52 protein-coding genes and 1 tRNA gene are annotated in these 56,799 nt (G+C 68.3%); 31 read left to right on the top strand and 22 right to left on the bottom strand.

Going from position 1 to position 56,799, the window contains the following annotated elements; genetic code table 11:
* Window positions 1-125: 125 nt before the first annotated feature.
* Entirely contained in the window at window positions 126-938 is an 813-nt protein-coding gene (locus DZF91_RS13170) for an SGNH/GDSL hydrolase family protein (RefSeq protein WP_117357762.1), read from the top strand.
* Between the two features lie 325 nt (window positions 939-1,263).
* On the opposite strand, the gene DZF91_RS13165 is transcribed toward DZF91_RS13170, so the two are convergent.
* From DZF91_RS13165 to DZF91_RS13145, 5 genes are all read right to left on the bottom strand, one after another.
* Window positions 1,264-2,037: an ABC transporter permease gene (locus tag DZF91_RS13165; protein WP_117357761.1), complete on the bottom strand. Its 774-nt coding sequence runs from the start codon at window positions 2,035-2,037 to the stop codon at window positions 1,264-1,266.
* Window positions 2,034-2,978 carry an ATP-binding cassette domain-containing protein gene (locus DZF91_RS13160; protein ID WP_117357760.1) on the bottom strand — a complete coding sequence of 315 codons (945 nt, stop codon included), beginning with the start codon at window positions 2,976-2,978 and terminating at the stop codon, window positions 2,034-2,036. Before DZF91_RS13160 ends, DZF91_RS13165 begins: the two co-directional genes overlap by 4 nt.
* Window positions 2,979-3,012: 34 nt before the next feature.
* Window positions 3,013-3,675: a DUF4097 family beta strand repeat-containing protein gene (locus tag DZF91_RS13155; protein ID WP_117357759.1), complete on the bottom strand. Its 663-nt coding sequence runs from the start codon at window positions 3,673-3,675 to the stop codon at window positions 3,013-3,015.
* A gap of 445 nt (window positions 3,676-4,120) precedes the next feature.
* Entirely contained in the window at window positions 4,121-4,531 is a 411-nt protein-coding gene (locus DZF91_RS13150) for a MerR family transcriptional regulator (protein ID WP_117357758.1), read from the bottom strand.
* A gap of 570 nt (window positions 4,532-5,101) precedes the next feature.
* Entirely contained in the window at window positions 5,102-5,713 is a 612-nt protein-coding gene (locus DZF91_RS13145; protein WP_117357757.1) for a TetR/AcrR family transcriptional regulator, read from the bottom strand.
* A 75-nt stretch (window positions 5,714-5,788) separates the two neighbouring features.
* Here DZF91_RS13145 and DZF91_RS13140 point away from each other — a divergent pair, with 75 nt between their 5' ends.
* The 5 genes from DZF91_RS13140 (at window position 5,789) to DZF91_RS13120 (ending at window position 13,380) form a co-directional block, all read left to right on the top strand.
* Window positions 5,789-6,496 carry a carboxymuconolactone decarboxylase family protein gene (locus tag DZF91_RS13140; RefSeq protein ID WP_117357756.1) on the top strand — a complete coding sequence of 236 codons (708 nt, stop codon included), beginning with the start codon at window positions 5,789-5,791 and terminating at the stop codon, window positions 6,494-6,496.
* A 150-nt stretch (window positions 6,497-6,646) separates the two neighbouring features.
* Window positions 6,647-8,161: a DUF3375 domain-containing protein gene (locus DZF91_RS13135; RefSeq protein ID WP_117357768.1), complete on the top strand. Its 1,515-nt coding sequence runs from the start codon at window positions 6,647-6,649 to the stop codon at window positions 8,159-8,161.
* Window positions 8,154-8,825: a DUF4194 domain-containing protein gene (locus DZF91_RS13130; RefSeq protein WP_117357755.1), complete on the top strand. Its 672-nt coding sequence runs from the start codon at window positions 8,154-8,156 to the stop codon at window positions 8,823-8,825. Before DZF91_RS13135 ends, DZF91_RS13130 begins: the two co-directional genes overlap by 8 nt.
* Window positions 8,826-8,827: 2 nt before the next feature.
* The gene (locus DZF91_RS13125) at window positions 8,828-12,166 is read left to right on the top strand and encodes an ATP-binding protein (RefSeq protein WP_235834252.1); all 3,339 of its coding nucleotides are present in this window, start codon (window positions 8,828-8,830) and stop codon (window positions 12,164-12,166) included.
* The gene (locus tag DZF91_RS13120) at window positions 12,163-13,380 is read left to right on the top strand and encodes a Wadjet anti-phage system protein JetD domain-containing protein (protein ID WP_117357753.1); all 1,218 of its coding nucleotides are present in this window, start codon (window positions 12,163-12,165) and stop codon (window positions 13,378-13,380) included. Before DZF91_RS13125 ends, DZF91_RS13120 begins: the two co-directional genes overlap by 4 nt.
* A 31-nt stretch (window positions 13,381-13,411) precedes the next feature.
* Here DZF91_RS13120 and DZF91_RS13115 read toward each other — a convergent pair whose 3' ends face one another.
* The 4 genes from DZF91_RS13115 to DZF91_RS13100 form a co-directional block, all read right to left on the bottom strand.
* Window positions 13,412-15,607 (bottom strand): permease, encoded by a 2,196-nt coding sequence (locus DZF91_RS13115; protein ID WP_117357752.1) that lies wholly within the window; start codon window positions 15,605-15,607, stop codon window positions 13,412-13,414.
* Window positions 15,597-16,292, bottom strand: coding sequence for an ABC transporter ATP-binding protein (locus tag DZF91_RS13110; RefSeq protein ID WP_117357751.1), 696 nt, complete (start codon window positions 16,290-16,292; stop codon window positions 15,597-15,599). Before DZF91_RS13110 ends, DZF91_RS13115 begins: the two co-directional genes overlap by 11 nt.
* Window positions 16,293-16,392: 100 nt before the next feature.
* Entirely contained in the window at window positions 16,393-16,755 is a 363-nt protein-coding gene (locus tag DZF91_RS38910) for a hypothetical protein (RefSeq protein WP_147341135.1), read from the bottom strand.
* Between the two features lie 53 nt (window positions 16,756-16,808).
* The gene (locus DZF91_RS13100) at window positions 16,809-17,168 is read right to left on the bottom strand and encodes a hypothetical protein (protein ID WP_147341134.1); all 360 of its coding nucleotides are present in this window, start codon (window positions 17,166-17,168) and stop codon (window positions 16,809-16,811) included.
* 1,010 nt (window positions 17,169-18,178) lie between these two features.
* On the opposite strand from DZF91_RS13100, the gene DZF91_RS13095 reads away from it, so the two are divergent.
* The 5 genes from DZF91_RS13095 (at window position 18,179) to DZF91_RS13080 (ending at window position 21,879) form a co-directional block, all read left to right on the top strand.
* Entirely contained in the window at window positions 18,179-18,379 is a 201-nt protein-coding gene (locus DZF91_RS13095; RefSeq protein ID WP_117357748.1) for a hypothetical protein, read from the top strand.
* Between the two features lie 285 nt (window positions 18,380-18,664).
* On the top strand, window positions 18,665-19,195 hold the full coding sequence (locus DZF91_RS13090; RefSeq protein ID WP_117357747.1) for an RNA polymerase sigma factor: 531 nt from the start codon (window positions 18,665-18,667) through the stop codon (window positions 19,193-19,195).
* A gap of 1 nt (window position 19,196) precedes the next feature.
* Entirely contained in the window at window positions 19,197-19,370 is a 174-nt protein-coding gene (locus tag DZF91_RS39750) for a hypothetical protein (RefSeq protein WP_158587934.1), read from the top strand.
* A 629-nt stretch (window positions 19,371-19,999) separates the two neighbouring features.
* Window positions 20,000-20,761 (top strand): polysaccharide deacetylase family protein, encoded by a 762-nt coding sequence (locus tag DZF91_RS13085; RefSeq protein ID WP_328589161.1) that lies wholly within the window; start codon window positions 20,000-20,002, stop codon window positions 20,759-20,761.
* A 113-nt stretch (window positions 20,762-20,874) separates the two neighbouring features.
* A complete protein-coding gene (locus DZF91_RS13080; protein ID WP_235834251.1) occupies window positions 20,875-21,879 on the top strand; it encodes a YncE family protein in 1,005 nt (334 codons plus the stop codon).
* Window positions 21,880-21,981: 102 nt separating this feature from the next.
* On the opposite strand, the gene DZF91_RS13075 is transcribed toward DZF91_RS13080, so the two are convergent.
* A complete protein-coding gene (locus DZF91_RS13075; protein ID WP_158587933.1) occupies window positions 21,982-22,698 on the bottom strand; it encodes a DUF2817 domain-containing protein in 717 nt (238 codons plus the stop codon).
* Between the two features lie 398 nt (window positions 22,699-23,096).
* Here DZF91_RS13075 and DZF91_RS13070 point away from each other — a divergent pair, with 398 nt between their 5' ends.
* Window positions 23,097-23,819: a GNAT family N-acetyltransferase gene (locus tag DZF91_RS13070; protein WP_117357744.1), complete on the top strand. Its 723-nt coding sequence runs from the start codon at window positions 23,097-23,099 to the stop codon at window positions 23,817-23,819.
* A gap of 294 nt (window positions 23,820-24,113) precedes the next feature.
* Here the strand turns inward: DZF91_RS13070 and DZF91_RS13060 are convergent, their stop codons facing one another.
* Complete coding sequence (locus DZF91_RS13060; RefSeq protein WP_117357743.1) at window positions 24,114-24,491, bottom strand: nuclear transport factor 2 family protein; 378 nt, start codon at window positions 24,489-24,491, stop codon at window positions 24,114-24,116.
* A 147-nt stretch (window positions 24,492-24,638) separates the two neighbouring features.
* Here DZF91_RS13060 and DZF91_RS13055 point away from each other — a divergent pair, with 147 nt between their 5' ends.
* Window positions 24,639-25,664, top strand: coding sequence for a tyrosine-type recombinase/integrase (locus tag DZF91_RS13055; RefSeq protein ID WP_147341132.1), 1,026 nt, complete (start codon window positions 24,639-24,641; stop codon window positions 25,662-25,664).
* Window positions 25,665-26,039: 375 nt separating this feature from the next.
* On the opposite strand, the gene DZF91_RS13050 is transcribed toward DZF91_RS13055, so the two are convergent.
* Window positions 26,040-27,077 (bottom strand): hypothetical protein, encoded by a 1,038-nt coding sequence (locus DZF91_RS13050; protein ID WP_199486601.1) that lies wholly within the window; start codon window positions 27,075-27,077, stop codon window positions 26,040-26,042.
* Window positions 27,078-28,016: 939 nt separating this feature from the next.
* On the opposite strand from DZF91_RS13050, the gene DZF91_RS13045 reads away from it, so the two are divergent.
* The 4 genes from DZF91_RS13045 (at window position 28,017) to DZF91_RS38905 (ending at window position 32,728) form a co-directional block, all read left to right on the top strand.
* Window positions 28,017-28,970, top strand: coding sequence for an ABC-three component system protein (locus tag DZF91_RS13045; protein ID WP_235834250.1), 954 nt, complete (start codon window positions 28,017-28,019; stop codon window positions 28,968-28,970).
* The gene (locus DZF91_RS13040) at window positions 28,967-29,233 is read left to right on the top strand and encodes an ABC-three component system middle component 6 (RefSeq protein WP_117357741.1); all 267 of its coding nucleotides are present in this window, start codon (window positions 28,967-28,969) and stop codon (window positions 29,231-29,233) included. Before DZF91_RS13045 ends, DZF91_RS13040 begins: the two co-directional genes overlap by 4 nt.
* Complete coding sequence (locus DZF91_RS13035; protein ID WP_117357740.1) at window positions 29,223-30,977, top strand: ABC-three component system protein; 1,755 nt, start codon at window positions 29,223-29,225, stop codon at window positions 30,975-30,977. Before DZF91_RS13040 ends, DZF91_RS13035 begins: the two co-directional genes overlap by 11 nt.
* 518 nt (window positions 30,978-31,495) lie before the next feature.
* Window positions 31,496-32,728: a hypothetical protein gene (locus DZF91_RS38905; RefSeq protein WP_147341131.1), complete on the top strand. Its 1,233-nt coding sequence runs from the start codon at window positions 31,496-31,498 to the stop codon at window positions 32,726-32,728.
* A gap of 710 nt (window positions 32,729-33,438) precedes the next feature.
* Here DZF91_RS38905 and DZF91_RS13030 read toward each other — a convergent pair.
* Complete coding sequence (locus DZF91_RS13030) at window positions 33,439-34,353, bottom strand: aminoglycoside phosphotransferase family protein (protein WP_117357739.1); 915 nt, start codon at window positions 34,351-34,353, stop codon at window positions 33,439-33,441.
* Window positions 34,346-35,890: a helix-turn-helix domain-containing protein gene (locus tag DZF91_RS13025; RefSeq protein ID WP_158587932.1), complete on the bottom strand. Its 1,545-nt coding sequence runs from the start codon at window positions 35,888-35,890 to the stop codon at window positions 34,346-34,348. The genes DZF91_RS13030 and DZF91_RS13025 overlap by 8 nt, the downstream gene beginning before the upstream one ends.
* 422 nt (window positions 35,891-36,312) lie before the next feature.
* Here DZF91_RS13025 and DZF91_RS13015 point away from each other — a divergent pair, with 422 nt between their 5' ends.
* The 10 genes from DZF91_RS13015 to DZF91_RS12975 all read left to right on the top strand — a co-directional run bounded on the left by DZF91_RS13015 (window position 36,313) and on the right by DZF91_RS12975 (window position 44,606).
* Window positions 36,313-36,501, top strand: a complete 189-nt coding sequence (locus DZF91_RS13015; RefSeq protein WP_147341129.1) for a hypothetical protein — start codon at window positions 36,313-36,315, stop codon at window positions 36,499-36,501.
* Window positions 36,502-36,592: 91 nt separating this feature from the next.
* Complete coding sequence (locus tag DZF91_RS13010) at window positions 36,593-37,729, top strand: radical SAM protein (protein WP_117357735.1); 1,137 nt, start codon at window positions 36,593-36,595, stop codon at window positions 37,727-37,729.
* A gap of 190 nt (window positions 37,730-37,919) precedes the next feature.
* Window positions 37,920-38,696, top strand: a complete 777-nt coding sequence (locus DZF91_RS41990) for a protein kinase family protein (RefSeq protein ID WP_117357734.1) — start codon at window positions 37,920-37,922, stop codon at window positions 38,694-38,696.
* 11 nt (window positions 38,697-38,707) lie between these two features.
* Window positions 38,708-39,187, top strand: coding sequence for a hypothetical protein (locus tag DZF91_RS13000; RefSeq protein ID WP_117357733.1), 480 nt, complete (start codon window positions 38,708-38,710; stop codon window positions 39,185-39,187).
* Between the two features lie 491 nt (window positions 39,188-39,678).
* Window positions 39,679-40,032, top strand: coding sequence for a hypothetical protein (locus tag DZF91_RS12995; protein ID WP_147341128.1), 354 nt, complete (start codon window positions 39,679-39,681; stop codon window positions 40,030-40,032).
* 81 nt (window positions 40,033-40,113) lie between these two features.
* Window positions 40,114-40,272, top strand: coding sequence for a hypothetical protein (locus DZF91_RS39745; protein WP_158587931.1), 159 nt, complete (start codon window positions 40,114-40,116; stop codon window positions 40,270-40,272).
* 135 nt (window positions 40,273-40,407) lie between these two features.
* Entirely contained in the window at window positions 40,408-40,893 is a 486-nt protein-coding gene (locus DZF91_RS12990; RefSeq protein WP_158587930.1) for an ATP-binding protein, read from the top strand.
* A gap of 550 nt (window positions 40,894-41,443) precedes the next feature.
* Window positions 41,444-41,863: a hypothetical protein gene (locus DZF91_RS12985; RefSeq protein ID WP_117357730.1), complete on the top strand. Its 420-nt coding sequence runs from the start codon at window positions 41,444-41,446 to the stop codon at window positions 41,861-41,863.
* A complete protein-coding gene (locus DZF91_RS12980; RefSeq protein ID WP_117357729.1) occupies window positions 41,842-42,630 on the top strand; it encodes a hypothetical protein in 789 nt (262 codons plus the stop codon). The genes DZF91_RS12985 and DZF91_RS12980 overlap by 22 nt, the downstream gene beginning before the upstream one ends.
* An 827-nt stretch (window positions 42,631-43,457) precedes the next feature.
* A complete protein-coding gene (locus DZF91_RS12975) occupies window positions 43,458-44,606 on the top strand; it encodes a hypothetical protein (RefSeq protein ID WP_147341127.1) in 1,149 nt (382 codons plus the stop codon).
* A 736-nt stretch (window positions 44,607-45,342) separates the two neighbouring features.
* Here the strand turns inward: DZF91_RS12975 and DZF91_RS12970 are convergent.
* Complete coding sequence (locus DZF91_RS12970; RefSeq protein ID WP_117357727.1) at window positions 45,343-45,876, bottom strand: hypothetical protein; 534 nt, start codon at window positions 45,874-45,876, stop codon at window positions 45,343-45,345.
* Window positions 45,877-47,047: 1,171 nt separating this feature from the next.
* Between DZF91_RS12970 and DZF91_RS12965 the strand changes: the two genes are divergently transcribed.
* Window positions 47,048-47,407, top strand: coding sequence for a helix-turn-helix domain-containing protein (locus DZF91_RS12965; RefSeq protein ID WP_235834249.1), 360 nt, complete (start codon window positions 47,048-47,050; stop codon window positions 47,405-47,407).
* A gap of 2 nt (window positions 47,408-47,409) precedes the next feature.
* Complete coding sequence (locus DZF91_RS12960) at window positions 47,410-48,978, top strand: tyrosine-type recombinase/integrase (protein ID WP_147341126.1); 1,569 nt, start codon at window positions 47,410-47,412, stop codon at window positions 48,976-48,978.
* Between the two features lie 35 nt (window positions 48,979-49,013).
* Here DZF91_RS12960 and DZF91_RS12955 read toward each other — a convergent pair whose 3' ends face one another.
* The 6 genes from DZF91_RS12955 to DZF91_RS41980 all read right to left on the bottom strand — a co-directional run bounded on the left by DZF91_RS12955 (window position 49,014) and on the right by DZF91_RS41980 (window position 54,364).
* A complete protein-coding gene (locus DZF91_RS12955) occupies window positions 49,014-50,846 on the bottom strand; it encodes a coiled-coil domain-containing protein (RefSeq protein WP_117357724.1) in 1,833 nt (610 codons plus the stop codon).
* Window positions 50,839-51,300: an ABC-three component system middle component 2 gene (locus DZF91_RS12950; protein ID WP_117357723.1), complete on the bottom strand. Its 462-nt coding sequence runs from the start codon at window positions 51,298-51,300 to the stop codon at window positions 50,839-50,841. The genes DZF91_RS12955 and DZF91_RS12950 overlap by 8 nt, the downstream gene beginning before the upstream one ends.
* On the bottom strand, window positions 51,297-52,325 hold the full coding sequence (locus DZF91_RS12945) for an ABC-three component system protein (RefSeq protein WP_199486600.1): 1,029 nt from the start codon (window positions 52,323-52,325) through the stop codon (window positions 51,297-51,299). Before DZF91_RS12945 ends, DZF91_RS12950 begins: the two co-directional genes overlap by 4 nt.
* 624 nt (window positions 52,326-52,949) lie before the next feature.
* Window positions 52,950-53,025 (bottom strand) — tRNA-Lys (locus tag DZF91_RS12940).
* A gap of 11 nt (window positions 53,026-53,036) precedes the next feature.
* Window positions 53,037-53,789 (bottom strand): cytochrome P450, encoded by a 753-nt coding sequence (locus tag DZF91_RS41985; RefSeq protein ID WP_235834248.1) that lies wholly within the window; start codon window positions 53,787-53,789, stop codon window positions 53,037-53,039.
* Window positions 53,753-54,364: a cytochrome P450 family protein gene (locus DZF91_RS41980; RefSeq protein WP_235834247.1), complete on the bottom strand. Its 612-nt coding sequence runs from the start codon at window positions 54,362-54,364 to the stop codon at window positions 53,753-53,755. Before DZF91_RS41980 ends, DZF91_RS41985 begins: the two co-directional genes overlap by 37 nt.
* Before the next feature lie 24 nt (window positions 54,365-54,388).
* Between DZF91_RS41980 and DZF91_RS12930 the strand changes: the two genes are divergently transcribed.
* Together DZF91_RS12930 and DZF91_RS12925 are read left to right on the top strand one after the other, a co-directional pair.
* Window positions 54,389-54,802, top strand: coding sequence for a PaaI family thioesterase (locus DZF91_RS12930; protein ID WP_117357722.1), 414 nt, complete (start codon window positions 54,389-54,391; stop codon window positions 54,800-54,802).
* The gene (locus tag DZF91_RS12925) at window positions 54,799-55,509 is read left to right on the top strand and encodes a dienelactone hydrolase family protein (RefSeq protein ID WP_117357721.1); all 711 of its coding nucleotides are present in this window, start codon (window positions 54,799-54,801) and stop codon (window positions 55,507-55,509) included. Before DZF91_RS12930 ends, DZF91_RS12925 begins: the two co-directional genes overlap by 4 nt.
* A gap of 54 nt (window positions 55,510-55,563) precedes the next feature.
* Here DZF91_RS12925 and DZF91_RS12920 read toward each other — a convergent pair.
* Window positions 55,564-56,799 (bottom strand): helix-turn-helix domain-containing protein (locus DZF91_RS12920; protein WP_147341125.1); only part of this gene is annotated, 1,236 nt, incomplete at its 5' end.

Genomic DNA, 56,799 nt, shown 5'->3' with positions numbered 1-56,799 from the left:
CGCCCGGAGGGCGGCCCCCGTCAATGGCGAAAGTCGCCGAAAAGTGCCCACTTTTTGACGGGGACAGTAATTAGGGACGCGATGTATAAGAGAGGGGATCAAACCCCCCTTTTCAGGAGTGCCCCATGCGCGTCCCCCGCCTCCTCGCGTTCTCCGCAGGAACCGCCGCCGTTCTCGCCGGAACCCTCCTCACCGCCGGCACGGCCGAGGCGGCGGGCGAGCGCTACGTCGCCCTCGGCGACTCGTACTCCGCCGGCGTCGGCGCCGGGTCCTACGACTCCGCCAGCGGGTCGTGTTCGCGCAGCACCAAGGCGTACCCGCAGCTCTGGGCCAACGCCAACGCCCCCGCGTCGTTCAGCTTCGTGGCGTGCTCGGGCGCGACGACCGACACGGTGACCAGCGGCCAGCTCGGCGCGCTGACCTCCTCGACGACCCTCGCCAGCATCACCGTCGGCGGCAACGACGCCGGGTTCGCCAGCGTGATGCAGACGTGCGTGCTGAGCTCCGACGCGAGCTGCCTGACGGCCGTCAACAACGCGAAGACCTACGCGCAGAACACCCTGCCCGGAAAGCTCAACACGCTCTACGCGACCATGCGTTCCAAGGCGCCGAGCGCGAAATTCGTGGTGCTCGGATATCCGCACCTCTATTACATGAACAGCGGAATCTGCGTGGGCCTCAGCAGCACCAAGAGGAGCGCGCTCAACTCCGCCGCGGACGCCCTGGACACCACGATCTCCGCCGCCGCCTCCCGCGCGTCCTTCACGTACTCCGACGTCAGGCCGATCTTCAACACCCACGAGCTCTGCTCGGGCGACGACTGGCTGAACTCGGTGACCATTCCGATCGGCAATTCCTACCACCCGACGGCGCTCGGCCAGTCGAGCGGCTACCTGCCCGGCTTCAAGAAGGGCCTGACGGCGGCCCTCAACGGCTGATCGAGCCCATAACGGTTGCGCGGTAATTCGCCGACTCGGCGTCCGTAATTGACGCCCGGTCTCCGGCGCACCTCGCGACCAGGCTTCCGCACTGTCATTCCCCGTAGGCCCTCCGGCATCACCCGGAGGGCCTACGGCCGTTCCGGGACGGCCTGCGCTGGGAGCGGAGCGGAACCGCATGGTGCCGTCCCCGGACGGCCATCTCTGCCGAAAGCCGGGGGGTGAAAGGCTCAGGGCCGCCAGACCCGGTGGTCTGACGGCCCTGTCGGACGGGGGCGGACGATTCTGCCGAACGGGGTGGACGATTCCGCCGGACGGTCCGGGGTCACGCCTTGTTGTAGGTGCGCTTGGCCCAGAGGTAGGAGACGGCGGTGAGGCCGACGCACCAGGCGACCGCGATGGCGGCGTCGTGGCCGATCGGGGTGCCGAGCAGCAGCCCCCGGACGGTCTCCATGATCGGGGTGAAGGGCTGGTACTCGGCGAACCAGCGCAGGACGGTCGGCATCGAGTCGGTCGGGACGAAGCCGCTGCCGAGAAAGGGCAGGAAGACGAGCGGCATCGGCGCGTTGCTGGCGGCCTCCGGCGTCGGGGACTTCATGCCGAGCGCGACCGCGAGCCAGGTGACGGCGACCGCGAACAGGGTCAGCATCCCGGCGGCGCCCAGCCACTCGACGATCCCGGCGTCCGGGCGGAAGCCGATCGCCAGCGCGACCCCGATCAGGACCGCCATGCCGATGAGCTGCTGGACCACGCTTCCGACGACGTGGCCGGTGAGGACCGACGCCCGGGCGATCCGCATCGTCCGGAAGCGGGCGATGATGCCCTCGGTCATGTCGGTGGCGACCATGACGGCGGTCCCGGTCGCGGCGGTGGCCGCCGCCATCAGCAGGATGCCGGGCACGACGTAGTCGATGTACGCCCCGCGTCCGCCGCCGAGGCCCTTGCCGAGCGTCCCGCCGAAGACGTAGACGAACAGCAGCAGGATGACCACCGGCGTGACCACGAGCTGGACGGTCATGGACGGGTAGCGGACCAGGCGCTTGAGCTGGCGGCGCGTCATGGTGGAGGAGTCGCGCAGCGCGAGGGCGAGGGTGCTCATCGGGAGGTCTCCTTCGGGCCGGTGAGGGTGAGGAACACGTCGTCGAGGTCGGGGGTGTGGACGCTGAGGTCGGCCGGTTCGACGCCCGCCGCGTCCAGCCGGGCGAGCAGCTCGCGCAGCGGCGCGACGCCGCCGTCGGACGGGACCTGCAGGGTGAGCCCGGCCTCGTCGGACGGGTCCACGAACCCCCGGCCGAGCGCGGTGAGCGCGTCCTTCAGCGCGTCGTCGTCGAGGAACCGCAGCGACACGTGGCCGCCGGGGATGAGCCGCTTGAGCTCCTCGGAGGTCCCCTCGGCGATCAGCCGGCCGCCGTCCAGCAGCGCGATCCGGTCGGCGAGCTCGTCCGCCTCCTCCAGGTACTGCGTGGTCAGGAAGATGGTCACGCCGTCCCGGACGAGCTCCCGGACGATCCGCCACATGGAGCGGCGGCTGCGCGGGTCGAGGCCGGTGGTGGGCTCGTCCAGGAAGATCAGCCGCGGGTCGCCGACCAGCGTCATGGCCAGGTCGAGCCGGCGCTGCATGCCGCCGGAGTACGTCCCGGCGGGCTTGCGCGCCGCGTCCACCAGGTCGAACCGCTCCAGCAGCTCGGCCGCCCGGCGCCGGCCCTCGGCGCGGGACAGGTGCCGCAGGTCGGCCATGAGCCGGAGGTTCTCCTCACCGGTGAGCAGCTTGTCGACCGCCGAGTACTGCCCGGTGACGCCGATCGCGCCGCGCACCTCGTCCGCCTCGCGGGCGAGGTCGTGCCCGGCGACCCGGACCGTCCCGCCGTCCGCCGGGACGAGCGTGGACAGGATCTGGACGGTGGTGGTCTTGCCCGCGCCGTTCGGGCCGAGCAGGGAGAAGACCGTTCCTTCCGGGACGGCCAGGTCGATGCCGTCGAGCACGACCTTGTCGCCGTAGGACTTGCGCAGCCCGTGCGCGTCGATGGCCAGGTTCGTCATGGGGGGCTCCTCGGGGGTCCGGAGGGTCGGCGGGTCAGAGACTGCGTGCGGTGATGTCGCCGTTGGCGCTGGTGGCGCGGATGTCGAGCCGGGTGTCGCCGTCGTTGCGGAGCTCGTTGACGATGCGTCCGTTGGGGGTGCCGGCGTCCAGGGAGGCCGACACCCCGGCGGCGGCGCCGACCGAGACGTCGCCGTCCCGGGTGCTCAGCTCGACGGTTCCGGCGGACGCCTCGGCGATGCGGATGTCGCCCTTGCTCACGGTGATCCGCGCGGACCCGCCCAGCCGGCCGATCTCCACGTCCCCGGCCGCGGTGGTGAGGGTGACGCTCGCGGCGTCCTCGACGGCGACGGTCCCGTGCGCGCCCTCGTAGGCGACGTCGCCGAGCCGTCCGGCGGTGGTGAACTCGACGCTCGCCGTGGTCGCCTCGACCCGGGAGCCCGCGGGCAGCCCGACCGTCACCGCGAGGGCACCGGAGGCTCCGAAGTACTGGTTGCCGGTCGGCCCCTGGATCCGCAGGACGCCGTCGGCGTACTCGACCGCGGTCTGCTCGGCGGCCTTGACGTCCCGGCCCTTGGCGGCGTCCGCCGGCAGGACCTCGACCGTGGTCACGGCCTCGTCGCCCGCGACGATCCGGACGCGTCCGGCGGGGACGTCCAGGACGGCGGTGATCGGGGCGGTGGTGTCGAACTTCCGCATCGTTCTCTCCTTGCGGCTCGTCGTTTCGAACAACGCAAACGCTACGTTGCTTTCTCGAATCGCACAACATGTGCATTGCGTCGAAACGACGTCACCACTGGTAGAACGAGCAAATTCATTGCATCCATGCTGCGCGGTAATGCAACGAGCTCCACGCAATGCGTTGCAATGGAGTGTGGATGAACGCTATGCGCGAGCCTCCCCGGCCCTGGGACCGTGCTCGCCGCCGCCTCCGGCCTTCCCTGCGCGGAAACGACAGCGGGCGAACGCGTGATACTCGCGTTCGCCCGGTTGGACAGGGATCGTGGCGGACCCTACGGCTGAGCAGTCCGAAGCCGTAGTGCTCTGGAGTCGCAGGTCGTCACCGGGTTTCCCGGAGGGGAATCAGGACCGGCCGGAGAAGCGGTCGGTGACGTTGCGCGGCGCGGCCTTCAAGATGCACGCGTCAGGAGTCCTGGTCGATGCGCCGTTGGAGCTGGGCGTTGATGCGCTGGGCCTCAGCGAGCTGGTCTTCCAGGATGATGATCCGGCAGGCCGCCTCCAGTGCGGTGCCCTGGTCGACAAGGTCGCGGGCGCGCTGGGCCAGTCGCAGCTGGTAGCGGGAGTAGCGGCGGTGGCCGCCGGGCGAACGCTGGGGGACGAACAGTTTGGCCGCGTCCAGCTGGCGCAGGAACGCGGGGGTGACGCCGAGGATCTCGGCTGCGCGGCCCATGCTGTAGGCCGGGTAGTCCTCGTCGTCGAGCTTGCCGGCGAGCCGGTCGTCCAGCGGGCTTCCGGCTTCGGTCCCGTCGGGGGGAGTGTCCCTGGGCAGGACGTCGGCGTGGCCGTGGGTGGGACGGGTGGCGCGAGGTTCCATAGATCCTTCCGTGGTGGTCGTGCAGAGGCGTGTCGGGCAGAACGCGAACGGGGGTCCCGGTGCCGTGTTCGGCACCGGGACCCTGAGGTACAACACCATCTATCCGGCCTGACGGCCGGTCTTGGACCGCGTCTACCGCTCACCTGAGCGGCGACGCGCGGATCGCGAATGCGTGACCGTAGACCACCACCTTGTCTGTGGAACTGCGGTACCCGCGCGGCGTGACTGGAGCCTGCGACGGGCGATCCCGATGGCGCCGGACTCTCCCTTCCTCGACTTCACCTACTGGACTTACCGGTACTGCACTTTCTGGTACTGCACTTTCTGGTACTTCACTTGCCACAACACTACGGGCGGCCCCGTTGGCCGTCCCGGACGATGCCCGCCGCCGGGGCCCCTTGCACTGCGTCGGCCCCGGCACGCCCGGCTCGTCTCATCCATCTCACCGGGCAGTTCGTCCTCTGCCTCGTCTCATGGACTCGTTCTCTCCGTTGGCAGAAAATGTACCCGACGTCTCGACGAATATCTACCTTGATCACGACAGATTTTCGTAGATCCCTCGGCAAGGCCCTAGTCGAGGCGCACGCCGACGAGTTTGCGAAGGAACCGGTCGACCTGCTCCTCGAAGGGCGGCCAGTGGGCGTCCGGCTGGTTGACGCGCATGGAGACGGCGCCGTGGACGGCGGTTCGGAGGTCCAGGGAGACCAGTGCGGGATCGTCGTCCGACGGTGCCAGGCCGGCGTCCATGCAACGCCGGACGGCGGCGGTGGTGCGGTCGGCCAGAACCTGCTTGAACTCCATGGACGCGCGTTGGTTGAGCGTGCTCTCGTGCATCACCTTGTAGAGGCCCGGGTGCCGCTGCACCCACAGCCCGAGTAGGAGCACGCGGGCGCGCAGCCGTCCCACCGGATCGGCCTGCTCCTCCTCCGCCTCGTCCACGGCCCGCGTGAGGTCGTGGTGGGCGCGTTCCAGCGTCGCGAGGACGAGCGCGTCCCGGTCGGCGAAGTGGATGTAGACCGACGTCGCCGCGATGCCGAGCTCGCGGGCCACCGCGCGCAGCGACAGCGCCTGGTCGTCGCCCAACTCGTCCAGCAGCCGCAGGGTCGCCGCGACGATGTCCTCTCTCAGCCGCGCGCCCTGCCCGCGCGGATTGCGTCCGCGGGGCGCCGAGGTGGTCTCCATGATCCGCCATTGTAAGCGCGCGCCCGTTGCCCTACAGTCGTAGCGCTACAGGCGTTCACTTAGAAGGGACCCCTCATGAACGTCCAGATCCAGGACCCCGTCTTCGCCGAGATGGCCGCCGCCACCGAACGCGCGCTCTGGGACGGTCTGCCCGAGCTGTCCGGACGGGAGAAGGCACTGCTCTGCCTCGTCGCCGACATCTGCCAGCAGACCCTCGGCACCCCGTTCGAGCGGCACGTGAGGCTCGCCTACGACAACGGCCTCTCACCCGACGACCTGCGGGAACTCCTCCGCTTCATCTCCTATGACAGCGGCTACCCGGCGGCGGCGTCCGCGCTGGACCGCCTCACCGCGCTCGAACGCGACCTGGGCGTGAGCCCGACGGGCGCGGGCCACGAGGTGAACGCCCACGGGACCGGAAGCCCCCTCCCCCCGGCGATGCTCCAGTCCGTCCGCGACCTGGACGAGGGGTTCGCCGACTACATGGCGCTCCAGTCACGGATGCGGGCGGGCATGCAGATGCTCGACGTCCGCGAGCGCGCCTTCGCCACCATGACCGTCGACGTCCTGTTCCAGACCCTGGAGGAGAGCTTCAGCGCCCACATCGGACGAGCCCTGGGCGCCGGCGCAACCCCGAACCAACTCCGCGCCGTCATCCGCTTCTCCGCCCTGTTCGGCATGACCAAAGCCTGGCGAGCCCTCATCGTCCTCAACAACCTCCTCAACAACCTCGCCCCCAACCCCACCCCTGACCCCCAGCCCGCGGGCGCGTCCGGGGAGTAGCCCGCCGCAGGATCCCGGCATCAAGCGCGCACCCCGCCGCGTGAACGAGAAGCTGCGCTGGCGGGGATTCGCGCTTGTGCGCGGCGGTGGCACGAGTTCGGTCGGATGCTTGGATCCCGTGTCCGTGGCACGCCGTACCCTTGGTCGGTGATGGGTACACGAGGTGTGGAGGGCGCATACCAGGGTGCGCTTCGGGCCTTCCAGAACCCGATGCTCGATCTGCTCCACAGGACTTATGCCCCGTTCGTCGTGACGGTGCTGGCGATGATGTTCACGCCGGAGCGGCCGACGGTGGCGGTGGCGGACGCCCATGCGGAGATCGCCGACGCCCTCGACCAGTTGCGGGCCGCGGGCTACGGCGACACGGGGGAGCAGCCTCTGCCGGCCGGGAACGCCCGCGACCTCTGCCGGCAGTGGGTGCAGGCCGGCTGGCTGGTGCGCCAGGTCTCCGATGACGTCGAGGTGTACCGGTTGTCGGCGCACGGTGTCGGTGCGCTCGAGGTCGCCGGCCGGGTCGGCGGGGCGCGGACCAGGGTGTCGGAGTCGCGGGTCCGGACGCTCCTGGAGGCGGTCGAGAGGCTGGCGCAGGACGCGGACCCGGACGTGATGGCCCGGATGGCGCGCCTCCAGACGGAGATCGACCAGCGCCGGCGAGAGCTCGAGCGGCTCGAACGGGGCGGTGCCGTCGACACCGTCGCCGACGACCAGTTGCTCGAGGCGGCCGAGAACGTGCTGCATCTGGCCCGTGAGCTGCCGGCCGACTTCGCGCGCGTCGCCGAGTCGATCAAGGCCATGCAGCGCGACGTGGTCGCCGATCTGCGGCAGGACGTGCGGCCGACCGGCGAGGTGCTCCGCGAGTACCTGGAGCGCGGCCGGCAGATCATGGACGCGACGCCGGAGGGCCGCGCGTTCGCCGGTGCGTTGCGCCTGATCGGCGACCCGGCGCAGATCGACGACCTGTGGAACCTGCTGCGCACGGTGCTGCGGCACGGGTTCACCGAGCTGATGCCCGCCCCCCAGCGCCGGGAACTCGCCGAGATCGCGCGCCGGATCGAGCAGGGCGTCAAGGAGGTGCTGGCGGCGCAGCGGCAGGCGTCGCACGTCATCACCGTCCAGGTGCGCAACCACGACCCGATGCGCGACCGCCAGGTGGACGAGTTGCTGCGGGACGTGATGGCCGGGCTCCACACGTGGGTGCCCACGTCCCGCCCCGGTACGGCCGTCGAACCGCTCCGCCGCCTGCCGGTGGCCGACGTGGGGCAGTTGCGGCAGACCGTGAGTGATCCGCGTCCGCCCCAGCCGCCCACCCCGCTGCGCGAATGGGACGAGGTGGAGGACGTGCCGTCCGCGGACACCCGGGCGTGGGGAGGTCCGCAGTACGCCGAGCTGCGCGCGCATCTGGCGGCGTTCGCGGGAGACGCGGACACCGTCGATGTCGCGGACGCGTTCCGCGCGGCGGCCGAGCCGATACGGCGGCCGGTGGACCTGCTCGGCCTGCTGGAGATCGCCCACGATCACGGAATGACCGACACGGACGAGGTCGTGGTGGTCGACGCCGTCCGGCCGGACCGGACCCGGCGGCGGCTCGCGTTCGGCGGCGTTCTCGCGGCGAACCCGACGCGGCCCCCCGCCGCGGACGAGAGACCAGGAACCAAGGATGAGTGAGCAGGACGGCCCCGACGACGACTGGGCGACCGGCGCGGAGGCCGGCTTCATCGACCCCGTGGCGATGGAGGACGACCCGACCGAACTGTTCGCCGGTGACACGGGCACGCTGGACGTGGAGGTGCGGCGGGTGCTGGTGCGGCTGCTGCAGCGCAGGTTCCTGCAGGCCGAGAAGAACCAGGCGCAGTGGCGGACGTTGCTGGAGAACCAGCAGATCATCGAGTCGCGGCTCCACGACCTGTTCGTCCGGCTCGTGGTCGACCACGAGCGGGGCATCGCCTACAAGCAGCAGGTCCGCTCGGCGGAGCTGGACGTCCCGATCCTGTTGAAGGACGACCCCTACAACCGCGCCGAGACGCTGCTCCTGGTCCATTTGCGGACGGTCTTCCAGCGGGAGCGCGGCACCGGCGAGACGTCCGCGCGGGTCGACGTCGAAGAGCTGGAACAGACCGTGCTGACCTACTTCGATCCGGACGACAACAACCTCGCCCGCGGCCAGCGCGAGATCCGCAACGCCGTGCAGCGGCTGGTCACCGAGGGCCTGCTCGCGGAGGAGTCCGCCGGCCGGTACCGGATCACCCCGCTGGTCGAGGTCGTACTGAGCACCGAGAAGCTCGCCGAGTTGAGCCGGTGGCTGCGGGAGCGGAACGAGGTCGCGCCGTGAGCATGATCGACACGCTGTTCGGGCTGATCCCGGCGCAGTCGCGGGGACAGCAGTGGGTGGCGCGGGATCTGCAGCTGGTCAACTGGGGCGGCTACGACGGCTACCACCGCGTCCGGTTCGCGCCGGGCGCGACGCTGTTCAGCGGCGGTTCCGGCTCGGGCAAGTCCACGCTGATGGACTCCTACATCGCGTTGCTGATGCCGCACACCACACCGTTCAACGGCGCGTCCAACGGCGGCGTGGTCGGACGGCCGCGGGGCAAGGACCAGCGCAACGTCCTCTCGTACGCGCGGGGGAAGCTCGACGAGTCACGGGCGGACGGCGAGACCAGGTCCCGCGTGCTGCGCGGGGACGGCCGCGACACCTGGTCGGCGATCGCGATGACCTGGGCCGACCGGAGCGGTGCGGTGTTCACCGCGCTCCGCGCCTGGTACGTGCCGTCCTCCGCGCGCGCCCTCGACGACGTCGTCGCCGTCCGAGCCACCCGCGACGACGCCTACGATCTGCGCGAGCTGGACGGTCCCGCGGCCGTCAGGTTCACCCGCGAGGCGGTCACCGCGACGGGCCTGACCTGCTTCGGCACCGACCGGGACTTCACCGCGCGGCTGCACACCGCGCTGGGCATCGGCGCCGCCGGAGACGGCCACAAGGCGGTCGGGCTGCTGGGCCGGATCCAGGCCGGCCAGCAGATCACCACCGTGGACGCGCTGTACAAGACGATGGTTCTGGAAGAGCCGTCCACCCTGGTCCTGGCGGACGAGGTGGTGCAGCAGTTCGACGAGCTGTCCGGCACCCGGGAACGTATGATCACCGCCCGCCGGCAGGTGCGCGCGCTGACCCCGATCCGCGACCACCGCGACGCCATCGACGGCGCGGTGACGCGGTTGCAGGTGATCGACGGCGTCGGCTCGTTCACCGATCCGACGTCCCCCGCGGCGCTGTGGCGGCACGAACGCCGTCTCGACCTGCTGCGCACGGCCGAGCGGGACCTGGCCGCCCGGCGCCGCCGGGCCGAGGACGAGGTCCGGGAGACGACCGCGCTGGTCGAGTCCACGGAGACCCGGCGGGACGCGGTGCTCGACACGCTGCGCGCCTCCGGCGGCGACCGGCTGGACACCGCGCTCCGGGAGATCCGCCGGGTGGAGCAGCGGCTGGCCGAGGTCGAACGCGCCCGGAAGCGCCTGGACCACGTCCTGGAGGCCGTCGGCGCCACCGTCTCGACCGGCCGGGAGTTCGCCGCGCTGGTGGAGACCGCCCGCAAGGCCCTGGCCGACTCCGACGCGAGGAAGACCGCCCAGAACGAGTTCGCCGAGGCCACCGCGGAACTCAAGGCCGCCGAAAGCGAGCTGGCCGGCCTGCAGGCCGAGCGCAGCGCCGTCAAGGCCCGCCGCGGGAACATCCCCACCGACCTGAACACCGCCCGCGACCTGCTCGCCGACGCCGCCGGGCTCACCCCGGACGACCTTCCCTTCGTCGGTGAGCTGATCGAGGTGCGCACCGAGTTCGAGCCGTGGCGGGAGGCGTTCAACCTGGCCCTCGGCGGGTTCGCCACCAGGATGCTGATCGACATCGCCCGGCTGAACACGTTCCGCGAGGCGATCAACGCCGTCCCCCTCGCCCGGCGCCTCCAGTTCGAGGGCGTCCGCACCGGCATGCGCGACGTGGTCGGCCTGAACGACAGGACGCTCCCGGGCCGGCTCGACTACCGGCCGTCCCCGTTCACCGCCTGGCTCAAGAGCGAACTCGCCGCCAGGTTCGACTTCGTCTGCGTCGAGACGCCCAAACTGCTGATGCAGCACGCCAAGGCGCTCACCATCACCGGCCAGACGTCGCAACCCGGCCGGGGCGCGCACGGCGGTCACGGCCGCGCCAACCTGCTGGGATTCACCAACACCAGGCTTCTCGCCGATCTCGACCGCCGGATCGAGCGCGCCCGGGAACGGCGTGGCGACGCCGCGGTCCGCGCGGCGGAGGCCGAGCAGGCCCTCAACGCGTTCGAGGAACGCCGCACCGCCTACCGGACCGTGACCGAACTGTCCTGGGACGAGGTCGACGTCGAGTCGGTCATCGCCGAACGGGAGCGCTGGGAGAAGGTCGTCACCGAGGTCCGCGACGGCAACCCCGAGATCGACCGGTTGCAGCGGGAGGCGGAGGAGCTCAAGCGGCGGGTCACCGAGCTGACCGAGCGCGTCGGCGGGCAGAAGGCCGAGGTGAAGCGGCTCAACGCCCGCTGGGAGGAGATCGTCGACGAGGTGGACGGCGCCCAGCGCGCGCTCGACACCGCCGCCGCCACCGGCACCGAGGTGGGCCGGGAGCACCGGGAGTACCTCGCCGGGCTGTTCGACGACGCCCCGGACGGCGGCGACCCGGTGACCGCGCTGGCGGAGTTCGACGCGGCGCACCAGCGGGGCGTCGAGCGGATGCGCGCCGACCGCAGGTCGGCGGAGGAGACGATCAGCCGGTCGCGCAAGGCGCTGGAGGAGACGTTCTCCACGTTCGTCGAGCGCTGGCCGAACCCGAACCTCGGTACCGACCCGGACGCCTCCTACCGTGACTTCGACCGCCTGCTCACCGATCTGGAGACCAGCGGCCTGCACGAACTGGAGGCCGAGTGGCGCGACAGCCTGCTCAAACTCTCGGGCAACGACCTGACCAGCCTGGACAGCGAACTCGGCGCGGCCGTCCGCGAGATCCGCGACCGGATCGACCCGGTCAACCGCATCCTTGCCGAACTGCCGTTCGCCGACGACGACCACCGGCTGCGGATCGACCCGCAGGAGAGCCACTCCGCGGTGCGCGCGCGTTTCCGCAAGGAGCTGCGCGACGTGCGGGCCCTCATCGACAAGGCGACCACGGACGCCGAGCGGGAACGCGCCTACCACCGCATGGCCAGAGTGATCGACCGCATCCGCCGCACCGCGCCCGATTTCGCCGACCTGGTCGACGTGCGGAACCACGTCCGGATCAGCGCGGAGAAGCGCGACCTCGCCGGCCGGCACGTCGCGGTCTACGACCACATCGGGGAGAAGTCCGGCGGCGAGTCCCAGGAACTGGTCGCCTTCATCGTCGGCGCCGCGCTGCGCTACCAGCTGGGCGACGCGGGCGCCGAACGCCCCCGCTACGCCCCCGTCTTCCTCGACGAGGCGCTCATCAAGGCGGACGCGCACTTCACCGGCCGGGCCATCGGCGCCTGGCGGGGGCTGGGGTTCCAACTCATCATCGGCGCTCCCAACGACAAGCACAGCGCGATCGAACCCCACGTGGACGCCGAATACCTGATCCTCAAGAACGCCGAGGGCCGGTCCTGGGCGAAGCCGATCGTGGCGGTTCCGGACGCATGACCCCCCGACTGGTGTCTCCGGCCGAAGCGGTCGAGTCGCTCCGCGGCAAGGTCCACCAGAAGTGGGCGGACGCCGTCTGCGCCGCACTCGGCGTCGGCGGCCCGGTCACGTTCTCCGTCCCACTCCGTCCCGGGGTCTCGACCGGGAGCGCCGTGGCGAGAATCGGGTACCGGGCCTGGCACGAGTGGCACATGCGCTGGCGCGAGTTCGCCGCCCGGCATCCCGTGGACGCGCTGGTCGTCCGCAAGCCGTTGTCCGTCCAGGGCCTCACGGACGACTACCCCGCCACGCTCGTCGCGGACCTGGACGAAGCCGTCGCCCTCCTCTCCGCCGCCGGATCGTCGCCGCCGGACATCGCCCGAGCGCGGACGCTGGCGTCGTCGCTGCAAGCCGCGGGCGGGGTCCTCACCCCGGCCAACGTCCGAGCCGTCCACCAGCTCGGAGCCGACGACGCGGAGGTGCTGCTCAACGCGGTGGCCTGGCTGCGGCAGCACCCGGACGCGAGCGCCTGGACCGCACGCCAGCTCCCCGTCCCCGGCATGCACACCAAGTGGCTCGACACCCACGGCACCCTGCTGCGCGACGTCGCCGACCGCGACGTCCGGCAAGAGGTCCGGCAGCGGCCGGCGGTGCTGCACCTGACCTACGTGGACCCCGGTCACATCGCGTCGGGCCGCCGCAGACACGACGCGTGGACCACCGGCGACACCCACGACATCGCCTACCGGCCGCGGATCGTCCTCGTTGTCGAGAACCGCGATTCCCGGCTCTGGTTCCCGCCCGTTCGGGACACGATCGTGGTCGAAGGCGGCGGCCATGCGGCTGCCGCCCTGCTCGCGAACGTGCCCTGGATCCGCGCTGCCGACCACATCGTCTACTGGGGGGACATCGACGCGGACGGTTACGCGATCCTCGACCGGTTCCGCGCCGCCCTGGCCGAACCCGCCCCGGACGGCGCGCCTCCGAAACCGGTCACCTCGATCCTGATGGACGCCACCGACCTGCACCGCTACGGCCACCACGGGGTGAACCACGACAAGGCGGGCCGCCTCATCAAGCCGTCCTCCGCGCGCCTGACGCAGCTCACCGAGGCCGAGGCGACCGCCTACGACACCATCGCGACCGAAGGCCCCACCCGGTTCCGCCGGATCGAACAGGAAGCGATCCCACTCGCCGACGCGGCGACCAGACTGCGAGCCTTCATCAGCGAATGAACCGAGCCCCGAGCAGGCGTGGCATCCGAGGTCAGTCAGCGGTAGGTCGCCACTCACGCGACGTCCGGCGGGCCGCCCATCCGCCGAGGACACCGGTGGCGAGTGCGAAGAGGATCCCGCCCACGACCGAACCTCCCATGGCGTTCCAGGAGACCTCTCCCTCCTGGATGACCGAGATGAAGAACAAGCTGTGCCAGACGGTGATGACGGCCGCGATGACCGTGGACATGGCCATCGGAACGGTCAGGTGCCAGAAGGCTATGCGCCCGTAGATTCCCGGGTTGTCCGTGAGGGCTGTCAGCGGAGCCAGAGCGGGCCCGAATCGTAGGAACTCCGCGGCGGCGCTCACGATGGCGGCGAGAATGAGCAGGGTCATCCCGGCGATTCCGAACAGCAGCAGCCAGTGGCCCAGGCTGGCCCGGTCCTCGGCGCCGAGCGCCCAGTCGTCGCCGAGCCGGCTGATGCTGGGCGTGTTCAGTGTGGTGTACGCAGCGCGTTCCACGCCGGTCCGGTACAGCGCGTCGACGTGGTCGCCGGTGATGATGGCTATGGTTTCCGGCCCCGATCGCTTGCCGGCCGGATGGTTTCCGTCCTGGACGCTCATGTTCTCTCCGCCGTACCAGCTGAGCAGTTCCCTGATCTGAGGGTTCTTGCTGCTGGATGGAACAGGCAGCGCCTTCGACGGACATGGGGTCTGGAAGCGCTGGAACGTCGCGCACGGGGAGATCAGTGTGACGGAACGCTTGTCACCTCCGCTCATGTTCAGAGTGATCGCGTTCGCCTGCGGGGGAAGCGCGCTGGTGAAGTCCCTCCAGCGGCCCGGGGTGATATCGCGGGACTCGACGATGAGCACCTGGTCGCCGATACGAGCCTGGGTGGCCCGGGCATCCCGGGCCGGCTCGCCGAGGCGGCTGTTCCACACCTGGAGCTGGCCGATCAGGCCGAGCGAAATGATCATTGCGGTGGCCACCCGGACGATGACTCCGGGATGGGCCCCCGTCCACCTGCCTCCGACCAGAAGCCCCGGGTTCCCCCGACGGTTCCCTAGACCGGCCATCTTGGCTCCCAGCCACTGACTGGCCCGGGCGCCCACGGAAGGCAGCGTGGCCCACACTCCCAGCGTTCCTGCGACGAACAGGAACAGCCCTGTCCGGCCGCCGAAGTACTGGCTGACCACCACTGTGGCGACTGCGACCCCGAAGAGGACGAGACGCAAGCGCGGGACTCGCTCGCGGAACCGACGGGGACTGGTGGACTGCGCGACGGAGCCGGCCCGGTTGAGGGCCACCACGAGGAATACCGCGACAGCGAAGGACAGCAGCGCCGAGACGGCCAAGAGCGCTGACTTTTCCCGCAGATCCGCGGCGCTGAGGACGTATCCGGTGATCGGAAGCGGGACATCGGTGGCCAGCATCGGCAACACGGCGACGGTACCGAGCACCGTTCCCAGAGCCGAGGCCGCGGCCGACTCTCCCGTGGTCACCAGGGCCCTGTGCGGCCAACCGGCCCCGAGTGCCATCAGCAGCTGGTTCCGGCGATCTCTGGCCGCCGACCCACATCTGGCGGCCACCACCAGCAACGCCAGGGCGGGCATGCCGACCAAGGCTGCTATGGCCAGTATCACCTGGGGCAGGGGACTCGGGTCTGTCGCCTCTCCGATGCCCCACGGATGCCCGAACCCTGACCCGGTGTACCAGAGGGCTTTGGCGTTCTTACCCTCGGGCGCGGTCAAGGGACGGGTATATACGAGGCGCTCTCCAGGAGAAGCCAAGCCGTCTTTGGCGATCTCGCCGACGACTCGTCCATAGCGTTGGCGAATGTGTGCACCGTTGCCCGCCTTCAGCAGCCCGGGGGACAGGAACGCTTCGCCCGGTGCAGGCCAGCGCGGCAGACCTGGCGGGGGCTCGGCCGAGGCGGACATCGGTTCGAGGTAGATGACCCAGTGCTGTTTGCCGCCGACCGCGTCCGTGCTCTCCGCCCACCGAAAGGCGGCGTTCTTCCCGTTGCTCTTGGCAAGGATCGGTCCCCGAGCCTGGTCCCGGTGGTCGCGGCCCGCGTAGGCGGACGCGGCGACCACGGCGGCATGGGCCGTCGTGACCAGTGCCATCGAGGCGAGCACGAGTGCGACGAAACGCAGGCGCCCACCGCGCGACCCGCGCCCGGCGGCCAAGCCGACCCTCAGGAGCTGAATCCACAGGCGCCTGCCGCGGCCATGGTCAGTGGGCACCGGACAACACCTCCGTCAGACCGGACGGCTGGAGAAGCAGCTGACGATCGGCGCGGCGAGCGACCGCAGGGTCGTGGGTGACGACGATCAGTGCGCAGTCACGTTGACGCGGCAGAGCGAAGAGCAGATCAGCGACGTCATCGCGCGTGCCAGCGTCCAACGCGCCCGTGGGTTCGTCCGCCAGGAGCACGCCGGGACCTGCGATCAGCGCCCGCGCCACAGCGGTACGCTGCCGTTCCCCACCGGACAGCTGGCCGGTGGGGGTCTCGGTGGCCGGGACCCCGAGACGCTCAAGGAGCGTCTTCGCCCGCCCGTAGGACCGTCCCTTGCTCATGCCGGCCAGCAGACCTGCCAGGGCGACGTTCTCGACCGGCGAGAGCTCGGGGAGCAGCTCCCCGAACTGGAAGATCATTCCCAGCTTCCGGCGGCGCAGGGCGGCCCTTTTCCGGGCGGGCATTCGCGCGAGGTCGCACCCCTCGATGAAAATGGATCCGGAATCCGGGGTGAGCAGTCCGAGCAGGCATGTCAGCAAGGTCGACTTCCCGCTGCCGCTAGGGCCGGTGACGGCCACCGACTCGCCCTTCCGGACGGCGAGTTCCACATTGTTCAGGATCTTTCGGCCCGGCACCGAGTAGGAGAGCCCGCTGACTTTCACGATCGCCGAGTCCGCTTCTTCATGGATCATTCGAAGGCCCGTCTTCTTCTCTTCGGTTCGCCCTCTTGCGGCTGCTTGACGCGCTGACGACATCAGGGGCCGGCGTGCACGGCCGGCCCCTGATGGGGAGTCACCTCACGGGCGTCCACTTCGAGCAGGTGTCCGGCGCCCAGTCGCGGTCCTCACAGATGTGGATCTTCGTCACATGGGAACCGCTCTTGGTGTACGTGCTCCGCCCCGGACCGAGCTTGTTCCAGAGGGTGTACTTGTGGTTCCCGGTGGTGAAGCGGTTGTACTCGTTCTTGACCCAGTTGCCCTTCCGGTGGTCCATCACGGCCGTCCTGCCACGGTCCCCGCCCGCGGGGGCCCAGCCGTGGGCCAACGTGTGGCCGCTGCGGCTGACCCAGACCTCGGTAGTGGCGAAGGCGTGCGCCGTCGGCAGTGCGGCGCTGGCCGCGAGAACCCCGGCGATGACCGTCAGACGTCGAGACATGTGAACTCCTGTCCTGCGGGGGGGGGGAATCGTGTATTCGAATCGGGGTCGGCCTACTTCACGGGAACCCACTTCGAGCACCAGTCCGGCGCCCAGTTGTGCTCCTCGCAGACGTGGATCTTCGTCACCCGGGCGCCGTTCTTCGTGTACGTCGTGCGGCCGGCGCCGAGCTTGTTCCAGAGCGTGAACTTGTGACTTCCGTTGCTCACCCGGTTGTACTCGTTCTTCACCTTGTCGTACCGCCAGTGGTCCTTGACGGCCGCACGGCCGGCGCTGCCTCCGGCGGGCGCCCAGCCGTGGGCCAGCACTCGGCTCTTGTCGTAGACCCAGGCCTCGGTGGCGAAAGCACTGGCCGTGGGAAGAGCGGCGGTCGCCGCGAGGGCGGCGGCGAGGACCGCGATTCGTCGAGACAAGATCATTTCCTTTCTGTCCGCATCTCCTTGATGCGAGGGATGATCAGGCGTTGACGGCGGAGCCTGCCAGGGGTCGTTTGGCGCGTCAAGGAAATAGACGCCAATCCAGACAGCTCAGACGACACTCCGGGTAAACCTCGGGGTAAATACGTTCGAGGTGCCCACCTGGGACGCGAAGTGTCGCCTGAGCTGGGATTCCAGATACTCGCCACTGAGCCGGTGCCAGCCTCTTCCCCGACTACGGAGCCGATGCCGGACGAGACATCCGCTTGCCCTGAGGAGGGATTTCCGTATTTCCACGGAGGCGCTCCCGTCCCACCTCTACGTGGTTTCCACGATGGCGGTCATTCCAGAATCTCGGTATGCGAACCTGCCCTTGTTACGTCGCTGGCCGAATGAGCTGGGCCCCATGGAGAGCGCTGCGCGACATGAAACGGCCACCTCACGGGAACTGCCACGGCCAGGCCGGTGATGCCGTGCTCGCGCAAGTCCCTGCGTCCTATCCAGGCTTCAACGACGAGGTGATCGTCTCGAAGGCATTCGTTGTGGACGCCGTGCTGCGCATGCACGCCACCCGACTGACCGCGACGGTCATGTTCCGGTGTGACGCCAAGCGCGGCCTTAACGTGGCCGCGCGTCCACCGAAGCCGGCAGCCAGGTGCTGGCGCGCTAACGAGTAGTCTCTGCGGCTCCCGGAGCCGGCCCATGCCCGTCGCAGCCCCCGACGTCAGCGCAACACGCCGCCGACAGCAACTCTCAATGACCCTGGTCGGAGTCATCGGGGGTGGCGCGGTCGCACTCCGCAGATGGCCAGCAGAAGTAAGCCGAGTTAGTCGACCGTCCGGACCGGCGACCCCAGAAGCCGCAGGACGAACAGTCCGACGACCTGACTCACTCCTGCTCGGCGGCGGAGCGAACGACGAGCAAACGCCCTCGCTCGGGCAGGGGATTGCACGCTCTCGCCCTCGCCACGCACTTCCTTGTCACGTCATCGACCCGAGGAGCAAGGCGTGCCCGAGCAGACCCCCATCCCCCACGATCAGAAGCCGCAGCGGGACAGCGACGCGGGGGCGTCCCGGCTGATGGCCGTCGCGAACACCGCCCTGGTTGGGATCCCCGCCGCCTACGCGACCTCCGGCTCCATCACCATCACGTCGATCGCCACCATAGCCGCGTTCGGGTTCGTCATCCTCGCCCATCATCGCAGATAGGGCCCTACCAATGGACAGCTCCGAAAAAATCTTGGTCTCGGACTGCACGCTTGCCTATTCCACTGCACTAACACTGCGGACCCCTCGCTCAGTCAGGCGTTGGGGCCCCGGAACCCGTCCGGGGCCCAGAGCGCCTGACATGGGCGAGGCGTCCTATCCAAGGAACCGTGTGATCGCGTGATCACCTCGGGCCGGTTCGGCCCACACCTCGAAAGGACTCGATGCGCCTATGGACGGTCTCCTACGCCGGCCCACGTGCTGGGCCAAACAGAAAGGAATGCCCTCATGTCCAACCAGGCCAACGAGTTCCTCATGCTCGGGCGGACCGACGCGTTCGACGACTACTACCGCAGCGATCTGACGGGGCTGGTCCGCTTCCTCCTGCATCTTGGGGCCTCCATCGAGGACGCCCAGGAAATCGCCCAGGAGGCCATGCTCGCGGTCCTGCGTAAGTGGCGGGATGTGGAAGACCCCTGGGCCTACACCCGCGCCACGGCCAAGACCATCTTCATGCGCCGCCTCAGCAAGTCCAAGCGGGACCAGGAGGCCGCCAAGCGCGCCTGGATCCCCGAGCAGCTCCGCGCACCGTTCATCAGCTTCGCCGCCGAGGTCGAGAGTGTCATGCAGATGCTCCACACTCTCCCGCTCGAACAGCGGGAAGTCATGGCCTGGACCCTCGACGGCTACACCCCCAGCCAGATCGCCAAGGCCACCAACCAGAAGCCCGCGACCGTTCGGTCGCACCTGCGGCACGCCCGTGCAGCCCTGAAGAAGCAGCTCGCCCGTAACAGCAGCACGTCCCGGGAGGAGGAATGAGATGGAAAGCAACGCCGATTTCACACTCGACCAGATGCTCCAGCGAGCCTCGGCCTCGCTGCTGAAGTCCCTGGAGACGACGGTCGACGTCGAGCAAGGTCTCGCCGAACTCCATCGTCAGGCCACCGAGGGGCAGGCCGGCGCGGACGAGCCTGGCCAGGCTCGTCCGCGCTGATCTACCCAAAGCCGAAGTAGGGGAAAGGCCTTCCCGCAGGAGGCGGCCGTTCCTCTACTTCGGCCAGGTGGTGACCGTCTCGGCCTGGTCGATTTAGAAGTTGATGACGACGCCTTCGACGTGGTCGACCTGGATCACCATGCCCGTCTGGTCGTGGAAGTAGGCTGTCGCCGCCAGGCGCCCCCGGGGCACTCGCGATGGCCGTCCGTCCCGAAGTCTCTGGGAGAGGCAGGTAACTCCCGGCCCTGGCCGTCGTGTCGGCCCGCCATGACGCCGGATCACGTCGCGAGGAGCGGCAGAACGGCCGCAGGTAAGGGATTGAGGTTGGGGTAACGGGCTTGCCCCTGACCCACAGGAACCCCCATCTATGAACGGGGCGCATTGCCGGACTGTCATCGTCGCTCGGTAGTTGCTCCGTAGCTGCGGCAGGGCGCGGTGGGGGACAGCACGAAACGGTACGTAAAGCGGAGCAGAGCGGACAGAACGGGGCGGGGGCGCCTGTCGGTCACTTCAGTGCGGCCCCCCCCGGGCTCCGCGGGGCAGCGAGAGGGGAGGTTTCGCCAAGTCTTTCCGGGTCTTGCCGAGACAGTTGACCTTGGCGCGATTCGGTCGAACATACGCTACCGATTGTGATAGTTCAGAGACGTTCTGTGTTGATCGGTGTGCTCGGGCTCGCGGGTGTGGGCTTCTGTGCCGCATGTGGTGGAAGCTCCAGGCATATCTCCAGCGGGAGGACCCCTGGCCCCGGTGCGGAGGCTGCCGCCGGAGCCGCGCGTCCCGTCCGGTCACGGTCGGAAGAGATCGTGCACGGAGCGCGGACGGAACGCGCCGTGGCTTTGACGTTCCACGGGTCCGGCGACCCGGCGCTTGCTCGCCGTCTTCTGCGGGAGGTGAACGTGGTGGGCGCGCGCGTCACCGTCATGGCGGTCGGGCGATGGCTGGACGAAGAGCCGAGCACGGCACGGGCGTTCCTGGACGATGGCCATGAACTCGGCAACCACACACAGAATCACCGCGACGTCGACGCGATGTCCGAGGCCGACTCCCACGCCGAGATCGCCCAGTGCGCCGAGCGGCTGAAGAAGCTCACCGGAACGGCGGGGGCCTGGTTCCGTCCGTCGCGAGCACGGCATGCGTCGCGACGGGTCCGTGCCCAGGCGGCGGCGCTGGGCTATCGCGGCTGCCTGTCCTACGACGTGGATTCGTTGGACTTCACCGATCCCGGTGCGTCGGCCATCGTCCGCAAGGTCCTGCACGAGGTGCGGGGAGGCTCGGTGGTGAGCATGCACCTCGGGCATTCCGGGACGGTCGAGGCGCTACCCGCCCTCCTGGACGGCCTTCGCAGCCGCGGACTGCGGGCCGTCACCGCTTCCGAGCTGGTGAGCGCATGAACCACCGGTGGATGATCGCGGCCGCCGCAGGAATGCTCGCGGCGGCGTGCTCTTCCGGGAGCTCCGCCGGACGCGCCCGCCTCCCAATGCCCGATGAGGCCGCGGCCAAGGCGGTGAAATCCCCGTTGGACCTGTACGAGCATGACCGGCCGGGGATGCTCAGCCCGGCGGTGCGCGACCTTCCGGACCGGGTGTACGTGCCCGACTCCGAGAGCGGCGATGTGATCGTGCTGGACCAGAAGACGTTCAAGCGGGTCGGACGCTTCAAGGTCGGCCTCAAGCCGCAGCACGTCGTCCCGTCCTGGGATCTGAGGACGCTATGGGTCAACGACAACGACTCCAACGACCTCGTCCCGATCGACCCGCGCACCGCGAAGCCCGGTAAGGCGGTGCCGGTCGACGACCCCTACAACATGTACTTCACTCCGGACGGCCGGTACGCGGTCATCATGGCGGAGCGGCTCCAGCGCATCGACTTCCGGGACGCCCACACGATGAAGGTGCACAAGCGCGTCGACGTGCCGTGCACCGGTCCCAACCATGCCGACTTCTCAGCGTCCGGGAACTTCTTCCTCACCGCGTGCGAGTTCTCCGGTGACGTGCTGCGCCTGGACACCGTTCGGCAGAAGGTCACGGGGGTCGTCAAGCTGGCGGACGGCGCGATGCCGCAGGACGTGAAGATCTCCCCGGACGGCAGGACCTTCTACATCGCCGACATGTCCTCCAACGGCGTCTGGAAGATCGACGCGGCGACCTTCCGCAAGACCGGCTTCATCCCCACGGGGACGGGTGCTCATGGCCTGTACGTGAGCCGCGACTCGAAGACCCTGTACGTGACCAACCGTGGCGAGGGCACCATCTCGCTCATTTCCTTCAAGACGGGACGGGGCGTGCGGGAATGGAGACTGCCCGACGGCGGGTCACCCGACATGGGCGGGGTCTCGGCGGACGGCAAGGTGCTGTGGTTGTCGGGCCGCTACAACTCCGATGTGTACGCGATCTCCACATCCAACGGACGGCTGATCCGCCGAATCAAGGTCGGCGACGGCCCGCACGGCCTGGCCGTGTTCCCCCAGCCCGGCCGCTACTCCCTCGGCCACACCGGCGTCTTCCGCTGAGCAGGCTATCTCTGACCCGCAGGCCCGCCCGTTCGGCAGGCGCCGACGTAGTCAGATCAAGGCCCGGTGACCCGGCGGACGGCGGCGACGTACCGGCGAACCTCACGTGCGGCAAGTCGCCCCGCGGGGAAGCTCGACCACGAACGCGCTGTCACGGACGACGGTGTTCTCCCAGCCGGTCACGCTCCCCGGGTAGTCGGTCAGCGCACGCGATGGAAGCCCGACATCACCGGCGAACGCCTGCTCGACCCGCTTCGGTCCCTCCGAGACATCGACCACGGCCATGTGCTGGTGGAACCAGATTGCCACAGTTGGCCGGACGCGCCGTATCAGGCGCGTGGCCGACACCGACTCGGGCTCTGACAAGGGACCGGCGCCTGAATAGTGGATCGAGCCGGGCTCGTCGATCCACCGCCAGCCGCCAGGGAAGTTGCGGTTCAGATCGACTCCGTGGGCGTTGCCGCGCGTCCCGGCCGCCAGCCCGTCCGGATTCAGCGAGGGGACGACCCACAGATCCGCATCCGCCGGGCTTGGGCCGTCGGCCAATTCCTCCGCCACCGGCACCCCTGCCGGCTCGTCGCCATGCACGCAGCCGACGACGAGCACCCGCCGCGCCGCACGCGGATTCCCCAGTTCCACAGCCGAGATCGGACGGCCCTGGTCCGATCGCCCCAGCAGCACCGCCCGGCGTAACGACACGACCGCCGACGCCCCACCCGCGGCGGCCTTCTCCCCGTGGGTCTCGTGCCGCCCCGGCAGCCGCCCAGCCTCCCCGACCACACCGCACCCCGCTGCCGACACCAGCACCAGAGCAATCATCACCCTGCGGCCGCGCCGCCCCACCATTCGCAAAACCACCGAACTCGCCCCCCAGACGCGCACGTATCGACTGCACCGGGAGGAAACGACTCCTCAATACCCATAACATACAGTGACATTCAGCCACTTAGCGTAATATTGCTTGGGTTGTGGACTATCCGCCACGCGGCGAATCCGTCCACGTCGTTGTCACTCCAGCGGTTCTGCGCTGGAAGAGCGCGAGGTGTGCCGGCGGCTGCGGGAGCAGGACTGCTGGTCGCCGGTTCTGATGCCGACCGCGCGGGACTGGGCCACGCACTCGAGGCCATGCTGTCGGCCAGGACGCCTTCAAATCGTGGGTGGATCAAGGGCGCAGAAAGCCGTCGCCACCAGGAAGGCGCATCGTTACGCTCGGCCGGATGAGTGAGGATCTTCTGGCCGCCTATGACCAGCATCTGCGCGGAACAGGCACCCCAGCACTGGGCGCATGGATCGAGCAGGACGGTCCGCTGCTGCGGATCGTCGGGGAGCATCGCGGCTTCGTCACCGGCCCGCGCGACCTGTCCGGCCATGACGTCGACGCTCTCATCGCCGCGCAGGTCGCCTTTTTCGGCGGCCGCGGTGAGGCCGTGGAGTGGAAGGCCCGTGGCCACGACCTTCCCCATGACCTGCCCGACCGGCTGCGAGCCGCGGGCTTCGTCGCCGACCCCACCGAGACGGTCGTCATCAGCGGTATCGCCGACACGCCGACCACACCACCAGCCCCCGAGGGCGTGGTGATTCGCCGGGTCGGCCGCGAGGCGATCCCCGCGATCGTGGCGATGGAGTCGCAGGTGTGGGAACGCGACTGCGGCTTCATCGGCGACCACCTGGTCGGCAGCCTGGCCGCCGCTCCCGACCGCCTGGCGATCTTCACGGCCGAAGCCGCCGGCCAGGTCGTCGCCGCAGGCTGGGTGGCGCTCGGCGAGGACGGGGTCTTCGCGTCCCTATGGGGCGGGTCGACGCTGGAGGAGTGGCGGGGCCGGGGTATCTACCGGTCCCTCGTGGCCGTTCGAGCGCGCTTTGCCGCCGAGCACGGCTATCGATACTTGCAGGTCGACGCCTCCGACGACAGCCGTCCGCCTGATCACCTGGGCGCCTGACCTACTCCATCCCCGTCACCGTCGCTGATTCTCACGGACGCAGCCAGTCGAGCCTGTCCGTGTCCACCGCAACCACCCTGCGCAAACCCAGTCACTGCACCGCCTCCTGCGCTGGCGCAACACCAACGCCCACCACCCCGACGTACTCCCCGCCCAACACAAGGAACGCGCCCGCGCTGGCAGCGAAAAGGGCATTCGCTGGTGCGGACGCCCCTTCACCACCGCGGCCTGCCAGACCAGTAGCCGAACGCCGCCGGGGCTGGTTCAGGAGGAAGCCAGCGGCATAGGGATGACTCAGGAGGTGAGCGGCTTGATCTCCCCTGCAAAGACGATGACCTGGTCGATGAGGCTTCGTCGCAGATGGACGACATCCGTTCCCGCCAGGCGCGGGCCCCCGTTCGGCGTGGTGAAGACCCACTGGTACCGGGCCCATTCGTCGGGCATGTCCACCTCTGAGCAGCGCACCATCGTGCCGGTCCCCGCCGGGTGGCGTCGGAGGTCCAGCACGAACCGCTCGACCGCCCCGATTCCTTCGCTGCGTCCCAGCGGCCCCCAGAAGATCACGTCTGAGGTCAGGGCCTGGGACAGCAGGGCAGGCACCTGGCTGTCGTCCGAGGCGTTGAACGCGGAGATGAACGTGTCGATCGCGGAGCGTGCGGTCTCTTCCGGCATGCCCCAGTAATAGCAGCCGGTTCGCCTGTGTTCGTTCCACGAGCCGCTTTTCGACCACGGTGAACCTTCCCGGTCCACAGCACTAGGCGGATAGCCGAGATCCGGTCGACACCGCTCCGCGAAGCTGGCTACTTGCAGCTCCGCGGCATGGCGGCGAGGAAGCCTGGCCGAGGCTGGGCTCCTGAGCGCATCACCCAATGGCGCTGGGACCTCGACACCTACACCAGCGAGGTGAATGAACGTCGCGCGCGCCAGCGCGGCACCGTCAAGGGCGTCGGCAACAAGATCAACCGAGTGGACGCCTACGTCGGCGCGCCCCGCCCCTCCAAGGTCATGGTCTGGACTCCCGCACTGACCAAATGCTTCCTGGAACGCGCCGAGCGGCATCCCTGGTACGTCCTGGACTACGTGATCGCCTTTCGGGCTGTGGCGCGGCGAAGGGTGCGGACTGCGCTGGACCGACCTGGACTTGGACGAGGGGACCGCGACGATCCGCTGGCAGTTCATCCAGATCGGCCCCGACAACTTCGGAAGCAACCCAAAACCGACGCCGGGGAGGCCACCATCAGCCTGGACGCCTCCACCGTCGTGGCCCTGCGCGCCCACAAGGCCCGGCAGAACACCATGCGCCTGGCCGCCCGAGACGCCTGGCATCACACCGGCCTGGTGTTCACCGACCACACCGGGCAGCGGCTGCGCCCCAACGAGGTCACCGACCAATTCGAACGCCTGTCCATGGAAGCCGGGCTACCACCGGTCCGCCTCCACGACCTCCGCCACGGCGCTGCATCGTTCCTGCTCGCCGCCGGGCACGACATGAAGACCGTCCAGGAAGCCTTGCGCCTGTCCTCGCTCGCCGCCGACACCTACACCAGCTGCTACCCCAGGTCGCCCGCAAATCCGCCGAAGACGCCGCCGCCATCATCCTCAACGCCGACGCCGCAGCAGCCCTCACCACCATCTGACCCGGCGCACCCCACGCACCCGCCCCGTCGACCGGTCGCACACCACCGGGCGGCGGGGCGGACGCATGCCCGTGATCACACGGCCCTGACGGCCCGAAACGGCCACCACAACGTCACTCACGGCCGACGACAACGGCCCCCCGGGGGCATCGCGGGACGGGAACAGGGGGCCGTGACGCCCACGGCGGGCCGCCGGAACCGGGGGTGACCAGGGGGAATGCGGGCCGCCGGACGACCACCGAGCAGCCATCGAGCAGCCATGGGGACGAAGTACCCCAAACATGGCGCTGGGCGAACGCGGCATTTTCGCGTTTGCCCTGGTCAGCGTGGTGGGTCGCGTGGGACTCGAACCCACAACCTACGGATTAAAAGTAAACGCGTCCCGTTCCGACGGGGGCCGGGCCGTGTCGCGGCGTATCGCCCTGTCCGCTCTTGCCCCGTTTTGTGTGCTGCCCCGTGCCGTTCGTCATCGTGCCCTGCCGCAACCATGGAGCAGCCATCGAGCGACCATGGCGGCCGGGATCGGCGATGTACGCCGTTCACGGTGGGATGAGGTGGCTTAACGCGTTCTGCGGCCTGGTAATCACGTGTTGGACATTGCCCGGGTCCGGTCGAGAAGCTCCTGGACCTTGGTTGTGCGCCGGTAGGGCTGCAGGTCTTTCGTCAGGCGGTCCAGGTGGCCGCGGCATCGAGCGGAGTCGACGTGGCCGGTTAGGGCGTCTGCTGCCTGGTGTGCGTGGGCAAGGGTGTGCTCCAGGTCGGGTTGTGCTTGCTGGAGGTAGGTGGTGGCGAGTAGGACGTGCCGGAGTGCGCCCTCACGGGAGTACTCCTCGTCTTGGAGCCGAAGGGCTGCGCGGAGTTCATTGCGGGCCTTGGCATGTTCGCCGATCCGCAGGTAGCAGTATCCGGCCTGGGCATGTGCTTGGGCGGGGTCCATCCAGTACGCCCACGCCGGGTGGCCGGTGGCGGGTGGTGGGTCGTCCAGGGCGTTGAAGGCGTCATCGATCGCGCGCCGGGTCTCGCTGGTGCGGTGGTGGGAGGTGGCGGTGCGGTCGTTGGCGGCGGCCTCGGCGGCGCGGAGTGCGAGGATCGCGGTGACCCGGCCGCTGGCTCCGGAGTAGCCGCGGCGGGCGCTGTTGGCCAGGACGACGGCTTCACGGCCGCCGCCTGCGTCTTTGGCCTGGCAGGACTTGAACCCGAGGATGTTGGCGCCCAGCGCGCTGTCGCCTGCGGCGTGGGCTGCGCGCAGACCGGCGTCCCAGTACCACTGGGCGAGGCCGTGCCGTCCGGAGTCGAAGGCGGCGAACCCGGCCAGGCGGAGGAGTTCGGCGGCGACGGCGTGCAGGCGGCGGCCCAGGCTGTCGTCGTAGCGGCCGTTGCGCAGCAGGGTGGTGACGTAGCGGAGTTGTTCGTGGACCAGGCGCAGCATCGGCCCACCGCCGACTTGGTCGTCCATACGGCGGAGGTGGTCGGTGATGCCGTCCAGATGGTCGACGACACCGGCGGGTATGGCGGTGCCGGCCGTCTGGGCGAGGCGGGTGATCGGATGCGCGATCAGCCATTCGTGGGCGGGTGCGGTGACGGCGGTCCCGACGAGCGTGACGAAACTGCGACGGTCCATACGATCAGCGTCCGCGACGACCGCCAGGGCCCGCAAGGTCCCCTCGCGTGTCCATGGGGTGTCCAAGCCGCAGGTGGCGGTCGTGTACTCCAGATGGTCCGCCGGCCAGCCGAGATCGGCGGGTGTGATGGTGCGGCCGAGCTCCCGGCTGAGAAGCAGCACGTCAGCGCCCGGCAGTGCGAACGGGGAGTTCGCCGCGGCTGATTTGCAGGGGGCTTTTGACGTGGATGCGTTCCTCACGTTCGAACTCCTTGTCCAGGGCGTTGAGGCGGCGCGCAGAGCGGGCCCCGGACATCCCTAAGGCGGCGAGAAGATCTCCCAGCGGCGACGACGCTGCCACAGCACCTCCCTAACGATCCAAGCAGCACCGCCGGTGCGGCGGTTGGTTGTGGTGTCCTGGGCCCACGTGTACGGGCCTGTAGACCGACGACCCCCGACGCCTCGGGCGACACCTCCACCTTCCCCGTCCTGCGTGTGCATAAGGCCCGGCAGAACGCCGAACGGCTCGCCGCCGGAGACGCCTGTCACGACAACAATTGAGATCGCCATTCGCATCGCGTGATGGGTTGGCTGGCAGGAATCGCCGACTGCCGCTTGCTCCGTCCAGTTCGCCGCCGACCCGGTCGCGGTCGGCATACCGTCCGTGGTCGAAGGCCGTCGCGGGCTGTTTGCCGACCTGGTGCGCTAGAGCTGCCTGGACTGTTCGCGATCTGTTCCCTTCTCACAGGTCGGAATAGGACTCGTGCCGCGTGCCAGTGCCGTGAATGCCCAGGATGAGGGCTCGTGGCGCACGGCGACATGGAACGGCAGATCGGGAACAAAAATACGCAGAAGTGTACACAAGGCGCGATTAGGCAGGAATCGGCGAAGGGTCTGGCCCAGGCATTTCGGTAATATCGCCAATCGACACCTACCTGAGAACGCCTGGGGGCAGCCCGGATGCAGACCTACGCGTTGGAGTTGTGGGAGCGCCTGTTCGTTCGCGTGATGCTCGACACCAAGCTCGATTCACTGCACGGACAGGCCTTCGAGGAGTTCTTCCTCGATCTCATGTGCATGCGCGATCCGGGCTTCTTCGACATCCGTACGCGTGGCCGCTTGGGGGATCGCGGTGCAGACGGGTTGATGATCAGCGGTCGTAAGCTGTTCGCCTGCTACGGGCCGCAGACCATCGATGAGGGGGAGGTTCGCAGGAAGATCGAGAAGGATCTGGAGAGCGCGTTGCGGCAACGTCCCGACGCCTTCGACACCTTCGCTTTCGTACACAGCGACCGCCGGGGCCTCGACCCGGTCGTGTCGAGCGCACTGACCGATGCTCAGAAGTCGTTCCCCGACCTGGGGTTCGAGAATTTCGGCTTCCGGCGGATCCATCGTGAGATCCTGCAGCTTGACCGCTTGGAGATCGAAGAGCTTCTGGGGCCGTTCCCCGCCCGGAAGGTCGTCACGGGTGTAGCGCTCCACGACGTACGGCCGCTGCTAGAGCACCTGGCCCGGGAGCGCAAGCCGCAGTTCGGGCTTCCCCCGGTTCCGGTTCCCTCACATCGGAAGATGGAGTTCAACGAGTTCTCGCCCGACGTGATGACCTACATGACAGCCGCCATGGCTTACGTGCCGTGTGTGGAGACCTACTACACCAACGCCTTCGATCCCACCGAACGCGATGACGTGGCAGCGGGGTTCCGTGAGCACTATCTGGAGCTGGCCGAGCGGCACGACCACTCGGACCAGATCCTGGAGGAGCTCGTGCTGCACATCCTCGGCAACGAGGCCAAGGGCATCACCGAGACCTTGAATGCGATGGTCGTGCTGATGTACTTCTTTGGGGAGTGCGACATCTTTAAGATGCCGTTGGCCTCACCGCCCGTAGTTCCTGAACCGAGGACGCTTGCATGATCGTTCCCACCAAAGGAGTCGCACCTCAGCGGGCGCTGCTGGCCGTGGGGGCGCAGATCATCCTCGCCACGGGGGCCCAGCCCGTCACCATCACTCAGGCATGGCGGCGGCTGCTGACCTGGCGGGAGGACAACAGGCACGCCGCGCCTGTCCCATACTGGTGGTTCGCGCTGGCGCTCGACATGCTTTATGCGATGGGCCTGGTAGATCTCGATCCCCGTAACGAACTTCTGATGTTCCGGGCCCGGCCCGATGCTGCGTAGTCTCCAGTCTGATGACGAGCGGTTCAAAGACCTGCACTTCCGGCCAGGGCTGAATCTGCTCATCGCCGATCGCACAGATCGATCATCCGACACCGACAGCCGTAACGGCGTCGGCAAATCCAGCGCCGTGGAGCTCCTGCACTACCTGCTGGGCGCTACCACCCGTAAGAACTCGCTATGGAGTCACAAGGCCCTGGCCAGGCATCAGTTTCGCCTGGTCATGGACTGGCCCCGGCGGGCCGAGCCTCTCACGATCGAACGCCGCCCGGCGTCACCCAAGGTCTATCTGCAACCCGACGTGTCGCGCCGTCCAGGCCTCGATCAGCCCGACCGCCTCTTCGATGACGCGCTCGGGGCCGAGATCACGCTTAAGGACTGGCAGTGGGTCATCGAACGAGACCTGTATCGGGTGGCCTCTCCCGGCTCCCCAGTCAGCGGCCGTACCCTGCTGTCGTTCGCGATCCGACGCGTGGACGCCGGCGGCTTCCTGCAGCCAACGAGCTCCTTCTCCGGGCAGTCACCTCACGAAGCGATGATCTCGCTCAGCCATCTGTTCGGCCTAGACGTCGGCCTGGTCACCGAGTACCGAACGCTGTCCCAGCAGGACGCAACCCGCAAGAAGCTCGTTGAGGCCGCCAAGGACCCCGTGTGGGGCAAGATCGTCGGACGGTCCGCCGAGCTGCGCGGCGAGATCACCGCGGTCGAGCAGCGGATCACCGAACTCCGCGCTCAGATCCAGCAGTTCCAAGTCGTTCCGGGGTATGAGGACCTGCGCAGGGAGGCCGATGCGTTGGATCGGCAGATCCGTGAACTGCGCGACCTGGACGAGGTCGAGCGCCACAATCTCCAGCAGATGGTGCGGGCTACCACCGATGCTGCAGAACCCGACGATCGCTATCTCGAACAGGCATTCCAGCAGCTCAATCTCGTGCTGAGTGGCGAGGTCCGGCGGCGCTTCGACGAGGTGCGCGCTTTCCATGAGACCGTCGTTCGCAACCGGGAGAAGCAACTACGCGAGGAAACCGACCGCCTGGAGCAGCGCCTGGCCGAACGCGAGCGTGAACGCGAACAACTCGGACAACGGCTCGCCTCGATCCTGCAGACCCTGAACCAGGGGGGTGCTCTGGACGCCCTCACCTCGCTTCAGTCCGTCCTGGCCCGCGAGGAGGCGACTCTGGAAGCATTGCGGAACCGTTTCCAGGCTGCACAGACGCTGGAGGCCAGCCGCCGCGAGATCGAAGGCCGACGACTGGAACTGGAATCGGCGCTGGCCGACGATCTCAACCACCGGGCAGAGATCACGTCCGAGGCCAGCCGTTTGTTCAACATCTTTGCGCGCCAGCTCTACGGCCAGAGCCACAATCCCTACCTCGCCTTTGAGGCCCGTAAGCAGCGCTTGGACATCGAGACCCGCATCGACGCAGACGGCAGCCGCGGAATCCACAACATGGTCATCTTCTGCTTCGACCTGACTGCAGCGATCATCGCGCACCGCCACAGCAGGGGCCCCGATTTTTTGGTGCACGACAGCCACCTCTATGACGGCGTCGACGAACGCCAGGTCTCGGCCGCTCTACAACTTGCCGCTGATGTCATGTCCGACGAGGCCATGCAGTACATCGTCACCATGAACACCGACGATCTGCGCAAAGCAGAGGCCAAGGGCTTCGATCCCAATCCCTATGTGCTGGAACCACGCCTCACCGACCAACCTGACGGCGGTCTCTTCGGTTTTCGGTTCTGATTGCTCGCGCGTTTAATTAGGTTGGCCATCCCAGGATGTCGAGGACATGTTAGCTGAAGGCTAAAGAAATCGTGGGAGTAGAATCTTGCGGTTCACTATCGACGACGCCACCGACAGCATGTCCTGACGAAACCAACGGACCCGAGGGTTCCGGGCGGGCTGTGATCGCACACGATCGCGGCGACTCCCGGCACCACGGCTGCTCAACCCTTACACCTGGGGAATTGAGTGAATGGCCTACCTCTGTGAGCGTCAGCAGACCGGGAGGATGAGGCTCCAGATGGTGGGGGGAGGGGCTCGGTCGAATGATCTTGGATGCGAGACACGATAACAGCACACCGAGAACGAGTTATTTTGTAGACTTGGCGACCGTGAGCCATCACCTCGTACGACGTGCCGCTGACCTCCCTGCTGGTCCACTATCTGGCAGGCAGATCACCGTGTGGAAGTCTCGAACGGGCCAGAAGCTCCACGGGGCGAGGGACTGTCCTAGCCTCCAACGCAGCACGCCAATCCCGGTGCCGATCGGCTTGCCGCAAGGAACGACACTTGGCGAGGTCTTCAGTAAAGACCACGACCTACACTGCCTCTATATCAGCGATCCCCATACGGATGGTGCCGAGGTCGGCGCCTATTTGACGGACGCCGAGATCGTCGCTAAGGCCCAAGCCTACGCAATTGCAGCCGAATCTACAGCCTTGGCCCTAGATAGTTTCGGCGAGCCGCAGCTCCTCGACGTTCCGTGGGGAAAGGTCATCGAACTCCTCTACCCTGATCTATTCGGCCGTGAGCGCGCATCAACCCCCTGCGCGGTGCATCCGCTACTGAGATCGCTCAACCAGGACGCTACCGACCGGGCAACCGCGTCGGCCGAACGGTGCCGGGATATTCTCACGCGAGAAAATGACCAGGCCCAGCGGGCACTGGCCTTCGCGGCAGCAGTCCACATTGTGTTGGACGGGTACGAATACAAGCAGTACCGAGGGCCGGTCGGAACTGGTCGAGCCTATCGTGATCTAGTGCTCGCTGGAATCGATGCCGCCCTCACTGCTACTTCCGACGCGCCGGAAATTCGTCGGGCCATCCTGGCGGCGATTGACGGTCCCAAAGCTTCCTTGACATATTATTGGCTGCAGGACCTTAGATCTAGCTCGTGGACGACCTGCCCGTCCGGCAGTAATTCGGCACTCGCGGCGGCGCGTGGGTGGATTGAGATGGGTCCCGACTTCCCCGGGCGATGGGAAGAACGGAGAAACCTGGCAGCTCACCTAAATTCCGCGGCCCCGGCACTGCGTTCAGTTGAAACTGCATGGCGCTCTTTCCTGAGCGGCATTGCTGCCCACAGCTACTTGCACTCTCCGCGTTTGTGCCTGTGGACTGATCGCTGCACCGCAGATCAGGCCCTGGCGGTAGCAACCACCCTCGTGTACGAGTGCACCTGGCTTGAAAGCGAAGGCGTCCGAGCTTGGGTCGGCTTCGTCCCCGCCTTTTTGGCAGATGGCCTCCGCCTCCCTGTGCTAGCGAAATTGCTGAAGCCAAACGCCTATGAATCCGTCCGCGATAAGCTCCTCAACGAGGTAGCCATTGAGGCTGCAACACTCCAACTCACGGGCCAATTAATGCACACTAGTTGGCTCAAGCTCGTGCATGCGGTCGAGAAGGCGGGGCAGCGTCACCGCAAATGGCCCGTCGATCAGTTGATCACTTACCCGAACGTACTCGACGAACCGAGGTCTCGCCTATTCGATTGAAGGGCGCGCCCACGCGTCCGTATGCTATTACCTCTCATGTGATGCAGTGAGGGTCTTCAGTGCGTTGATCGGATTTGGATGATCGACATTCAACGGGGTTGTCGTTGAGGCCAAGGGCGCCAATGTTTCGATGCGGACATAACATCTCAATTCCGAGGCGGTTCATGCTTTGAGATGCGGTCAGTGAATCTTCGAGGCTGGACACTGGTTGCAGCTTGTAGGGCGGCTCGGTGTATGCGGGGATGTAGACGGTGGCGCCTCGTTCAGCATGACGATGGTGGTGGGGCCGTCATGCTTGGCCTCCAGTGCGTACAGGTCGGCAGCCGCGTCGGAAGGAAGGTCGACCACTTCGACCCCGCTGGAGTGTTCAATGGCGCTATGCGGGTCTTGGTCTTGGGAGGCCTGGTTCGTCGGGCGGGAGGTCGTGGCCGCTGCTGTTCGGCTCGGGCTGGACGTGACGGCCTTCAACCGTGGGCGATCAAAGCCGCTGGTGGGCGAGTTCCGGTGCGGTCAGTTCCGCGGGGACGAGTTCTTTGCTGAAGGCACGATTGATGTCGGGGTCTCGGTAGCCGGTGGCGTACCGCTCAAGCGGACGGTATCCCTCGCCGGTGTTTTTCCCGAGGAGAGTTCCGTGGTCTCCTCGAACGGCCCTGCGGAGATGTTGGCATTTGTCTCGCAGCGCAACCCCAGCCCTGGGTTCAGTTTGGCGGTCAGGTGGGTTTCATGTGCCAGCGGTCGGTGGTGCCTTCGATGAGGGAGCGCATCCGGCGCGGGAGTTCTTGGCGGGAGAAGGGGTCGCCGTGGGCGTTGCGGATGTGGATGCCGACGGCGTAGAGGTCGCGGATGCGTTGGAGCGCTTCGTAGCCGGGCCATGTGCGCAGGTCGTAGCCGTAGGCGGTGGCGAAGGAGTCCACGTCACGCTGGCTGAGGCCGAAGCGGGCCTGGCCGTGGTAGCTGTGGATCAGGTCCCATTCGCGGGGTCCGAGGGCGACGCTGTCCCAGTCGCCCAGGACGACGTGGCCGTCGTGGTGGCGGAACAGGTTGTCGATCCACGCGTCGCCGTGCACCAGGGCGGGAGGCCCGGCGAACGGCAGCTGCTTCCATTGCTCGGTGAGGTCGTTGATGCGATGGCTCAGCCAATCGCGTTCGCCGGGTGTGAGGCTCTCGGGATGCTGCCGGAGGTTGGCGCGGAGACTGGCCAACGGATCGTCCAGGCTACGGAGCGAGATCGGTGGGGCGGGGTAGGCGTGCAGGTCGCGCAGGAGGCGGCCGAGTTCGCTTGTGGTGGAGGGGACGTCGCTGCATGGCACGTAGTCCCAGAAGGTGACCGCGACGCCGGTGCACATCACTGGCTGGTCGGCGATGTGGTCGGCTGGTCGGACGGCGGGGAAGCCGTGTTGGTCGAGCCAGCGCGTGACGGCCAGGACGGCGGGCAGCCGCTCGGCGGCGGTGGGTGCGGTGGCGATCCGGACGATGATCGGGTCTTTGAGCTTGTAGACGGCGTTGCTGCGCAGCCGTAGGAGCTCGGCACCACGGTGGTCCAGCCCGACGGTTTGGCACGCGGTGTGCAGAATCTGTTGAGCGCGGTCGGCGAGGCTGGCGACGCCGGCCAGTGATTCAGCCATGGAGCCTTCCGCTTTGCCCATCAGAAGCGGGGAGTTCGGTACCAAGTACCTCATCCAACCTACGCAATTCCCGGGGCGGCCGAGGAACTGGGGCGAGGGCGCGGCGTACGTCTCGGGCGCGAACGAACACGATGGAGGTTCGGTGTTCGGGCGGAAGGCCCAGCAGCGCGTGCTCAGTGAGCACGCAGGCGCCTGCTATCTCACCGCTCCTTGCCAGAGACGCGGCCCGATCCAACATGACCAGGGTGGGGTCGATGCTGGGCACGGTGGTTCTACGGCACAGGGTGAGGGCGCGTTCTTGGACGGCTCGGGCCTGCTGGATGTCGGGCATGTGGGCGTGAGCACCGCTGAGGTACAGGTAGAGGCGTTCCTCGGTGAAGTCGAACGCCAGGTTCGCCGAAGCGGAGGTTTTGATCTTCGAGAAGGTTCGTTGGGCTTCTGCCAGCGCTTGTGCTGCATTGCTGTGGTCGCCGAGGCGGGCGCGTGCGCGGCCTTCGGCTGCGGCGGCGAGCGCGGCGGGTGAACAGGGGATGGCCCGTGCGATCGACTGGGCTTCGGCAGCCAGCCGGACGGCGTCGACCAGGTCCCCGTAGTAGTACGGCAGCATCGCCTCCTGCGCGCGCACCAGGGCGCGCAGGCGGGGATCGCCGGCGTCGTCAGCGGCGGTCCTGGCCGTTCCGTACCAGGACCGGGCCTGGCGCAGGTCGCCGAGCTTCATCAGAGCGTCGGCGGCCAGGACTGCCAGGATCGCAGCCACGTGGGAGAGCCGACGCTGGATCGGGCCGCGTTGCCGATGTGAAGCGAGGCTTTGAACATCGGTGAACTCCAGCATGAGCTGGCAGAGCATCGGCAACGGCGGCGTGACGAGGTAGTCGCGGCGAAGTTGGAGAACGCTTTCGTCCAACCGGTCCATCTGATCTTCGGTGGCAGTCCCCATGGCCAACGTGCGGTCCATCGCTTGACGGAGTCGTTCCACTTCGACGAACAGGCTCGCCTCCGGCTGATCGGCGCTTCGCAACGTCTGGTAGAACACCGTGGCTGAGTCGACGGATAACACGGATGGTGGCGTGCCGGTAGGTGCGGCGAGATCCGGTCTGGCGGGACCAGATAGCTCGCTGCGGGGCGGAAGTGGAAGAGGCAGCGGAGGAGAAACCGCCTCGCCGTCGCCGTCGCCGTCGCCGTCGCCGTCGCCGTCGCCGTAGTCGAAGGCGAAGCCCAGACGGATCGCGTTGGACTTGTAAAGCCGGGCGAGCCGATCGATGGTCTCGGACTGGGGCCGGGACCGGCCGTTCTCCCAGGAGTTGAGCAGGTCGATGCTGATCTTGGCTGGGGCGAGGTGTTCGCGCCGGCAGAGCTCCTGGAGTTCGTCAACGGCGACGGTGGCGGTCCAGCCTCTGGCGAGCCGGTGGGCTTTCAGGAGGCTGACGCCACAGCAACGGTGGATCGCTTGAGCGGTCTGCCACGCCGACCAGTTTTCTGCGCGGGCCCGTTCCCGCCAGGACTTGGCGCAGGAAGGTCGGTGCTCACCGCGGGCCATGTCGCCTCCGACGGGATCAGGCTTCCCCTACCTCCAGGGTAGGAGACCGCGCCCCCGCGGTCTCGGACTGTGAGTGAGTCGCCGAGATTTCCGTTGAGCAGGCGCGGATACGGCAGCGCTTTCCGTGGAGCGGACTCGGATTCAGCGAATGCGTGGATGAGGCGCGATTGGCAGCCGTGCAGCTGAGAGGCACAGTTCAGGGGCTCGCCGGTCAGCCGGCGGTCAGCTGATCACCGCCGAGGGTGGTCACCGCGCTTCGTCAGAACCGGATGCCTACTCACCCGTCAGGACCCTCACCCATGAGCGTGCCTCCCGTTCAGCCACAACCTACGACAGGACACCAACGTCCTGAGTCCGCGTTTGCCGTTCCTCCTCGCGAACAGCAGGACAAGTCGGCACCGCAAGCAGCGAGTGTCGCGCGGTTGGAAGCGATGCTCCACGGTTGGCGCGTCGTTTACGGCGAGTGCGGCAAGCACTACACCACCGTGTCGGCCGGCTTCAACTTCGGCCTGCTCTTCTCGCCAGACGCCAACGAGCTCGCGCGCCAGATCATCGGCGTCCCGCAGGAAGCTGCCGACACGGCCCGGGCCGACACAACCTCGGTGAGCTGATGGACGACGAGCAAAGCTCTCCGCCAGTGACCGAACGTTCCGCAGCGGACGAGTCGCCACTGACGACGCGACCAAGGTTCAGGGAGGCCCGATGCACGAGTTGATCGTCAGCCCGTTCCTCAACGAGTACTACGTGCTGCGACCCGGCCACGGAGGTGGGTTGAAGATCCCGCACCGCAAATACGCCGAGCTGCGCGGTTCGGCGGCGGTCGGTGAGCCGGTCCCGGTGTGGCTGGCCGACACCGCGCGGCGGGCGTGGGGTCTCGACCTGCGCGGTCGGCCGTCCAGCAAGGCGCTGCTGGTGCGTTCCATCTCAGCGTTCGGGTTCGGCCGCGCGTCCTACGAACTGAACCTGGGCTGCAACTACGACTGCAAGATGTGCTACCTGGGCCTGAAGGAATTCAAGGGCATGGAGTGGCAGGACCGGCAGGCGGTCCTGCACACCATGCGGGACGCCGGTGTGCTGTGGTGCCAGCTCACCGGCGGCGAACCGATGATTGACCGGCTGTTCGCCCCGGTCTACGAGCTGGCCTGGGACTTCGGAATGATGATTGAGGTCCTGTCCAACGGGTCGCGCCTGGCGGCCCCGCGGATCATGGAGCTGCTGACGACCAGGCGTCCGCACAAGCTCTCCTTGAGCCTGTACGGCGCGACGGCCGACTCCTACGACGGCCTGACCCAGCGCCGCGGGGCCTTCCGTAAGTTCATGCGCGGCCTGGAGGCGGCGACCGAAGCCGGGCTGCCGCTGGACCTGAGCCTGATCATCACCCAGGACAACGCCCACGAGATCGATGCGATGCGCGGCCTGGCCGACCGGTTCGGCCTGGCCTACCGCGAGTACTCCTCCATCTCCCCGACGATCTACGGCGGTGCCGAAAGCCTGCCGAGCCAGTCCCCGGAGTACCTGACGGACCGCAGGCCGTTCACCGGCTGCGACGCCGGACACACCTCGTTCCACATCGACCCGATGGGACAGGCGTCCATCTGCAAGATCGGCCGCGAGCCCAGCATTCCACTGCCCGCCGAAGGGCTCGAGGGGTTGGCGCGGCTCGGAGCCATCGCGGACGGGCTGCTTAAGCGACAGGCTGGCTGCGCCGGCTGCACCTTGGCCGGGCGCTGCACCACGTGCATGCCCCTGGTCACCCTCTACCGCAAGGCCAAGGCCCCGCTGGCTACCTACTGCCAGCACAAACAGGAAAGGAGTTCCGATGTCACTCGCGCTGGTTGAGCTCGAACCGCCGGCACCCGTCGTGACTGACGAGGAGGAGGTCGTGTTCATGCCGGACATGGACACGATCGCCTCCGCGGAGGTCATGCTCGGCTGCGGCAACGACAACCCGTACTAGTCCGACGAACCGCCCGGTGCGGTCCCCTCTCGACCAGGGCCGCACCGGGCACCCCGCCAGTAAGGTTCCTCAGTGATCCAGCGAGTCAACTGGGAAGACCTCCGCCACCTCATCGAGCAGCACACCGGCCCCGTCTGCCACGCACAGCCGGTGAGCCAGGGCCGGAACTCCGAAGTGGCCGTCATCATCCGCACGGACACCGGTACGACGTTCGTCAAGGGGCTGCGTGAGGACCACCCGCGCGCTTGGACCCAGGAACGCGAACGCCTCGTCAACCCCTACGTTCGCCCCATTGCTCCCGAGCTGCTGTGGTCTCACCAGGGCGACGGCTGGTCACTGCTGGGATTCGAGTACATCGCTGGCCGGAGCATCGACTACGCGCCCGGCTCGGCCGACCTGCCGAAGCTGACCGAGTCGATGCAGCGACTACAACGCATCGAACTGCCCCCGATCGAACTCAAGCGGGCCGAACAACGCTGGGCCGCCTACACCGATCGCCCCGAGCTGTTCGCCGGTAACGCACTGCTCCACACCGAGTGGACCCCTAGCAACGTCCTGGTGACCGACGACAGCGCCTGGATCATCGACTGGGCCTGGCCCACACGCGGCGCCGCCTGGATCGACCCGGCTTGCTGGGTCGTCTGGCTCATCGCGTCCGGCCACACGCCCGCCGAAGCCGAGACATGGGCGGCCAGGATGCCGAGCTGGTCCTCCGCGCCACACCAAGCCGTCACCGAGTTCTCCCATACCCAGACAGCGATGTGGAGAGGAATCGCCGACGACAACGGCGAACCGTGGACCCGCGACATGGCCGAGGCCGCACACCGGTGGACGGAGCACCGCACATAGGAGAAGCCGCCATGCCTGATCAAGAACCCAACATCCACCCGACCCAAAGCCTGCTCACACCGGACGGGACGACCGCGCTCATCGACGTGGAGATGATCCCCATCGTGCGTGCTCTGTGGTCGGCCGGGCTGACCACGGTCGGCTGCTGCCAGGACTCGGGGGAGTACGCCGAAGCCGCCCGCAACAGCAAGCCCGACCGCGAACCGACCGGCCACGCGGGATACGTGGAGTACTACCGCGGCTGGGCCTGGTTGAAGATGCCGGTCCTCGACGCGACCGCCCTCACCAACGCTCTGGCGGAGACCTCCTTCCGCCGAGCGGTCACGGTGCGCTGGCAGAAAGGATCATGGAGGATCTCCGTCCCCGTCGTGCACGACGAGGAGAGCGGCATGCAGCTCGCTTTGTATGCCCAGATCTATCTGCCGCGCGACCAGCTGAACGGCTTGAGGGAGGTCGTATCCCAACCGTCCTTCGAATTGGCGAAAATCTGATTCGGAAGTGACGGGAAAAGATCAATCACCTTCGACCCGGCCCTGTACCGCACCCCCCAACGTCATCGAACGCTGCATCAACGAGCTCATCACGGTGGAAGCGTCCGCCCGGTCGACGCCCGTGGAGACGTCCTCCTTTGGAGCATGCCGCCGCGGCCATCGCAAGGCGCGCCAGGCGCGGTCCGCCGACCGCAATTTCCCAAGACCGGGGCATCGGGCAAAGCCCGGCGGGTGACCTCCCAGAGGTTCCCCCGACCAAGGGTTGTAGGAGCCCGCGCCCGGAGCAGCAGGACTCAGCGTGGCGGCGAAGTCCTGGCCCGATGCCCCGCCAGCACGCCTCCGGGCGGGACGACTTCCCGATGCGTTCCGCCCGGAGGATTCCAACTCGACTCAGAGGAGGAGCACACGGCATGGCCGACTTTCGTCCTTGCCGGCCCGTACAGGTCCACCCGACCCGTGCCGTGACCGCCCCGGACGGTAAGTCCGTCAGGGTGGACGAGTTGATGGTGCCGCTCGTCAAGGCGCTGTGGGCGTCGGGTTACACCTCGCTGAGGTGTTGTCAGGATGCGGGCCAGGCGATCCGCGCGGGAGGTACTCGCACCCCGGTGGAGCACCGCCCCTTGTACGGCGACTTCTACGAGGGGCTCGCGTGGGTGACGCTGCCGATCGAAGACATGATTCGGTTACGCGCCATAGCCCAGCCGGTGGCGGAGTACCGACGATGGATGGCCTCAGCGCCGATCCGTCAAGGCGGAATGGGGCCTTGGGCGAGCCTGCATTTTCCGACCGACCAGATCGACGACCTCGCCAAGCTGCTGCGGAGCTCGCTCCACGATGCATCGTGAATGGGCCCAGCCGGGGGACTGCCGAGGCGGCGAGCTTCCGCAGACCTCCACGTTCCTGCTCGCCTACACATGCTGCTGGGAATGATCGCCGGTCTGGCGCGCATCCGCACCCTCATCCGAATGGCCACAATCCAGCCCGGCTGGATGATTGCGACCGGTAGAACCCAGGTCCCGTTCGTCGATACGAAGGGAGATTCGGGAAGCAGCGACGTCTATAAGCCCAACTCGGCGGCTGCCTAGGCGGCCGAGGGAGTGCGTGACAGTGGTGTGTCTTGACCTTGATGACGGAGGTGTTGGTCCATGTCGGTCGGTTCGCTCGTGGGACATCCGGGACCGGTGAACGGTCGGCGGGCGAGAGTCAGAGAGGAACACGGGATGGGACTGAAGAAGACACCGCTGGGGACGGCGGGTGAGTGGCTATGGGGGCCGGACGAGATGCGCTGGCGGCGCACATTCTCCGGCCGTCCGGATCAGACGGCGTCGGCACGTGACTTCGCCGCGGCCTTGTTCGCCGGGACGGCATGCGTGGACGTGGTGAAGTTCGTGGTGTCGGAGCTGACCGCCAACACCATCCGCCACACACGGACCTGCCAGGACGGCGGCTGGTTCGGGCTGGAGCTGGTGTACGACGACCCGGCCTACATCGCAGTGGTCGACAACGGGGGCGGGGGCATCCCGACCGTGAAGCCCCCGGTGGATCTGATGGCCACCAGCGGCCGGGGGCTCTACCTGGTGTCCCAGCTTGCCTACAGGATGGGCATCGAGGGCAGTCCGGAGCTGGGGCACAAGGTCTGGATCGAGTTCGGTCTCGACAAGCCCATAGACGACCCGTTCGGCTGGCCGGCCTCGGCTGTCTCGTAGCGGGGACCAGCCTGCGGATATCAGGCTGGTCCCCGCACGCAGGATACGGGAACCGCTTCCAGGACCCCGCCCATTCCGTCGATATCGGACGCAACGGGCGGGGTCTTCCTGTTTGCCGAGGCGTCCGACGACGAGGGTATGCGCACTAACACTCAGTTTCCTCGGTTGCGATGCTCCAGGTGGCTGGCGCGCTAAGAAGCGTTCCATGCCTGGACACATGGGGATTCCCGCCTCGCCGGTGTCGGTCGCCCTCGCGGTGAGGTCCCCCGTACACGCGGGGATGGCGTCTACGGGTGACGTCACGATCGAGTCAAGGGTGCCGAGCGGAGGCTGGCCCGCTCTTGTGAGCTGTGGGGGCACCTTCTGAGCTGCTCGCCGTTGTTGAACAGCTACGAAGAGTAGCCAGGAGGTTTGGGTGGTGGTCTCTCGTCGGCTGACCGGCCTCGGAGCGATCTGTGCCGTTGGCGGCGCCTTGCTGTGTGCCGGGTGTTCGGAGCATGGTGCGGCTGGCGATCCGGTCAGGGGCCATTTCCCATCGGCAGCGTCGCCGGTGACCGCCGAACAGGCCGTGACGGATGCGTACACCGCCTACTGGGATGCCTCGCCACGGGCGGCGGTTCTTCCCCGGGAGCAGGGCCGGGCGGTGCTCGCACCGTACTCGGAGCCCACACACACCGAGAAGCTCCTGGACGGCGCCGCGAACTGGCAGCGCAAGGGGGTCGAGCCGTGGGGACGCGTGATCGTCCACGTCACCTCAGTGAAGGTGAACGGGCATTACGCGCGGGTCACTGACTGCCAGGACGTGTCACACGCCGGTATCGCCCGGGCCCGCACCCACCAGCTGATTCCCGGAACCGCGGGGAGTCCTCGCGTGGAGATCGCGGCGGACATGCTGCAGGGCGCGGATGGCCGGTGGCGGCTCAAGCAGAAGATGCTGATGGGGAACCGATGCGAGCCCTCGCGTTCATGACTCTGGCGGGGTGGACGCTGTGCCAGCCCCTGACGGCGGCGTCTGCGCTCGCCAGTGATCCGCGCCCGCAGCGGGGCGTGGTGACGCACGCCTTCGGCTACGACCCCTGGGCCGTGGTTCCCGCTGCGCCGAAACGCTCGCCGGGAGGGAAGGCCGCGGCACCGGCTCGCGGCTCAACGCCCACGGTGGTGCCCACCGCGGTTGAGATCGGTTCGTGTCTGCTGGCCAAGGGGACGGTTACCTCGATCGAGTGCAAGCCGCTGCCCCGGGGCGGGGATGGTCCGTCGCCGGAGGTGCTGGCGCAGCGTGCGGTGGCGCACCTGGTGCTGCCGTCGCCGGTGATCCGGACGGCACCACCGCGCAAGCATGACGGTCTGGTCGGGTTGCCGGAGTTCTTCTGGGCCGACCGAGCGCATTGGCGCCCGCGCACGCAGCGGGCCTCAGCGGGGGGAGTGTGGGCGGAGGTCGCGGCCACGCCCTCGCGACTGAACATCAGGCCCGGAGACGGCGAGGTGTTGTCGTGCGACGGGCCGGGCACGCCCTACGACCTTTCCCGGGCACCCGCCGGCCAAGACCACACCTGCACCTATACCTATCAGCGTTCCTCGGCAGGCTTGCCCCACTCGGCTTACCGGGTGACGGCCGAGGTCGTGTGGAAGGCGACCTGGGTCGGCTCAGGCGGCGTCGGGGGCGAATTGCCATCGCTGACCAGATCTTCCGGCTTCCGGCTGCGCATCGCCGAGGCGCAAGCGCTGACGACGCATTGAGTGGGCGATGACTGCAGGCGAGACGCAAAAGCCTTCAGTTGCAGCCCGCCGAATTCGCCCGTCTCAAAGGCACTGTGTTCACTGAGGTGATGAGACGGCTTCAGTGACTTATCCAGTGGCCTGGTTTTCTGCATCCCCGCTCAGCTGGCGCTGTGGTTGGTCTGTGTTAATTCGAGGCTGCGCCTCCTCAATCCTTTGAGTGGTCTGCAAGCGCCTTCTTTCGGGCAAAGGTGGGCAAGGGGTATCGATGCGATGGGGGTGTTGTGGGGGTGTCTTGAGTGGCGTACGGGGGTGTCGTCTGGACAGAAACCCCTAGAGGATATAGAAGCTGCAGGTCAATGGGTATCTGGGGCCGTTCTGAGCGCCCCGACTTGTCCTCCTGGACAACCCTGGTAGTAGGTGCGCGCGAAGCGAGGGCTGAGCCCTCCGAGGTGTTACACCCTCTCCCTCCTCCTTGGCTCCCCCCTTCTTTCCGTCTGAATAACTGCGGAACGTCTCCTGTGGTGCCCTGTGGCCGGCCTTCGTGGAGTGAGGCGACGCCTTCCGCTGGAAAGGCGCACGTCGAGATGGCGTGACGTCGCCGTGGATCTTCTTGAGCGAAGGTGCTTTCCTGTCCGGGAGAGGTGTTCGGGGCCACATGAATGTGTCTTCTTTCGAGGTAGTGGGTGGTGCGGGCGAAGTCAAGTTCTTCGCGGTCAACGGCGCTAGGTTGTTCGGGTGTTCATTTGGTTGTTAGGGAAGCCTCTCCAGCCGTTTGGGTAATGCTATTCGTGGCGTGTTCGGCGTGTGGAATGGCGACTATCGAGGGATGCTGTATGTAGAACAAAATGCACGGTCCCCGGTTCCGGCGGGCGCAATGGCCCCGCGCCGGGATGGCGAAAAGGAGAAATAGAATGGCCGCGAACACCATCACCGCCCCCGAGAACACCACCCCCGACGCGACACCGGACGCGACACCGGACGCCGCCGTGGACGCGTCGGCCGGTCCGGGCTACCCGGCGGGTTGGGACGACACCGCGCGGCGGGTGTGGGACGCGCTGACGGCCACCGGCGGCGGCACGGTCGCCACCATCGCCAAGACGGCGAAGGTGTCTCAGAAGGTCACCCGGGACGTGTGTGAGATGGGGGCGGCGGCGGGCGTGGTGACGCGTGAGGGGGACGTGTGGCGTCCCGCCCCGGCCGTCCCCGCCCCTGAGACGAACGCCGCCCCCGACACCGCCACGGACGCGACGCCGGACGACGCGACGGACGCGACGCCGGACGACGCGATGGACGCGACGCCGGACGACGTGACGCACGAGCCGGACGCCTCGGCCTCGGCCCCGGCCCCGGCCCCGGCCCCGGTTGCGGGGTTGACGCCGGAGAAGATCGCGGAGGCGATGCGGATCATGGCTGAGGAGGCCGACCGGCGGGCGGCGGCGAAGGCGGATCTGGAGGAGCGTCAGCGTCGGGAGGAGGCTCGCCGGGCGGAGATCGAGGCGGAGTTGGCGCGGGCGCGCGCGGCGGAGGCGGCGCGTGAGGGGTTGGCGGATCTGATCGCGTCGGCGACGGCGGCGTATGCGGCGGTGGCGGCCGACGCGAACACTGATGCGATCAGTGCCGCGCTTGCGCCGGTGTTCGGCGCGGCGAACACGTTGGCGGCTGTGACCGGCAACACCCGCGCCCGCCGTGCCCGTCTCACCGGCGGCGGGGGGCGGGTTCCGGTGGGTGGGCCGGTCGGTACGGGGGACCGTAAGTCTCCGGCGCCGTTGCGTCCGGCGGTGGCCGCGCACCTGAACGCCCACCCCGGCACCGACTTCACGCCGGGGGAGATCGCGCGGGTGTTGGACCGGTCGTCCGGCGCGGTCGCCAACGCCCTGGCCACCATGGCCAACCAGGGCGAGGCCGTGCTGACGTCCGAACGCCCGATCCGCTATCGCGCCAACGTCCCGGCCACCGCCGACGGTGCCGCGTCCGGCACGGACACCACCGCATAGCACCCGACGTCAGGGGCGGGGCCGGACAACCGGCCCCGCCCCTGACGTTTGCGGCCGTCCGCCGAACACACGACCCGCCCATCCTCGTCCGGCCCCGTCACGCGTCCTCACGACGCGCGGCGGGGCCGGACCCGTGTGTTCCCGGACGGACGCGGGCGGTGCGCGTATCCGTGGTCACGGCGGCAGTTGTCGCCCGGTGACCCGTGCGAGGAACGGTTGCCGCCGGTGTGATGCCCCCGGCCGCCCCGGTACGGTGCCGGACGCGGATGCTCGGGCGTCCCCGGTGGGTGCCGTCCGCCCGTCCGGGGGCATGGGGCCGGACACGCCGCGCGGGGCCACCGCCCGCCACATGCGCCGGGTGGTGTCCCCGTTCCCGTCCAGGGTCAGGGGCGACCGGGACGGGCGCGTCACGCTTTCACCAGATCGGGTCACGCCGAGTACCGGTACGCCGGAACAGTCCGGCGCGTGGTGGCGGCATGGGGCGCGAGGAAGGCCGCACTGCTGTTCGCCAGTCTTCTCTGGGGCTGTCGCGCGGTCTCGCCTCTGTTCAAGCCCCCAGGCCAGGCACCTTGAGGTGCTGGGGCCACGCAGGGGCCCGTGTATCTCGAAGTTCGGTGGACGGCCGCCCGGTGCTCCCCCCCCGGGGCGGCCCGATTCGGGGCACAGCGGTCCGTGGGTGAAGAGGTCTCGGGAGGGACGCCTGTCGGCCGTCCCTCCCGATACTCATGGATTCTCGTTATGACCGGTCGGTTATGAAGGGATTGGCGATCTCGTAGGGGTCGAGGTCGCCGCGTGCGGGCGCGTCCTCGAGGTTGACCCAGAACACCCCCGGCTGGGTGTCGTTGCGGTGGTCGATGTGCTGGAAGGTGCCGCCCTCCCGCCATGCCCGCTCGGTGAAGATGTGCGCGGGGAACAGGTAGACCTTCGCTTGGGCGGCGTCGGTGGCCAGGCGGTCCTCGCTGATCGGGTACTTCACGGGCTTGGTGGTGGCCGGGTAGAGGATCAGGGCCGCCCAGTCCAGGCGGCCGGACCAGGCGCGGCCGGGGCAGGTCAGGCCCGGCCGGAAGGGCAGGACGCCGATCTGGCCCTCGTGCATGTCCAGGGTGGTGCCCGCGTCGTCGGGCGACAGCAGCGAGACCAGGGCGAGCGGGTCCACCAGGCTGCATACCTGTCGGGCGACCAGCGCGGGGACGGCCGAAACGGCGTCCCGGGCGCTGGATGGGGCGGGCTCGCGCCCCACGGGCGGGATGGTGCGGTCGTCGTGGCTCATGTCGGGTGATGCCCTTTCGATCGGACGACGCCGGACCGGGGCCACGACCGGGGACCGGTGCACGGGGCACCGGACGGGACGGGCCGGGATGGTCCGCACGCCGTATGCGTGTTCGGTCCCGGATGGGGCCGGACGCGCATGCACCCGCGCCTCCCCGACCGAGGACAAGCCCGCGTTGACCCGGGTGCAGCCTCGGCGGAGTCGCCGACCTCGCTCAACCCGCCGGCGAGGGGATGAGGGCCGGTTCTTCATGGGGTGGGGCCTGGGCGCGGGCTTGTGCTGCGCGGGAGATGGTGGAGAGCAGAAAGGGGGTTGGGGCGCCTCGCGGCTGTCTCATCCTTTGTCCGCGGTGGTGGTCTTAGGTGGTCGGGCGGCGGGCGTGCTGTGCGGACTCGCGCCACGGTGGCACGCGTGAGCCAGAACGGTTCAAGGCGAGCAGCTGCGGCGGGTACCTGCTGGACGTGGACGCCGGTTGTTCGGGGCGTCGAGGTGGGCGCGGTGGTCGCCAGGTGCCGCCGCTTGGACGTTGGCCGGTGCGTGGTGGTGCCCGTCAGGCCAAGAGGCCCGGGGTGGTGCTCACGCTGGATCTCGGCCAGTGAGCTCGCAGACGGGGGCGCGGCTGATCACCACGTTTCGGCCCGCTGAACGGATCAGTGCGGGAACGGCGAGAGTCGGGCCTGCTGCTCTGGCACCTGCCGGAGCAGCAGGCGGTGCTCTGGTCGATGGCCGTGCCGTCTTCCGGGTGAGGAAGGCAGCGGAACGGATGCCGTCTGGCCTCCATCGCGCTCTGGCGATCGACGGGCTGATCATTGGCGGTTCACAGGCTGAACGGCATCGCAGGATCAAAGGCCGGGCTCGCCAGCCGTAGCACGTGCGCCGGATCTTTACCTTCCCAGGCGTCCAATCTCTGGCGGTCTCGGTCTTCTAAGCGAGTGAACAGGGGGGCGGGTGGCCGCCGCGGGGTCACCTCGCCCGAGCAGCGACGGACTGGACCTTGAGCGGGGAGACAAGCGTGCATCCACGCATGTTCACCGCCATCATCACCCACCCGCCAGCGGCCCGAACGGCCGTCCGGCAAGTGCGAACGCCCCAATCCGGCGCGGCAGCGCGGCCCGCGATTCATCGCGCAACCTTCCCTGCCTTCACCCGCCATCCGAAACGAGGACGTTCTGTGCCTGACCCCACCACCGCCCACACTCCCAAAAGGCCCGCGAGGACGCGCCGCCGTACCTCGTCCGGGCCGGTACCGGTCTCCCCGCCGGAGGCGCGCCGCGAGCCGCTGGTGCGCCGGGGGCTGACGGCAGGGCAGATCCGGGAGCTTCCCGCCACGATCGACCTGGTCACCGCCGCCCGCGCGCTGGGGGTCGGCCGTACCAAGGCATACGAGCTCGCCCGGACCGGCACGTTCCCGCTCCGGGTGTGGAAGGTCGGCCGTTCCTATCGGGTGTGCACCAGCGACCTGCAGACCTTCCTCGGCCTCACCCCCGCCAACGCGCCCGGTGCGGCGGGCTCGGACCGGGCTGGGCGGTGACCGTGGCGCGTAGGGGAAGCACCTTCAAATCGTGCGGCTGCCGTGACGAGGCGGGCCGCAAACTCGGCCGCAAGTGCCCCAAGCTGTACCGGGCCGTCGGGCGGTGGAGCAGCACCCATGGCAAGTGGAACTACCAGTTGGAGATGCCGCCCAACGCCGACGGCACCCGGCGCGGCCCTTTGCGCCGGGGCGGGTACCTGCGGGTCGAGGACGCCGAGCAGGAGATGGAGCAGGCCCGGGAACTGCTCAACATCGCCGGCGAGGACAGCTGTCTCGCCACCAAGATCGCCGACCTGATCATCGCGACGGTCGCGGCGACCAGGCAGCTGCCCCTGCCCGAGGAGGTCCGCCGGAAAGTCCGCACCGGTCAGAACCTCGCCGAGGTGATCACGGTGGGCGAGTACCTGTCGCAGTGGCTGCGGGGACGCAAAGGTCTGCGGGAGAGCACCCGCCGCGCCTACGCCAGTCACATCAAGCTGTACCTCATCCCCTACCTGGGGCATCTGCGGCTGGACCGGCTCCGGGTCGCCGACGTGGACCGCATGTTCGAGGAGATCGACGAGTTCAACGACCTGATCCTCCGCGCCCGCGAGACCGGCGACCCGGAGCTGCGCCGTCTGGTGAAAGGACGGCGGGTGGTCGGGGCGGCGAGTAAGCAGCGCATCCGCGCGACCCTGCGCAGTGCCCTGACCAGGGCGGTGAAGGAGCGGCGGGTGGAGGTGAACGTGGCCGCCCTCGTAGATCTCCCGTCCGGGAAGGCGCCCAAGGCGCTGATCTGGACGCCCGAACGCATCACCCAGTGGCGCAAAGACCTCGCCACCTACACCGCCGCCATCAACGCCCGCCGCGAACGCCTGCGCGGCCACGACCCCGGGCGCGGGCAGGGCAACAAGATCAACCGCATCGACGCCTACATCGGTGCGCCCCGCCCGTCCAAGGTCATGGTCTGGACACCCGCCCTGACCAAACGCTTCCTGGAACGCGCCGAACGACACTGCTGGTACGCCCTGTACTACCTGATCGCGTTCCGTGGACTGCGGCGCGGGGAGGCCTGCGGCCTCCGCTGGAGCGATGTGGACCTGGACGAGGGCACCGTCACGATCCGCTGGCAGATCATCCAGATCGGCCCCGACACCTTCGAGGGCAAACCCAAAACCGACGCCGGAGAAGCCACCATCAGCCTGGACGCCTCCACCGTCACCGTCCTGCGCGCCCACAGGGCCCGGCAGAACACCGAACGCCTCGCCGCCGGAGACGCCTGGAACGATTACGACCTGGTCTTCACCGACCGACTCGGGAACCCGGTCCGCCCCAACCACGTCACCGACCAGTTCGAGCGTCTGTCGATGGAGACCGGGCTGCCGCCCATCCGCCTGCATGACCTGCGCCACGGGGCGGCCTCGTTCCTGCTCGCCGCAGGGCACGACATGAAGACCGTCCAGGAGACACTTCGCCTGTCATCGCTGGCGATCGCCGCCGACATCTACACCAGTCTGCTGCCGCAGTTGGCCCGCAAGTCCGCCGAAGACGCCGCCGCCATCATCCTCAACGCCGACACGACCTCTGTCTAACCGGCCTGCCGCTTTCGTGACTCTACTTCCTGGCACTAGCGCAGGAAGGTGGGGAAGAAGCCTGCTCGCTGGCCTCCGGTTCCGGTGAAGTGGTAGGTGGTGGCCTCTGAGAGCACCTTGGTCGGCGGGTCGCCGTTCTCGATGACTATGGCTTGGCCAGGAAAAGTCAGCATGTCTTTGTAGAACCGGTCGACGACGGTAGAGGTCAGTTCGACATCGGGGACTTCGTCAGGTTCCGGGCCGCGGTAGGTGACCACTGGTGAGTCCAGGACGACGAAGCCGAGATGGTGCAGGTCTCGGCCCATGCAGAAGCGGGCCAGCGCCGTGGTGAACGCTGAGTGCAGGACGGATCGCACGCCTTTGCCACGTCCCGCCCGGGTGCGTCCGCCCGCTCGGATCTCGGCATGGTACTGATCGTATTCTGCGTGATCGACACCTGGGACCTGCCATGCGTTCAGAGTCTGTTGGAGGATGGAGTCGAAATCGCCCAGGATGTTCGTCGGGATGTGCTGGGTGGCACGGGTGGCGGAGACGGCTCCTGCACCGACTAGGCTGGAGCGTTTTTCATCCAGCTCTGCGATGCGTTTGTGCAGTTCCAGGTCCCGCTCGATAGCGGAGCGCTCCTCCACAAGCTCTTCGATGTCCGATCGGATAAGTGCGATTCCACCTTCTAGTTCGGCGATGATCTGGTCCCAGACGGAGATTTGGGACTGGGCCTCAACTCGACGATTGATAAGGACGGTCTGTTCGCCGTCCAGATCGGTGATGGTGGGCAGCAAATCTTCGAGTAGAGCGGACGTCTTGGCGGCCTCCGCCTCCACAGCTATGTGAAGCTGAGTGGTTTCCTCCACACTATGGTTGGGATGTTGGTGCTCGCGTTCTGCACCACAGAACACGCAGGTGCCGATCTGGAAGTAGCCCAGGATGCTGCCAAACTCATTGACCATCGCCAGACGTTCAAGGTCCGAGCGGTACTGGGACTCCAGTAGTCGAAAACGGCTCAGCAGGTCACTGACTTCGGTTAGTCGCTCATCGATGACGGCCAGTTCTCTAGCGGTGTCCATGCGGGAGTCGATTGCCTCGCTATGAGATTCATTGACTTGGCGCAGCGGGCCGGATTGATCCTCCAATGCTCCACGGATTCGGATGAGTCGGTCGCGCAGTTGGCGGTCGTTCTCCTGCGTGGTGAATTTGGAGGACAGGTCCGCGGCGAGCTGGTCCAGGAGCTGTATCTGTCCCTTGTGGACGCGGCGTTGACCGGCGTTGAGACCGGTTTCCACGGAAGGATCTCCCTCGCCGGTGACTAGGAAGCGCATGACAGACAGCTCTGCGGTGCGGGTCGTGGCTGTACCCGTACGTAGCACCGGAGGCAGCTGACCGATCATGCGGTGCTCGGTGACCAGGGACAGATGCACCAGGTCGGTCAGGGCGAGGGGGCGAGTTCCGCCCGCTTCGTTCTTGCGAATCAGGATCTCGTCCAGGCCCAGTGCGCGCAGCAAGTGGATCGAGAGGCTGTTCTTGCTGCGGATACTGTGGACTGCGGTAACTGTCCTATCCGGTATACGGATCACCTGGTCGCGCAGATCCTCGTTGTGCAGGTGGATACTGTTGCTCTCAGGGGCGCGGACCAAGGTCAGGGGGCTGCCGTCCGGCATGAGTAGCCCCAGAAGAATTTGGGTGTAGCCGTCCGCCTCCCGCACCATAGTCAGGTCGGTGCCACCCAGCATGTACTCGATCGATTTGACGATGAAGGACTTGCCGGTGTCGGAGGTGCCGTAGATGACGGTCAGGTCTGGCCCAAAGACGATCTGTGCCGGAGGCATATTGGAGCTGGCGTAGGTGAGATGGGTCAGCTGCAGCTCAGTCACGACGACCCTCGCTCGGCCTAGGTGTGGGAAGCGAGCCGTTGAGCAGTTCCGCTGTGGCGGCGCGCACGTCGGTCCCCGGCGCCCAGTGGTGCACGGCCCACTCGGCCCGCTCGCGCAGACGCGCCACATAGGGGGCCTCGAGGATGTCGACGAAAGCGGGCCCGCGCTCGGTAGTGCAATAGACCAGGCCGGTCTCGTCCGGTTTAACGCTGGCGAGCCCGGCGCGAATCAGCACCAGCAACGCTTGTTCGAGCACGGTGCGCTTCATGCCCAACTCGCCCGTATGGCCGGGCAGGGACGGGTGCAGGCTTGGCGGGCCGTCGAGGTCACCACTGTGTAAAACGGCATGATCTAGCACGGCTAGCTGTGCCAGATCTAGAGGCTGGGGGTGGCTCTCTGCCAGCAGAACCAGAGCTCGCACCCCAATCTCCAACGGGCTGTTGAGCGGGTTCATTCGGACCCCTCTGCCTCACACCACGTTAGCCGGCCATCGTTCGCTAGGTGATGGCATACCCCCTTGCGGTCCAGGGGCCTCACGTACTGGCTGAGAACTGTTTCAGTTAGAGCAGTGACCCCGGCCGCTTCGAGGACAGCCTGTAGACGGTCCCAGCCAAGTGTGAAGGTTCGGTCGGACACCTCCACCGCTATGGTGTGGACGTCGTCCAAGATCGCGTCGAAGTGTCCGTCTGGATAGGCGTCGCGGGCGAAGCGTCGCAAGGATTCAGCGCTGTAGAACGCCTCGCGCTGACGCCGCATATGGTCGCCGGCCTTGGGGTGCTGGGCGATCAGTTCCAGCGTGTCGGCCGCGTTCTTCCAACGCTCGGCATACACCTTCACAAGCTCTTGGACGTAGCGGGCCTCGCCGGGACTGTGCTGGTCCGGAGGTTGCAGGATGGCAGGGCGTTCGCGCGGCACGTCGACGAAGCGTGTTGCCCAAGCCGGGGTGGTCTTGTGCTGGGCAAGCATCTGGTCCAGGTCAATCGGTACGAACATGGAGAAATCTGTCTGCTGGCCCAGCTCCGATACACGCCGCTGCTCCTCCTTCGTCAGTCGGGTGATGACCTCGTCGTTGGTTCCCGCCAGATCTTTCAGGAACATCGCACGGGCCTTGCTTGGCTTCGCGAGAGTCTGCCGTAGGGTACGAGCGATTACAGGGGCGACGAAGACGTACTGAGTTGGCAAGACGAAGTGTCCCAGCACCACGCTAACGAACATCTTCCGCATCTCAGCCGAGGCTGTACTCCAGCTCAAGGCACCCTTGTAGCGCTTGCACTGGTAGTTGTCCCATGACCCTTCCAAGCCATCCTTGGTCCGGTAGCCAGCCACATCGATCCCATGATCTCCGCTACCGCCGTGCCGCTCCACTCGCACGTACAGCGGATTCAGTGCTGGAACCCACTCCTTGACGAACTCCTCGAACTCGTCCGGGTCATAGCCGAAGACGATCTTCTTGGGGCTCGGCATGAAGGGGAACTGCATCGCCGGGCCCCTGAGCACCAAGGCTGGCTCGGCGGGGTCGCCTGGTGGCACACACGGCTGTTCCGACACGTTCCCCCTTGAAGCCCCGACCGGTGCCGCTAGAACGGCTACAACAATGGATACCATTGATGGTTTAATCGCAACAGAGCCAATTTTGATGCACCGACAGTGATGCATCAGGCGTCACGGCACATAGATCGCCTCAGCTGCACGTCCTGAATGGGGCAGGGGGGCCGTCGGTGTCGGCCGAACTTCCCACGCCGTCGGCCTCCGAGAGCCGGCTGCCTGACCGCATGGCGGTAACAGGACCTAGCCGCCAACGGCACACACGCGACGGATCACGTCCTGGGGGACGACGCGGATCCCCATCAACGACCCGCCCCACGGCCCCACAGCGCCCCGGACGGCCCCCACGCGCCGAACGGGCCCACACGGGCGGCAACGGCATCAGCCGTATCACGGCGGTTCATGGGCGCACGTACCGACAACGAAAACCGGGGGGTGACCGGGGGGAACGTGGGCCGCCGGACGACCACGGAGCAGCCATGGAGCAGCCACGGGGACGAACTACCCCAAACATGGCGCAGGGCAAACGCGGCATTCTCGCGTTTGCCCTGGTCAGGGTGGTGGGTCGCGTGGGACTCGAACCCACAACCTACGGATTAAAAGTCCGGAGCTCTGCCAATTGAGCTAGCGACCCGTTGGGCGATCCTACCCGGAACGGGGTCGAGTGTAGGTGGGGGGTGGCGGGGGCGCATCCCGGTATCGGGGGGTGATGTGGACGGGGAGGTGCTTCAGGCCGTTCTGGAAGTTGGAGACGAGGCGGACGGGGGTGCCGGTGAGGGTGATGTCGAGGGGGAGGAGTTCGCGGTAGATCGCGCGCATCTGGGTGCGGGCCAGGTGGGCGCCGAGGCAGAAGTGGGGGCCGAAGCCGAAGCTGACGTGGTCGTTGGGGGTGCGGGTGATGTCGAAGCGGTCCGGGTCGGGGAAGACGGCGGGGTCGCGGTTGGCCGAGGCGTGGTAGACGACGACCTTCTCGCCGGCGCGGATCGTCCGGCCGGCGAGGGTGAGGTCGCGGGTGGCGGTGCGGCGGAAGTCCATGACGGGTGGCCAGAAGCGGAGGATCTCCTCGACGGCCGTGTCGAGGAGGGACGGGTCGTCGCGGAGGCGGCGGAACTCGTCCGGGTGCTGGAGGAGGGTGAGCAGGCCGCCGGGGATGCCGTTGCGGAGGGTCTCGTTCCCGGCGACGGCGAAGAGGAAGAACATGTTCTCGAACTCGGGGCGGGTGAGGCCGCCGGCGAGCATGCGGGACATGATGTCCTCGCCCGGGGTGCGGCGCTTCTCGTCGGCGAGGGCGTGGGCGTAGGCGAACATGTCGCGGAGGGCGGCCTGGGAGCGGGGGTTCACCGGACGGCCGTCCGGGCGGGTCAGGGCGGGGCGCCGGGCGGCGGAGGCGCGGCCCATGGGGCTGAGGGCGTCGAGTCGGCGGTGGACAGGCCCGCGTAGTCGGCGTCCTGGTAGCCGATGATGCGGGACGCCCAGTCGTACAGGAGGCGGCGGTCCTGGTCCGGGATGCCCATGATGTGGGCGAGTGTCCAGACGGGCAGGTCGGCGGCCAGGTCGACGAAGTCGGTCTCGCCGCGGGCGGACGCGACGAGGGCGCGGGCCCGGTCGGTGATCGTCCGCTCCAGGGCGCGGACGGCCCTCGGGGTGAACGCGGCGGCGACGATGCGGCGGGTGCGGGAGTGGTCGGGCGGGTCCTGGTTGAGCATCATGGCCCGGACGAACTCCAGGTCCTCCGGGGTGTCGGGGTCGCGGATCTGGGTGGCGCCGAGGTGGGACGAGAAGTCGGCGGCGGTGCGCAGGACGTGCTTGACGTCCGCGTGCCGGAAGACGGCCCAGTAGCCGGGGCCGGACGGCCAGGGGCCGACGGGCGGTTCCGGGATCCGGCAGACCGGTGAGGTCGCCCGGAGCCGGGCGAAGGTGTCGTAGGGGACGCCGTCGGCGTAGGTGGCGGGAAGGAAGACCTCCGCGGGCATGATTCCAGCGTGCATCATGACGGGGTGACGGTAGAAGAGGCGGAGAAGGTCCTGCGCGAGAACTTCGCGCCGTGGGTGCTCGACCTCGGGTTGCGGGTCGAGGAGGTCGGGGAGGGCACCGCGCGGCTGCGGCTGCCCTGGTCGGGGCGGCTGGCCCGGGAGGGCGGCGGGCTCAGCGGGCAGGCGCTGATGGCGGCGGCCGACACGGCGACGGTGCTCGCGGTGGCCGGGGCGCGCGGCGGGTTCGTGCCGATGACGACCGTCCAGTTGCAGACCACGTTCCAGCGGGCGGTGCGGGACGCGGACGTGCTCGTGGACGTCCGGCTGACCAAGCTGGGACGGACGCTGGCGTTCGCGGACGTCGCGATGGCCGCGGACGGGCGTCCGGACGACCTGGTGGCGCACGCCACGGCGGTTTACGCGATCCTGGGCGGATGACGAAGCGCACCGAGGCCGTCCGCGTGCCGGACGGCGAGTTCTCCCTGCACGTGTGGCTGCCGGAGAAGGGCAGCGGACCCGGGATCCTGCTCATCCAGGAGATCTTCGGGGTCGGCGACTACATGGCCGCCGTCGCCGAGGACCTGGCCGCCCTCGGCTATGTCGTGGCCGCGCCGGACATGTTCTGGCGGCTGGAGCGCGACTGGACGGTCGAGCACAGCGAGACGATGATGGCCGAGGCCGGCGACAAGGCGTCCCGGTTCGACTGGGAGCGGGGCCAGGCCGACCTGGAGGCGGCCCTCGACCGGCTGCGCGGGCTGCCGGAGGTGTCCGGCGGGGTGGGCGCGGTCGGGTTCTGCTTCGGCGGGTCGCTGGCGTACCTGCTCGCGGCCAACGCGTCCGGGAAGCTGGACGCCGTCGTGTCGTTCTACGGCTCGCGCGTTCCGGGCCTGCTGGACCGGGCGGGGGACATCACCGTGCCGATCCAGTTCCACTTCGGCGGGTCCGACCCGTACATCCCGCGCGAGGAGATCACCAAGGTCGAGGAGGCGTTCGCCGGGCGCGGGAACGTCGAGTTCCACGTGCAGGAGGACGGCGGGCACGCCTTCCACAACCGGACCTCGCCGATCTTCCACCAGCCCGAGCCCGCCGCGCGCGCCTGGGCGCTGACCGAGGACTTCCTCGCCCGCCGCCTGCCCGTGTCCTGAGCGCCAAGGGCCGCGCCCGTGTCCTGACCGCCGGGGGCCGCGCCCGCCGGAGGCTCAGGCGGGCGTGGCCAGCGGGATGCGGGACAGTTCGCGGCGGGACGAGACGCCGAGCTTCGGATACGCCTTGTACAGGTGGTACTCGACGGTCCGGGGGCTGAGGAAGAGCTGCGCGGCGATCTCGCGGCTGCTGACGCCCTCGGCGGCGAGCCGGACGACCTGGAGCTCCTGCGGGGTCAGGCGGTCCAGCGGGGCGGTGGCGGCCGGGACGGTCGGGGCCGTGCCCTCGCCGCTGGCGCGCAGTTCGGCGCGGACGCGGCCGGACCAGGGGGTGGCGCGCAGCCGGTCGAAGGTCTCCAGCGCGGAGTGCAGCCGGGGCCGGGCGTCCGAGCGGCGGCGGTGGCGGCGGAGCCATTCGCCGTAGGCCAGTTCCGTGCGGGCCTTCTCGAACGGGCGCGTGGCCTGGTCGTGCAGCTCCAGGGCCCGGACGAACGGCTCCTCGGCGTCGGTCAGCAGGGCCTCGCAGCGCAGCGCGAGGGCCCCGGCCCACGCCTGGCCGCTCGTGTCGGCCCAGCGGGCGAGCCGGGCCCGCGCCGTGGTGGCCGGTTCCGGACGGTCGGTCCGGAGGGCCGCCTCGACCAGGTCGGCGGACGCGGCCATCGCCTCGGCGGCGTGCCGGTGCGGGCCGCGGAAGACGTCCTCCAGGCGGCGGACGACCTCGTCGTGGCGTCCCAGGGCGAGATCGAGGAGGGCACGGGTGAGGTCCGCGGACGGCAGGCCGGCCGTGAGGGCGCGCGCTCCGGTCTCGTCGCCCTGGAGGGCGGCCAGCCGGGCCAGGACGGCCGCGCCGCGCGGTCGCAGGCCGGTGTCGCGGGCCAGTGCCCGGGCCTCGGTGGCGGACGCCTCGGCGTCGGCGTGCAGGCCCATCGCGAGCTGCACCCGCGCGAGCGCTTCCAGCAGGTCGGGCAGCGCGCCGATCCGGCCCTGGCGGCGGGCCTGGGACACGGCGGTCGTCGCCAGGTCGAAGGCCCGCTCGTCCGCGCCGAGGACGACGGCGGCCTGGAGCGCGTCCGGTCCGCCGTCGCGGACGGCCCGGTCGAGCAGCGGCAGGCCGGTCGCGTAGTCCTCGGCCGCGAGGGCGGCGAGGCCGGAGGTGAACGGGTCGTCGGCGAGCCGGGACGCGGCGGCCCGGACGGATCCGGTGTCGCCGCTCGTCCAGGCGTGGGCGGCGGCGGCGCGGAGCATCCGCCGGACGTCGGAGGGCGCGGCGTCGTCCGCGTGGGCCAGCAGGAG

The organism is Actinomadura logoneensis (assembly GCF_003428695.1).
In the GTDB taxonomy this organism is placed as follows: domain Bacteria; phylum Actinomycetota; class Actinomycetes; order Streptosporangiales; family Streptosporangiaceae; genus Spirillospora; species Spirillospora logoneensis.
Note: the sequence above shows the minus strand (reverse complement) of the source record. Positions and strands in the feature narration are given on the sequence as shown.

Coding starts and splice junctions, on each gene's coding strand:
- DZF91_RS13000 (WP_117357733.1), top strand. CDS start 38,708: ATGCCTGATCAAGAACCCAACATCCACCCGACCCAAAGCCTGCTCACA.
- DZF91_RS13075 (WP_158587933.1), bottom strand. CDS start 22,698: ATGATTGCTCTGGTGCTGGTGTCGGCAGCGGGGTGCGGTGTGGTCGGG.
- DZF91_RS13140 (WP_117357756.1), top strand. CDS start 5,789: ATGAACGTCCAGATCCAGGACCCCGTCTTCGCCGAGATGGCCGCCGCC.
- DZF91_RS13125 (WP_235834252.1), top strand. CDS start 8,828: ATGATCGACACGCTGTTCGGGCTGATCCCGGCGCAGTCGCGGGGACAG.
- DZF91_RS13025 (WP_158587932.1), bottom strand. CDS start 35,890: ATGGCCCGCGGTGAGCACCGACCTTCCTGCGCCAAGTCCTGGCGGGAA.
- DZF91_RS13010 (WP_117357735.1), top strand. CDS start 36,593: ATGCACGAGTTGATCGTCAGCCCGTTCCTCAACGAGTACTACGTGCTG.
- DZF91_RS39745 (WP_158587931.1), top strand. CDS start 40,114: ATGATCGCCGGTCTGGCGCGCATCCGCACCCTCATCCGAATGGCCACA.
- DZF91_RS13110 (WP_117357751.1), bottom strand. CDS start 16,292: ATGATCCATGAAGAAGCGGACTCGGCGATCGTGAAAGTCAGCGGGCTC.
- DZF91_RS13035 (WP_117357740.1), top strand. CDS start 29,223: ATGCTGCGTAGTCTCCAGTCTGATGACGAGCGGTTCAAAGACCTGCAC.
- DZF91_RS13130 (WP_117357755.1), top strand. CDS start 8,154: ATGAGTGAGCAGGACGGCCCCGACGACGACTGGGCGACCGGCGCGGAG.
- DZF91_RS12925 (WP_117357721.1), top strand. CDS start 54,799: ATGACGAAGCGCACCGAGGCCGTCCGCGTGCCGGACGGCGAGTTCTCC.
- DZF91_RS41985 (WP_235834248.1), bottom strand. CDS start 53,789: ATGGGCCGCGCCTCCGCCGCCCGGCGCCCCGCCCTGACCCGCCCGGAC.
- DZF91_RS13165 (WP_117357761.1), bottom strand. CDS start 2,037: ATGAGCACCCTCGCCCTCGCGCTGCGCGACTCCTCCACCATGACGCGC.
- DZF91_RS13170 (WP_117357762.1), top strand. CDS start 126: ATGCGCGTCCCCCGCCTCCTCGCGTTCTCCGCAGGAACCGCCGCCGTT.
- DZF91_RS13040 (WP_117357741.1), top strand. CDS start 28,967: ATGATCGTTCCCACCAAAGGAGTCGCACCTCAGCGGGCGCTGCTGGCC.
- DZF91_RS13070 (WP_117357744.1), top strand. CDS start 23,097: ATGAGTGAGGATCTTCTGGCCGCCTATGACCAGCATCTGCGCGGAACA.
- DZF91_RS13060 (WP_117357743.1), bottom strand. CDS start 24,491: ATGCCGGAAGAGACCGCACGCTCCGCGATCGACACGTTCATCTCCGCG.
- DZF91_RS13155 (WP_117357759.1), bottom strand. CDS start 3,675: ATGCGGAAGTTCGACACCACCGCCCCGATCACCGCCGTCCTGGACGTC.
- DZF91_RS13090 (WP_117357747.1), top strand. CDS start 18,665: ATGTCCAACCAGGCCAACGAGTTCCTCATGCTCGGGCGGACCGACGCG.
- DZF91_RS12980 (WP_117357729.1), top strand. CDS start 41,842: ATGCGAGCCCTCGCGTTCATGACTCTGGCGGGGTGGACGCTGTGCCAG.
- DZF91_RS12975 (WP_147341127.1), top strand. CDS start 43,458: ATGCACGGTCCCCGGTTCCGGCGGGCGCAATGGCCCCGCGCCGGGATG.
- DZF91_RS13145 (WP_117357757.1), bottom strand. CDS start 5,713: ATGGAGACCACCTCGGCGCCCCGCGGACGCAATCCGCGCGGGCAGGGC.
- DZF91_RS13135 (WP_117357768.1), top strand. CDS start 6,647: ATGGGTACACGAGGTGTGGAGGGCGCATACCAGGGTGCGCTTCGGGCC.
- DZF91_RS39750 (WP_158587934.1), top strand. CDS start 19,197: ATGGAAAGCAACGCCGATTTCACACTCGACCAGATGCTCCAGCGAGCC.
- DZF91_RS13150 (WP_117357758.1), bottom strand. CDS start 4,531: ATGGAACCTCGCGCCACCCGTCCCACCCACGGCCACGCCGACGTCCTG.
- DZF91_RS13030 (WP_117357739.1), bottom strand. CDS start 34,353: ATGGCTGAATCACTGGCCGGCGTCGCCAGCCTCGCCGACCGCGCTCAA.
- DZF91_RS13045 (WP_235834250.1), top strand. CDS start 28,017: ATGCAGACCTACGCGTTGGAGTTGTGGGAGCGCCTGTTCGTTCGCGTG.
- DZF91_RS13160 (WP_117357760.1), bottom strand. CDS start 2,978: ATGACGAACCTGGCCATCGACGCGCACGGGCTGCGCAAGTCCTACGGC.
- DZF91_RS38910 (WP_147341135.1), bottom strand. CDS start 16,755: ATGTCTCGACGTCTGACGGTCATCGCCGGGGTTCTCGCGGCCAGCGCC.
- DZF91_RS13055 (WP_147341132.1), top strand. CDS start 24,639: ATGGCGGCGAGGAAGCCTGGCCGAGGCTGGGCTCCTGAGCGCATCACC.
- DZF91_RS12945 (WP_199486600.1), bottom strand. CDS start 52,325: ATGCAGTTCCCCTTCATGCCGAGCCCCAAGAAGATCGTCTTCGGCTAT.
- DZF91_RS12950 (WP_117357723.1), bottom strand. CDS start 51,300: ATGAACCCGCTCAACAGCCCGTTGGAGATTGGGGTGCGAGCTCTGGTT.
- DZF91_RS12990 (WP_158587930.1), top strand. CDS start 40,408: ATGGGACTGAAGAAGACACCGCTGGGGACGGCGGGTGAGTGGCTATGG.
- DZF91_RS41980 (WP_235834247.1), bottom strand. CDS start 54,364: ATGCCCGCGGAGGTCTTCCTTCCCGCCACCTACGCCGACGGCGTCCCC.
- DZF91_RS12970 (WP_117357727.1), bottom strand. CDS start 45,876: ATGAGCCACGACGACCGCACCATCCCGCCCGTGGGGCGCGAGCCCGCC.
- DZF91_RS13050 (WP_199486601.1), bottom strand. CDS start 27,077: ATGGACCGTCGCAGTTTCGTCACGCTCGTCGGGACCGCCGTCACCGCA.
- DZF91_RS13120 (WP_117357753.1), top strand. CDS start 12,163: ATGACCCCCCGACTGGTGTCTCCGGCCGAAGCGGTCGAGTCGCTCCGC.